The sequence below is a fragment of the Neobacillus sp. SAB-20_R2A genome (assembly GCF_049568635.1).
GTDB classification, from domain to species: domain Bacteria; phylum Bacillota; class Bacilli; order Bacillales; family Cytobacillaceae; genus Neobacillus; species Neobacillus citreus.
Genome location: NZ_CP145895.1, coordinates 4,972,459 through 5,030,129, shown reverse-complemented (window position 1 = coordinate 5,030,129; position 57,671 = coordinate 4,972,459). Strand labels below are relative to the sequence as shown.

General features: G+C 40.8%; 59 protein-coding genes, 1 tRNA gene and 1 other RNA gene (1 of these 61 running past the window's edge). 50 read left to right on the top strand and 11 right to left on the bottom strand.

Annotation, left to right across the window (positions count from 1 at the left end; translation table 11 throughout):
* The 3 genes from V5M37_RS24845 to V5M37_RS24835 all read left to right on the top strand — a co-directional run.
* Positions 1 to 856, top strand: partial view of a gluconeogenesis factor YvcK family protein gene (locus V5M37_RS24845; RefSeq protein ID WP_423799569.1) — the 3' portion only. It extends 128 nt beyond the left edge of the window; the window shows 856 of its 984 coding nt (coding positions 129-984); its start codon lies beyond the left edge, outside the window; the stop codon is at positions 854 to 856.
* A gap of 106 nt (positions 857 to 962) precedes the next feature.
* A complete protein-coding gene (gene whiA / locus V5M37_RS24840; protein ID WP_213144220.1) occupies positions 963 to 1,913 on the top strand; it encodes a DNA-binding protein WhiA in 951 nt (316 codons plus the stop codon).
* A 76-nt stretch (positions 1,914 to 1,989) separates the two neighbouring features.
* Positions 1,990 to 2,247, top strand: a complete 258-nt coding sequence (locus V5M37_RS24835) for an HPr family phosphocarrier protein (protein ID WP_213117730.1) — start codon at positions 1,990 to 1,992, stop codon at positions 2,245 to 2,247.
* A gap of 84 nt (positions 2,248 to 2,331) precedes the next feature.
* Here V5M37_RS24835 and clpP read toward each other — a convergent pair whose 3' ends face one another.
* Positions 2,332 to 2,934 carry an ATP-dependent Clp endopeptidase proteolytic subunit ClpP gene (gene clpP, locus V5M37_RS24830; protein ID WP_378583067.1) on the bottom strand — a complete coding sequence of 201 codons (603 nt, stop codon included), beginning with the start codon at positions 2,932 to 2,934 and terminating at the stop codon, positions 2,332 to 2,334.
* 248 nt (positions 2,935 to 3,182) lie between these two features.
* Here clpP and V5M37_RS24825 point away from each other — a divergent pair.
* The 17 genes from V5M37_RS24825 to ssrA all read left to right on the top strand — a co-directional run bounded on the left by V5M37_RS24825 (position 3,183) and on the right by ssrA (position 18,793).
* Positions 3,183 to 3,254 (top strand) — tRNA-Arg (locus V5M37_RS24825).
* 145 nt (positions 3,255 to 3,399) lie between these two features.
* The gene (gene rpoN / locus V5M37_RS24820) at positions 3,400 to 4,722 is read left to right on the top strand and encodes an RNA polymerase factor sigma-54 (RefSeq protein ID WP_423799568.1); all 1,323 of its coding nucleotides are present in this window, start codon (positions 3,400 to 3,402) and stop codon (positions 4,720 to 4,722) included.
* 56 nt (positions 4,723 to 4,778) lie between these two features.
* A complete protein-coding gene (locus V5M37_RS24815; RefSeq protein ID WP_423799567.1) occupies positions 4,779 to 5,027 on the top strand; it encodes a glutaredoxin family protein in 249 nt (82 codons plus the stop codon).
* A gap of 142 nt (positions 5,028 to 5,169) precedes the next feature.
* A complete protein-coding gene (locus V5M37_RS24810) occupies positions 5,170 to 6,192 on the top strand; it encodes a sugar-binding transcriptional regulator (protein WP_423799566.1) in 1,023 nt (340 codons plus the stop codon).
* Positions 6,193 to 6,259: 67 nt separating this feature from the next.
* Positions 6,260 to 7,267 (top strand): type I glyceraldehyde-3-phosphate dehydrogenase, encoded by a 1,008-nt coding sequence (gene gap / locus V5M37_RS24805; RefSeq protein WP_423799565.1) that lies wholly within the window; start codon positions 6,260 to 6,262, stop codon positions 7,265 to 7,267.
* A 163-nt stretch (positions 7,268 to 7,430) separates the two neighbouring features.
* A complete protein-coding gene (locus V5M37_RS24800) occupies positions 7,431 to 8,615 on the top strand; it encodes a phosphoglycerate kinase (protein WP_423799564.1) in 1,185 nt (394 codons plus the stop codon).
* A 152-nt stretch (positions 8,616 to 8,767) separates the two neighbouring features.
* Entirely contained in the window at positions 8,768 to 9,529 is a 762-nt protein-coding gene (tpiA, locus tag V5M37_RS24795; RefSeq protein ID WP_423799563.1) for a triose-phosphate isomerase, read from the top strand.
* Entirely contained in the window at positions 9,522 to 11,054 is a 1,533-nt protein-coding gene (gene gpmI, locus V5M37_RS24790) for a 2,3-bisphosphoglycerate-independent phosphoglycerate mutase (protein ID WP_423799562.1), read from the top strand. The genes tpiA and gpmI overlap by 8 nt, the downstream gene beginning before the upstream one ends.
* 180 nt (positions 11,055 to 11,234) lie before the next feature.
* Positions 11,235 to 12,533: a phosphopyruvate hydratase gene (gene eno / locus V5M37_RS24785; RefSeq protein ID WP_423799561.1), complete on the top strand. Its 1,299-nt coding sequence runs from the start codon at positions 11,235 to 11,237 to the stop codon at positions 12,531 to 12,533.
* 292 nt (positions 12,534 to 12,825) lie between these two features.
* Positions 12,826 to 13,368, top strand: coding sequence for a DUF6241 domain-containing protein (locus V5M37_RS24780; RefSeq protein ID WP_423799560.1), 543 nt, complete (start codon positions 12,826 to 12,828; stop codon positions 13,366 to 13,368).
* Between the two features lie 117 nt (positions 13,369 to 13,485).
* Positions 13,486 to 13,719: a preprotein translocase subunit SecG gene (gene secG, locus V5M37_RS24775; RefSeq protein WP_213117762.1), complete on the top strand. Its 234-nt coding sequence runs from the start codon at positions 13,486 to 13,488 to the stop codon at positions 13,717 to 13,719.
* Positions 13,720 to 13,916: 197 nt separating this feature from the next.
* Positions 13,917 to 14,663 carry an alpha/beta hydrolase gene (locus V5M37_RS24770; RefSeq protein ID WP_423799559.1) on the top strand — a complete coding sequence of 249 codons (747 nt, stop codon included), beginning with the start codon at positions 13,917 to 13,919 and terminating at the stop codon, positions 14,661 to 14,663.
* A gap of 30 nt (positions 14,664 to 14,693) precedes the next feature.
* On the top strand, positions 14,694 to 17,078 hold the full coding sequence (rnr, locus tag V5M37_RS24765; protein ID WP_423799558.1) for a ribonuclease R: 2,385 nt from the start codon (positions 14,694 to 14,696) through the stop codon (positions 17,076 to 17,078).
* A gap of 63 nt (positions 17,079 to 17,141) precedes the next feature.
* On the top strand, positions 17,142 to 17,324 hold the full coding sequence (locus tag V5M37_RS24760; protein WP_423799557.1) for a hypothetical protein: 183 nt from the start codon (positions 17,142 to 17,144) through the stop codon (positions 17,322 to 17,324).
* A complete protein-coding gene (locus V5M37_RS24755; RefSeq protein WP_423799556.1) occupies positions 17,290 to 17,529 on the top strand; it encodes a hypothetical protein in 240 nt (79 codons plus the stop codon). The genes V5M37_RS24760 and V5M37_RS24755 overlap by 35 nt, the downstream gene beginning before the upstream one ends.
* 297 nt (positions 17,530 to 17,826) lie before the next feature.
* The gene (smpB, locus tag V5M37_RS24750) at positions 17,827 to 18,294 is read left to right on the top strand and encodes an SsrA-binding protein SmpB (RefSeq protein ID WP_423799555.1); all 468 of its coding nucleotides are present in this window, start codon (positions 17,827 to 17,829) and stop codon (positions 18,292 to 18,294) included.
* A gap of 163 nt (positions 18,295 to 18,457) precedes the next feature.
* Positions 18,458 to 18,793, top strand: a transfer-messenger RNA (tmRNA) gene (ssrA, locus tag V5M37_RS24745).
* A gap of 345 nt (positions 18,794 to 19,138) precedes the next feature.
* Here the strand turns inward: ssrA and V5M37_RS24740 are convergent.
* Positions 19,139 to 19,546 carry an LAGLIDADG family homing endonuclease gene (locus V5M37_RS24740; protein WP_423799554.1) on the bottom strand — a complete coding sequence of 136 codons (408 nt, stop codon included), beginning with the start codon at positions 19,544 to 19,546 and terminating at the stop codon, positions 19,139 to 19,141.
* 295 nt (positions 19,547 to 19,841) lie between these two features.
* Here V5M37_RS24740 and V5M37_RS24735 point away from each other — a divergent pair, with 295 nt between their 5' ends.
* From V5M37_RS24735 to V5M37_RS24700, 8 genes are all read left to right on the top strand, one after another.
* Complete coding sequence (locus V5M37_RS24735; protein ID WP_423799553.1) at positions 19,842 to 21,248, top strand: hypothetical protein; 1,407 nt, start codon at positions 19,842 to 19,844, stop codon at positions 21,246 to 21,248.
* A gap of 74 nt (positions 21,249 to 21,322) precedes the next feature.
* Positions 21,323 to 21,880, top strand: coding sequence for a class D sortase (locus V5M37_RS24730; protein ID WP_423799552.1), 558 nt, complete (start codon positions 21,323 to 21,325; stop codon positions 21,878 to 21,880).
* A gap of 124 nt (positions 21,881 to 22,004) precedes the next feature.
* The gene (locus V5M37_RS24725; protein WP_423799551.1) at positions 22,005 to 23,423 is read left to right on the top strand and encodes a sigma-54 interaction domain-containing protein; all 1,419 of its coding nucleotides are present in this window, start codon (positions 22,005 to 22,007) and stop codon (positions 23,421 to 23,423) included.
* Between the two features lie 236 nt (positions 23,424 to 23,659).
* The gene (locus V5M37_RS24720; RefSeq protein WP_423799550.1) at positions 23,660 to 24,424 is read left to right on the top strand and encodes an SDR family NAD(P)-dependent oxidoreductase; all 765 of its coding nucleotides are present in this window, start codon (positions 23,660 to 23,662) and stop codon (positions 24,422 to 24,424) included.
* 14 nt (positions 24,425 to 24,438) lie between these two features.
* Positions 24,439 to 26,025, top strand: a complete 1,587-nt coding sequence (locus V5M37_RS24715) for a class I adenylate-forming enzyme family protein (protein WP_423799549.1) — start codon at positions 24,439 to 24,441, stop codon at positions 26,023 to 26,025.
* A gap of 36 nt (positions 26,026 to 26,061) precedes the next feature.
* Positions 26,062 to 27,369 carry an MFS transporter gene (locus tag V5M37_RS24710; protein WP_423802682.1) on the top strand — a complete coding sequence of 436 codons (1,308 nt, stop codon included), beginning with the start codon at positions 26,062 to 26,064 and terminating at the stop codon, positions 27,367 to 27,369.
* Between the two features lie 72 nt (positions 27,370 to 27,441).
* Entirely contained in the window at positions 27,442 to 28,503 is a 1,062-nt protein-coding gene (locus V5M37_RS24705; RefSeq protein WP_423799548.1) for an alpha/beta fold hydrolase, read from the top strand.
* 22 nt (positions 28,504 to 28,525) lie between these two features.
* Positions 28,526 to 29,707: a M20 family metallopeptidase gene (locus tag V5M37_RS24700; protein ID WP_423799547.1), complete on the top strand. Its 1,182-nt coding sequence runs from the start codon at positions 28,526 to 28,528 to the stop codon at positions 29,705 to 29,707.
* Positions 29,708 to 29,768: 61 nt separating this feature from the next.
* Here the strand turns inward: V5M37_RS24700 and V5M37_RS24695 are convergent, their stop codons facing one another.
* From V5M37_RS24695 to V5M37_RS24680, 4 genes are all read right to left on the bottom strand, one after another.
* Positions 29,769 to 30,461 carry a spore coat protein gene (locus tag V5M37_RS24695; RefSeq protein WP_423799546.1) on the bottom strand — a complete coding sequence of 231 codons (693 nt, stop codon included), beginning with the start codon at positions 30,459 to 30,461 and terminating at the stop codon, positions 29,769 to 29,771.
* Positions 30,462 to 31,176: 715 nt separating this feature from the next.
* Positions 31,177 to 32,178, bottom strand: coding sequence for a pilus assembly protein TadG-related protein (locus V5M37_RS24690; RefSeq protein WP_423799545.1), 1,002 nt, complete (start codon positions 32,176 to 32,178; stop codon positions 31,177 to 31,179).
* A 185-nt stretch (positions 32,179 to 32,363) separates the two neighbouring features.
* Entirely contained in the window at positions 32,364 to 33,527 is a 1,164-nt protein-coding gene (locus tag V5M37_RS24685; RefSeq protein WP_423799544.1) for a pilus assembly protein TadG-related protein, read from the bottom strand.
* A gap of 218 nt (positions 33,528 to 33,745) precedes the next feature.
* Positions 33,746 to 34,084, bottom strand: a complete 339-nt coding sequence (locus V5M37_RS24680) for a DUF192 domain-containing protein (RefSeq protein ID WP_423799543.1) — start codon at positions 34,082 to 34,084, stop codon at positions 33,746 to 33,748.
* A gap of 234 nt (positions 34,085 to 34,318) precedes the next feature.
* Here V5M37_RS24680 and V5M37_RS24675 point away from each other — a divergent pair, with 234 nt between their 5' ends.
* The 10 genes from V5M37_RS24675 to V5M37_RS24630 all read left to right on the top strand — a co-directional run bounded on the left by V5M37_RS24675 (position 34,319) and on the right by V5M37_RS24630 (position 42,475).
* Positions 34,319 to 34,516 carry a Flp family type IVb pilin gene (locus V5M37_RS24675; RefSeq protein ID WP_423799542.1) on the top strand — a complete coding sequence of 66 codons (198 nt, stop codon included), beginning with the start codon at positions 34,319 to 34,321 and terminating at the stop codon, positions 34,514 to 34,516.
* Between the two features lie 72 nt (positions 34,517 to 34,588).
* Positions 34,589 to 35,098 (top strand): A24 family peptidase, encoded by a 510-nt coding sequence (locus tag V5M37_RS24670; protein WP_423799541.1) that lies wholly within the window; start codon positions 34,589 to 34,591, stop codon positions 35,096 to 35,098.
* Positions 35,095 to 35,472, top strand: coding sequence for a TadE family protein (locus V5M37_RS24665; protein WP_423799540.1), 378 nt, complete (start codon positions 35,095 to 35,097; stop codon positions 35,470 to 35,472). Before V5M37_RS24670 ends, V5M37_RS24665 begins: the two co-directional genes overlap by 4 nt.
* A 142-nt stretch (positions 35,473 to 35,614) precedes the next feature.
* A complete protein-coding gene (gene cpaB, locus V5M37_RS24660) occupies positions 35,615 to 36,217 on the top strand; it encodes a Flp pilus assembly protein CpaB (protein ID WP_423799539.1) in 603 nt (200 codons plus the stop codon).
* Positions 36,214 to 37,395, top strand: a complete 1,182-nt coding sequence (locus tag V5M37_RS24655) for an AAA family ATPase (RefSeq protein WP_423799538.1) — start codon at positions 36,214 to 36,216, stop codon at positions 37,393 to 37,395. Before cpaB ends, V5M37_RS24655 begins: the two co-directional genes overlap by 4 nt.
* Before the next feature lie 6 nt (positions 37,396 to 37,401).
* Complete coding sequence (locus V5M37_RS24650) at positions 37,402 to 38,754, top strand: CpaF family protein (protein ID WP_423799537.1); 1,353 nt, start codon at positions 37,402 to 37,404, stop codon at positions 38,752 to 38,754.
* Positions 38,751 to 39,728, top strand: coding sequence for a type II secretion system F family protein (locus V5M37_RS24645; RefSeq protein WP_423799536.1), 978 nt, complete (start codon positions 38,751 to 38,753; stop codon positions 39,726 to 39,728). Before V5M37_RS24650 ends, V5M37_RS24645 begins: the two co-directional genes overlap by 4 nt.
* A 3-nt stretch (positions 39,729 to 39,731) precedes the next feature.
* A complete protein-coding gene (locus V5M37_RS24640; protein WP_423799535.1) occupies positions 39,732 to 40,667 on the top strand; it encodes a type II secretion system F family protein in 936 nt (311 codons plus the stop codon).
* A gap of 41 nt (positions 40,668 to 40,708) precedes the next feature.
* Positions 40,709 to 41,035, top strand: a complete 327-nt coding sequence (locus V5M37_RS24635) for a helix-turn-helix domain-containing protein (protein WP_423799534.1) — start codon at positions 40,709 to 40,711, stop codon at positions 41,033 to 41,035.
* Between the two features lie 102 nt (positions 41,036 to 41,137).
* Positions 41,138 to 42,475: an O-antigen ligase family protein gene (locus V5M37_RS24630; RefSeq protein WP_423799533.1), complete on the top strand. Its 1,338-nt coding sequence runs from the start codon at positions 41,138 to 41,140 to the stop codon at positions 42,473 to 42,475.
* On the opposite strand, the gene V5M37_RS24625 is transcribed toward V5M37_RS24630, so the two are convergent.
* Positions 42,468 to 43,094 carry a DUF2085 domain-containing protein gene (locus tag V5M37_RS24625; RefSeq protein WP_423799532.1) on the bottom strand — a complete coding sequence of 209 codons (627 nt, stop codon included), beginning with the start codon at positions 43,092 to 43,094 and terminating at the stop codon, positions 42,468 to 42,470. The genes V5M37_RS24630 and V5M37_RS24625 overlap by 8 nt on opposite strands.
* 127 nt (positions 43,095 to 43,221) lie before the next feature.
* Positions 43,222 to 43,443, bottom strand: coding sequence for a hypothetical protein (locus V5M37_RS24620; RefSeq protein ID WP_423799531.1), 222 nt, complete (start codon positions 43,441 to 43,443; stop codon positions 43,222 to 43,224).
* A 315-nt stretch (positions 43,444 to 43,758) separates the two neighbouring features.
* Between V5M37_RS24620 and V5M37_RS24615 the strand changes: the two genes are divergently transcribed.
* The 4 genes from V5M37_RS24615 to V5M37_RS24600 all read left to right on the top strand — a co-directional run bounded on the left by V5M37_RS24615 (position 43,759) and on the right by V5M37_RS24600 (position 46,766).
* Positions 43,759 to 44,757, top strand: coding sequence for a polysaccharide deacetylase family protein (locus tag V5M37_RS24615; protein WP_423799530.1), 999 nt, complete (start codon positions 43,759 to 43,761; stop codon positions 44,755 to 44,757).
* A 131-nt stretch (positions 44,758 to 44,888) separates the two neighbouring features.
* Positions 44,889 to 45,890, top strand: a complete 1,002-nt coding sequence (locus V5M37_RS24610; protein WP_423799529.1) for an AI-2E family transporter — start codon at positions 44,889 to 44,891, stop codon at positions 45,888 to 45,890.
* Positions 45,891 to 45,975: 85 nt separating this feature from the next.
* Complete coding sequence (locus V5M37_RS24605) at positions 45,976 to 46,209, top strand: hypothetical protein (RefSeq protein ID WP_423799528.1); 234 nt, start codon at positions 45,976 to 45,978, stop codon at positions 46,207 to 46,209.
* A gap of 113 nt (positions 46,210 to 46,322) precedes the next feature.
* A complete protein-coding gene (locus V5M37_RS24600; protein WP_423799527.1) occupies positions 46,323 to 46,766 on the top strand; it encodes a GtrA family protein in 444 nt (147 codons plus the stop codon).
* A 14-nt stretch (positions 46,767 to 46,780) separates the two neighbouring features.
* On the opposite strand, the gene V5M37_RS24595 is transcribed toward V5M37_RS24600, so the two are convergent.
* Complete coding sequence (locus V5M37_RS24595) at positions 46,781 to 47,488, bottom strand: DNA alkylation repair protein (protein WP_423799526.1); 708 nt, start codon at positions 47,486 to 47,488, stop codon at positions 46,781 to 46,783.
* 754 nt (positions 47,489 to 48,242) lie between these two features.
* Here V5M37_RS24595 and V5M37_RS24590 point away from each other — a divergent pair.
* From V5M37_RS24590 to V5M37_RS24575, 4 genes are all read left to right on the top strand, one after another.
* The gene (locus V5M37_RS24590) at positions 48,243 to 49,214 is read left to right on the top strand and encodes a cation diffusion facilitator family transporter (RefSeq protein ID WP_423799525.1); all 972 of its coding nucleotides are present in this window, start codon (positions 48,243 to 48,245) and stop codon (positions 49,212 to 49,214) included.
* A 208-nt stretch (positions 49,215 to 49,422) separates the two neighbouring features.
* Positions 49,423 to 50,211, top strand: coding sequence for a hypothetical protein (locus V5M37_RS24585; RefSeq protein ID WP_423799524.1), 789 nt, complete (start codon positions 49,423 to 49,425; stop codon positions 50,209 to 50,211).
* Between the two features lie 28 nt (positions 50,212 to 50,239).
* Positions 50,240 to 50,878: a class D sortase gene (locus V5M37_RS24580; RefSeq protein WP_423799523.1), complete on the top strand. Its 639-nt coding sequence runs from the start codon at positions 50,240 to 50,242 to the stop codon at positions 50,876 to 50,878.
* A gap of 128 nt (positions 50,879 to 51,006) precedes the next feature.
* Positions 51,007 to 52,008: a DUF3231 family protein gene (locus V5M37_RS24575; RefSeq protein ID WP_423799522.1), complete on the top strand. Its 1,002-nt coding sequence runs from the start codon at positions 51,007 to 51,009 to the stop codon at positions 52,006 to 52,008.
* A gap of 55 nt (positions 52,009 to 52,063) precedes the next feature.
* Here the strand turns inward: V5M37_RS24575 and V5M37_RS24570 are convergent, their stop codons facing one another.
* Entirely contained in the window at positions 52,064 to 52,576 is a 513-nt protein-coding gene (locus V5M37_RS24570; protein ID WP_213144285.1) for an acyl-CoA thioesterase, read from the bottom strand.
* A 125-nt stretch (positions 52,577 to 52,701) separates the two neighbouring features.
* Here V5M37_RS24570 and nadE point away from each other — a divergent pair, with 125 nt between their 5' ends.
* A complete protein-coding gene (nadE, locus tag V5M37_RS24565) occupies positions 52,702 to 53,523 on the top strand; it encodes an ammonia-dependent NAD(+) synthetase (protein WP_423799521.1) in 822 nt (273 codons plus the stop codon).
* Positions 53,524 to 53,568: 45 nt separating this feature from the next.
* Here the strand turns inward: nadE and spo0A are convergent, their stop codons facing one another.
* Positions 53,569 to 54,342: a sporulation transcription factor Spo0A gene (gene spo0A, locus V5M37_RS24560; RefSeq protein WP_423799520.1), complete on the bottom strand. Its 774-nt coding sequence runs from the start codon at positions 54,340 to 54,342 to the stop codon at positions 53,569 to 53,571.
* Positions 54,343 to 54,704: 362 nt separating this feature from the next.
* Here spo0A and V5M37_RS24555 point away from each other — a divergent pair, with 362 nt between their 5' ends.
* From V5M37_RS24555 to V5M37_RS24545, 3 genes are all read left to right on the top strand, one after another.
* Entirely contained in the window at positions 54,705 to 55,874 is a 1,170-nt protein-coding gene (locus V5M37_RS24555; RefSeq protein ID WP_423799519.1) for an MASE3 domain-containing protein, read from the top strand.
* A 113-nt stretch (positions 55,875 to 55,987) separates the two neighbouring features.
* Positions 55,988 to 56,818, top strand: a complete 831-nt coding sequence (locus tag V5M37_RS24550; RefSeq protein ID WP_423799518.1) for an amino acid ABC transporter substrate-binding protein — start codon at positions 55,988 to 55,990, stop codon at positions 56,816 to 56,818.
* Positions 56,805 to 57,500, top strand: a complete 696-nt coding sequence (locus V5M37_RS24545) for an amino acid ABC transporter permease (RefSeq protein ID WP_423799517.1) — start codon at positions 56,805 to 56,807, stop codon at positions 57,498 to 57,500. Before V5M37_RS24550 ends, V5M37_RS24545 begins: the two co-directional genes overlap by 14 nt.
* Positions 57,501 to 57,671: the final 171 nt, after the last annotated feature.

The window sequence follows — 57,671 nt, the reverse complement described above, 5'->3', positions numbered from 1 at the left end:
CAGTTCAGGCCGAATCCGAGAGGACCTGCATGTTCCTCCGCCGGGTGATGTCCGTAATGTTTTGGTGGCACTTTCCGATGTGGAGCCTCTCGTTGAGGAAATGTTCCAGCACCGGTTTAAGACGTCAAACGAACTATCCGGCCATTCGCTTGGCAACCTGATTATCGCCGCGATGACCTCGATAACCGGTAATTTTGTTCATGCGATTCAGGAGATGAGCAAGGTTCTGAATGTAAGGGGAAAAGTGCTGCCTGCTGCCAACCAAAGTGTTGTGTTGCATGCAGAAATGGAGGATGGGACGATTGTATCAGGAGAATCGAAAATTCCCTACTCCGGTAAAAAAATTAACCGGGTTTTTTTGACCCCAAAGCAAATCCGGCCACTTCCGGAAACGATTCAGGCTATCCGCCAAGCCGACCTGATTATTCTTGGACCGGGCAGTTTATATACGAGTCTATTGCCTAATCTGCTGGTGCCAAGGCTAGGCGATGAGGTTTGCCGGTCGCATGCCAAAAAGGTTTACATTTGCAATTTGATGACACAGGCCGGCGAAACGCATGGCTATACTGCCAGCGATCATGTGCGAGCTATTTATGATCATTTGAGCAGCGCGTTTATTGATACGATACTCGTGAATAATGAAGAGATTCCGCAGGATGTTCAGCTTCGCTACAATGAGGAATTGGCCCATCCTGTCCTCTACGATGTGGATCGGTTAACCGAGCTTGGGCTTGAGACGGTTTATGCCGACATTGCCAATCTAGAAAACGGTGCACTCAGGCATGACCCAAAGAAGGTCGCCAAAATTTTATATAATTTGTTAATAAATGAAACCAAAAGACGTTATGAAGCGTAAATAAGTTAATATTATTTAAAAAGCTTATTTAACATGTTCTTTTTTGAAAGAAATTACTTTCAAAAAGGAATATTTATGTTAGTGTTGGTCATAAGGAGGTGAGGGAATGTCTTTCGCTTCGGAAACGAAAAAGGAATTAACGAACTTGGAAGTGAAATCCTGCTGCAGCCGTTCTGAGCTTTCAGCCCTAATCCGCATGAACGGTTCCCTTTCCTTTTCAAATCGAAAAATCATTGTCGATATTCAAACCGAAAATGCTGCGATTGCCAGAAGAATTTATACCTTGATTAAAAAGAATTACCAGGTTCAGGTTGAGCTGCTCGTCCGCAAAAAAATGCGCTTGAAAAAGAATAATGTTTACATCGTGCGCTTGGCAGAGCAGGCGAGGGAAATTCTCGAGGATACAAAAATCCTTGGTGAGGGTTTTACCTTCATCCATAATATCTCCCCCGAACTGATAACAAAGAAGTGTTGTAAGCGTTCTTATCTGCGCGGTGCGTTTTTGGCCGGAGGTTCCGTGAATAATCCGGAAACATCCTCCTATCACTTGGAAATTGCTTCACTATATAAAGAGCATAATGATTCCTTATGTGAATTGATGAATACATTTGACTTGAATAGCAAAACGCTTGAGCGCAAAAAAGGCTATATTACGTACTTAAAAGAGGCTGAAAAGATAACCGAGTTTTTAAATATTATTGGCGCGCATAATGCCCTGCTCCGCTTTGAGGATGTCCGAATTGTCAGGGACATGCGTAATTCAGTTAACCGCCTGGTAAACTGCGAAACCGCCAATCTTAATAAAACCATCGGAGCCTCAATCAGGCAGGTCGAAAACATAAGGTTCATTGATCAAACGGTAGGCCTGCAGATTTTACCTGATAAATTAAGGGAAATTGCCGAGCTTCGGTTAAATTATACAGACGTTACCTTAAAGGAACTAGGTGAAATGGTTTCCGGCGGGTCTATTAGCAAATCCGGCATCAATCATCGCCTGCGTAAAATTGATGAAATTGCCGAAAGGCTGCGGGCTGGAGAAATGCCATCGGTGAAGTAGATATAATTTTAAAATAGTTTGTTAGTGAATGAGCATTCATTTAATATTATAGTGGGATAATGAGGAGGAATTTGAAATGTTGGTAAAAGAAGTAGAAGTTAAATTAAGAACTGGTTTACAGGCGCGTCCTGCCGCCCTATTTGTACAGGAGGCGAACCGCTTTTCCGCAGATATTTTTCTAGAGAAAGACGGCAAGAAAGTAAATGCTAAAAGTATTATGGGCTTAATGAGCCTGGCTGTCGGTTCTGGCGTTGTCATTAACATTATTGCAGACGGCTCTGATGAAGAAACCGCCATTAAGGCATTATCTGAGTTTATTCAGAAGGATCATTAAGAAAAAAAGCTGGCTCACATTCGAGACCAGCTTTTTTGCATGTAAAAAGCAATCGGCTTGCTCGCCGATTGCCCGTTTTAAGTATTATTTTTCTTTCTTATCTAGGATATTGCGTGTAATGATGTTGTCAATTAAACCATATTCTTTCGCTCTTTCAGCAGTCATGAAGTTATCGCGGTCTGTATCTTGGCGAAGTACTTCGATTGGCTGGCCAGTACGCTCAGCTAAAATGCCGTTTAGTTTTTCGCGAAGGAATAAAATGCGCTTAGCGGCGATTTCAATTTCAGTAGCCTGACCTTGAGCTCCGCCCAGCGGCTGGTGAATCATTACTTCAGCGTTTGGTAATGCAAAACGCTTGCCCTTTTCCCCAGCGGCAAGTAAGAATGCACCCATTGAAGCTGCCATACCGATACAAACAGTGGATACATTTGGCTTGATATACTGCATCGTATCATAAATGGCCATTCCAGCGGTGATGCTTCCGCCCGGGCTATTAATATAAAGAGTAATGTCCTTTTCAGGATTTTCCGCTTCAAGGAACAACAACTGCGCTACAATGCTGTTGGCAACATTATCATCAATACCGCTGCCAAGCATGATAATTCGGTCTTTTAATAAACGGGAATAGATATCGTATGCCCGTTCGCCGCGATTCGTTTGTTCAATGACTGTAGGAATCAAATTCATTTTTCTTCCTCCTTTGAATAAAAAATGTAAAAAGCTTATGTATTGTTATCATACACTGATGGTCAATAAAGGTCAAACAATTCATCTCGAAAAATGTTCGACAACTTTCCCTCATTCAGCATAACCAATCGCGAGCGGTTTTAAAACTATTTTTTAGCTTTGGAGAAAGGATTTAACCGTTAAATATTCTATTAGCTCTTGCCAAAATAGAAATAATGAAATATAATATGTAAGTCGCTAATAAATTTGCCCTCGTGGTGCAACGGATAGCACGTAAGATTCCGGTTCTTAAAATGTGGGTTCGATTCCTGCCGAGGGCGTCATAGAAGCTTCCTGTTCTTTTACGACAGGGGGCTTTTATTTTTTTTAAAACTTTCTCTTTTCCCCGCAAATCCTTCTAACCAACTAATTCCCATTCACGAATTGACCGCTTTCATGTAAAATAAAACAGGAGGGGGGAAACGAATGAATTTTAAGGCAGGTTTATGGCAGCAACAAACTCTAAAATTAACCATGACGCAGGAACTGTCCCAGGCGATTGCCTTATTGCAGTATTCAGCGCAAGAATTGACAGCATTTTTAGAAAATAAGGCACTTGAAAATCCCCTAGTACAAATTGAAAATGTCAATGAGCGACCGATGAATCCGCTGCTTGACCGGAACCGGCGCAAACATCAAAAGACGGAAAAAGACTGGATTGAGCAGATTGGTGCAAAGCCATACTCGCTTGAGGAACAATTAATTTCACAGTTAAATATATCAAAGTTACCGGCGGAGGAGTTAAAAGCAATACGCTATCTTATTCAGAATTTAGATGAAAACGGTTACTTTACTGGCGATTTACACGAGGTAGCCGCAACATTAAGAATACCGCTTGAACTGGCTGAAGACGGCCTGGCCGTTCTTCAGACGCTTGAACCAGCGGGAATTGGGGCGAGAAACCTGCAGGAATGCTTGCATATCCAGGTTGACTATCTAATGCCTGATAACGAGCTTGCCAAAAAGATAATCTCTGACTATTTTATCCCGTTTGCCGAAAAGAAATGGAAGCAAATTGCGAAGGAGCTTCAGGTCAGTTTAAAAGAGATCCAAGGTGTTTTTGACGAGATCCAATTTTTGAACCCGAAACCGGGGGCGCTTCTGGGAATAGAGACGGCTTCTTACATCATTCCAGATGTGATTATTGAACAAACACAAGAAGGGCTAATCGTCCGAATGTTTGATGACCCCATTCCGAAAATTAGTTTTAATGATAAATATTTTCATAAATTTAAGGACCAGGATCAGCAGGTCAGCAAATTTCTTCATGAGAAGGTACAGGATTATCAATGGATTTTAAAAAGCATTGAGCAGCGAAAGGAAACGCTGACAAGGGTGGTTACCAAGATTGTCGAAAAGCAGCCTGCTTTTTTCCAAAAGGGTCCGCAATATTTGGCGCCGATGACGATGAAGGAAATTGCCTCCGAGTTGGATGTTCATGAATCGACTGTCAGCCGGGCGGTTCGGGAAAAATATGTGCAAACTCCGATTGGGACATTTCCGTTGAAGTCGTTTTTCTCGAGTACGATCCAAACCGTATCGGAGGAAGAGTCCACCTCGTCGACACAGGTAAAGAATGCTATTAGCAAACTGATTGAAAAAGAAAACAAAGAAAAGCCTCTTTCAGATCAGGATATTGCGGAACAATTAAAGGTCTTGGAGGGAATCGTCGTCTCCAGAAGAACGATTGCCAAGTACCGGGACCAACTTGGGATCCCTTCTTCTTCGAAGAGGAAGAGGTTTAATTAGCGTGGGCAATTGAGATATAGCTGCCCCCATGATAAAAGTTAGAAAGGATACAAATAATGCCGCAATCAACCATTACCCTATACACAAGAAACGGCTGCCCTCTATGTGATAAAGCCAAAGCTACCTTGCTCGAACTGAAGGAGGAATATAATTTTTCTCTGGAAGAAATCGATATCGAGCAGGATGATGAGCTCCATGAACGCTATGGGCTGATGATCCCGGTTGTCCACGTTGATGGGGAAGAAGCTGCGTACGGATTCATTGACAAATATGAAATTAGTAATCGTTTGCAAGAAAAATCCTAAGTTTTATTAGTTGAATTAAATTTTCACTCCTGCTACAATAAAAAACATAGTAAGGGTGATTTTTTTTTGGTGGTTGTGGGACATAATATGTCTATGGTGGACATTTTTTGACCAACTGCATATAATAAAGGAGTATGAAAACATGCAGTCATTCATCGATATGACAAAAAGATTATTGCCCGATTTCCTTCCAGTCCTGCAAAAACGTCATTCCATCCTAAGGTACATAGGAATGATGCAGCCTGTAGGCAGGAGGAGTTTAGCCACAAGCCTTGGACTGACCGAAAGAATCCTTCGTAGTGAAGTAGAATTCCTCAAAGAGCAAAATCTTATTTATACAAACACTGTAGGAATGAGTTTAACACTTGAGGGAAAAAATTTGCTTGAGGATTTAAACGGGTTTATGCGTGAGTTGAAGGGTATCGACGTCATGGAGCTGGAGCTAAAGCATCAGCTTGGTATTAAAAAAGTCATCATTGTTCCAGGAGACAGCGACGAATCCCCGATGGTCAAAAGCGAGCTTGGTAAGGCGTCTGCGGCCTGCATGAAAAAGCTTTTTCAAGGGGAAAATATCATCGCTGTTACAGGCGGTTCAACGATGGCTGCTGTAGCGGAATGGCTCTCACCTATAGCCTCTGGCAAGGAATTGTTGTTTGTGCCAGCACGAGGCGGGGTTGGCGAGGATGTTCAAAATCAAGCCAACACAATTTGCTCCAATATGGCGCAAAACACCCATTCTAGACACCGCGTCTTTTATGTTCCCGATCAGGTCAGCACGGAAATTTATGACTCTCTGATTAAGGAACCCGGCATCCACGAAGTTTTGGAATTAATTCGCTCCGCCAACATGGTTCTTCATGGAATTGGGGATGCTATGACAATGGCCGAACGGCGCAAGACGAACCCTGATATATTGGAAAAGCTGGGAAATGGTAAAGCTGCCGGCGAGGCTTTCGGCTATTATTTTAGCGAGGCTGGCGAGATTGTCCACAAAGTGGTCACCATTGGGCTTCAGCTAGAGGATTTAGAAAAGATTCAAAACGTGATTGCAGTCGCTGGCGGAACGTCAAAGGCGAAAGCAATCAGGGCCTATATGAAGCAGGCACCGCCATCCACGATATTAATTACGGATGAAGGAGCCGCAAACAAATTATTAAACCAGTAATAGGTAATGAAAAGGATTATTCCTTTTTAAAAATAAAACCCTGCCCATCTAAAGGAGGAAATTTAACATGACAGTAAAAGTTGGTATTAATGGTTTTGGACGTATCGGTCGTAACGTATTCCGTGCGGCATTAAACAATAGCGAAGTGGAAATCGTAGCAATCAATGACTTAACAGATGCAAATATGCTTGCTCACCTTTTAAAATATGACACTGTTCACGGAACACTTGCAGAAGATGTAACTGTTGATGGTGAATACCTAGTAGTTGGCGGCCACAAAGTGAAGGTTTTAGCTGAGCGCGACCCTGCACAATTAGGCTGGGGCGACCTTGGTGTAGACGTAGTAGTAGAATCTACTGGCCGTTTCACAAAGCGCGAAGATGCTGCGAAACACCTTGAAGCAGGCGCTAAGAAAGTTATCATTTCTGCTCCAGCAACTAACGAAGATATCACAATCGTTATGGGTGTTAACGAAGACAAATACGATGCAGCTAACCACCATGTACTTTCAAACGCATCTTGTACTACTAACTGCTTAGCTCCATTTGCAAAAGTATTAAATGACACATTCGGCATCAAGCGCGGTATGATGACTACTGTTCACTCTTACACTAACGACCAGCAAATCCTTGACTTGCCACACAAGGACTACCGTCGTGCTCGTGCAGCAGCTGAAAACATGATTCCAACTTCAACTGGTGCTGCAAAAGCGGTTGCGTTAGTTTTACCAGAACTAAAAGGCAAATTAAATGGTATGGCAATGCGTGTACCAACTCCAAACGTTTCTATCGTTGACTTAGTAGCTGAATTAGAAAAAGATGTAACTGTTGACGAGGTCAATTCAGCTCTTAAAGAAGCTGCTGAAGGTCCATTAAAAGGTATTCTTGCATACAGCGATCTTCCATTAGTTTCTAGCGATTACAACGGTGCTACAGTTTCTTCTACTGTTGATGGTTTATCAACAATGGTTCTTGAAGGAAACATGGTAAAAGTATTATCTTGGTACGATAACGAAGTTGGTTACTCTAACCGCGTTGTTGACCTTGTTGATTACATCGCTAAAAAAGGACTTTAATTCTTTTTCTCCAATCCCGTTGGATAGGAATGGAATTTTTACCGCAAACTATTTATAATGATTAATGGTATTCCAAGGGGAGTGGGTGATGGGAGCCCCTCTCCTTTTTTACTGTGTTTACAGGGATTTTTTCGAAAGCCATACATAAGGAGGTCCTTTTTCGATGAACAAAAAGTCAGTAAAAGATGTTGATGTGAAGGGTAAACGCGTGTTTTGCCGGGTGGATTTCAACGTTCCGATGCAGGATGGAAAAATTACCGACGAAACGCGAATTCGTGCGGCACTGCCAACGATTCAATATTTAATCGAGCAGGGTGCAAAAGTAATTCTGGCGAGCCATTTAGGCAGACCAAAGGGCAAAGTGGTTGAAGAAATGCGACTAACTCCAGTAGCGGTTCGACTGTCTGAACTTCTTGGAAAAGAAGTGAAGAAAGCAGATGAAGGCTACGGGGATTCTGTTAAAGCGTTAATCGACTCCATGACTGAAGGCGACGTTTTATTGCTTGAAAATGTTCGTTTCTACCCTGGTGAAGAAAAGAATGATGCAGAACTTGCGAAGTCATTTGCAGAGCTAGCCGATGTTTATGTAAATGATGCATTTGGTGCTGCACACCGTGCTCATGCTTCCACAGAAGGAATCGCACACCATTTGCCAGCAGTATCAGGCTTCTTAATGCAAAAAGAGCTTGATGTTCTTGGTAAGGCATTGTCAAATCCGGAACGTCCATTCACAGCGATTATTGGCGGGGCAAAGGTTAAGGACAAAATTGGTGTTATTGAAAATCTATTAGAATTAGTTGACAACTTGATTATCGGCGGCGGCCTTGCTTATACGTTCGTTAAGGCACAGGGCCATGAAATCGGTAAATCGCTGCTTGAAGAAGACAAAATTGACTTAGCTAAATCCTTTATGGAAAAAGCAAAGGCGAAGGGCGTTAACTTCTATATGCCAGTTGATGCGATAGTTGCTGACGATTTCTCAGCCGATGCGAATACAAAAGTGGTTGCGATCGAAGAGATTCCTGCCGATTGGGAAGCATTAGATATCGGACCAAAAACAGCAGAAATTTACCGCGATGTCATTCAAAAATCCAAGCTTGTCATTTGGAACGGACCAATGGGTGTGTTCGAAATTGATAAGTTCGCTGGCGGTACGAAGGCTGTTGCACAGGCTTTGGCAGATGCTGAAGGTGCGTATTCGGTTATTGGCGGCGGCGATTCTGCAGCGGCAGTTGAAAAATTCGGCCTTGCTGATAAAATGAGCCACATCTCCACAGGCGGCGGCGCTTCATTGGAGTTTATGGAAGGAAAAGCACTTCCAGGTGTAGTGGCGTTGAACGATAAATAATTTTATCTACAAATTTAAGGTGGATATCTACAAAGATTGAGCCGATATCTACAATTTTTTAAATATATCTACAAATTTTAGGCAGATATCTACAAATTTTGTACTGATATCTACATTTCAATTTTTTTAACCAAAGAAAGGGATGTTCCAGCATGCGTAAACCAATTATTGCAGGTAACTGGAAAATGCACAAAACACTTTCCGAAGCGAAAAGTTTTGCGGAAGAAGTGAAAGGCCTCGTGCCTGCTGCTGACAAGATGGATTCTGTCATTTGCGCACCTGCGTTATTTTTACAAAGCCTTGTGGAAACAGTCAAAGGCAGCGAAGTGAAAATTGGTGCTCAAAATGTGCATTTCGAAGAAAAGGGTGCCTTTACAGGTGAAATCAGCCCTGTAGCACTTGCTGACTTAGGCGTTCAATATGTCATTATCGGCCACTCTGAGCGCCGTGAAATGTTCAATGAAACAGATGAATCAGTTAATAAAAAGGTTCTTGCAGCATTTAAACACGGCCTAACACCAATTGTTTGCTGTGGTGAAACATTAGAGCAACGCGAAAACGGCGAGACGATGAACCTTGTTGGATCCCAGATTGAAAAAGCACTTACAGGCTTAACTGCGGATCAAGTAAAAGAAACAGTGATTGCTTATGAACCAATTTGGGCAATCGGAACGGGTAAATCTTCGACTGCTGCAGATGCAAACGAAGTGTGCGCGCACATCCGCCAAGTTGTTGCTAAGCAATTTTCCGATGATGTTGCAGCGGCTATCCGTATTCAGTACGGCGGCAGCGTGAAGCCAGAAAACATTAAAGAATACATGGGACAGCCTGATATTGACGGTGCCCTTGTTGGCGGCGCAAGCCTTGAACCGCAGTCATTTTTGCAATTACTAGAGGGTGGTAAATATGAGTAAAGCTCCTGTTGCCCTCATCATCCTTGACGGCTTCGGCTGCCGGGACGAGCATAAAGGTAATGCGGTCTACCATGCGAAAAAGCCAAATTTTGACCGCTATTGGGAAACATACCCGCATAACCATTTAACCGCGAGCGGTGAAGCAGTCGGCTTACCTGAGGGGCAGATGGGTAACTCGGAAGTAGGTCACCTGAATATCGGTGCTGGCCGGATTGTTTACCAAAGCCTAACTCGTGTGAACATTGCTATCCGCGAAGGGGAATTTGAAAAAAATGAAACCTTCCTTGGCGCAATGGAGCACGCAAAGAAAAATGGCACAGCTTTGCATTTGTTTGGCCTTCTGTCTGACGGCGGGGTGCACAGCCATATTAATCATATGTTTGCCCTTTTAAAATTGGCCAAGGAGGAAGGCGTGGAAAAAGTATATATTCACGCATTCCTTGACGGACGTGACGTCGGCCCACAAACAGCACCAACATATATTAAAGAAACAATGGAAAAAATGAAGGAGATTGGTGTCGGCGAAATCGCCACCATTTCCGGACGCTATTATTCCATGGACCGTGACAAGCGCTGGGAGCGTGTTGAAAAATCATATCGGGCAATGGTGTATGGTGAAGGTCCTTCTTACAAAAGCCCGCTAGAGGTTGTAGAGGATTCTTATTCTCACGGAATCTATGATGAATTCGTCCTGCCTTCGGTAATCGTCAAGGAAGACGGACAGCCTGTTGCAACCATCCAGGACAACGATGCAGTTATTTTTTATAACTTCCGTCCGGACCGGGCCATCCAGATTTCGAATACCTTTACCAACGAAGATTTCCGTTCGTTTGACCGCGGACCGAAGCATCCGCAACATTTACACTTCGTTTGTTTAACGCACTTCAGCGAGTCAGTGGACGGCTATGTTGCCTTTAAGCCGACAAACTTGGACAACACGTTAGGAGAAGTGTTGTCGCAAAATAATATGAAACAGCTGCGCATTGCTGAAACGGAAAAATATCCGCATGTTACGTTCTTTATGAGCGGCGGACGCGAGGATAAGTTCCCTGGCGAGGAGCGGATTTTAATCAATTCGCCAAAGGTACCAACTTATGACCTGCAGCCGGAAATGAGCGCCTACGAAGTGACTGATGCTTTGTTGAAGGAAATCGAAGCGGACAAGTTCGATGCGATTCTCTTAAACTTTGCTAACCCTGATATGGTCGGCCACTCAGGTAAGCTCGAGCCAACCGTTAAAGCGATCGAGGCAGTGGACGAGTGCTTAGGAAAAATTGTTGATGCAATTCTTGCAAAAGGCGGTACAGCGATTATTACTGCTGATCACGGAAATGCTGATGAAGTGGTGACCCTTGAGGGCAATCCAATGACAGCGCACACCACTAACCCCGTGCCGGTTATCGTCACGAAGCAGGGTGTTGAGGTTCGCGACGGCGGTATCCTAGGAGATTTAGCGCCAACTATTCTGGATCTTTTGAATGTGAAGCAGCCTGCGGAAATGACTGGAAAGTCTTTGATTAAGTAAGCTGCTTTATCGATTCGCTAATAGAACTGTGAAATTCGCTAATAGGACTCCTGAATTCGCTAATAGAATAAAGAAATTCGCTAATAGAACCAGAAAATTCGCTAATAGGGTGTAATTTTTCACCTAAAATTGAACAGAACTTGATTGATAAAATTAATTTTTCAAAGGAGAGAATTAAAAATGCCATATATTATTGATGTTTATGCTCGTGAAGTATTAGATTCCCGCGGTAACCCAACAGTAGAAGTTGAAGTTTTCACTGAATCAGGCGCATTTGGCCGTGCATTAGTACCAAGTGGTGCTTCTACAGGTGAATACGAAGCAGTGGAACTTCGTGACGGTGACAAAAGCCGTTACCTTGGCAAGGGTGTTCAAAAAGCAGTTGACAACGTAAACGACATTATCGCGCCAATGCTAGTAGAAGAAGGCTACAGCGTACTTGATCAGGTTTCTGTTGATAAGGCTCTTATTGAGTTAGACGGAACTGAAAACAAAGGCAAATTAGGTGCAAACGCAATTCTAGGAGTTTCTATGGCAGTGGCTCATGCTGCAGCAAACTACCTTGATGTTCCTTTATACCAATACCTTGGCGGATTCAACTCTAAGCAGCTTCCAGTGCCAATGATGAATATCGTTAACGGCGGAGAGCATGCTGATAACAACGTGGATATCCAAGAATTCATGATCATGCCTGTAGGTGCTCCAAACTTCAAAGAAGCACTTCGCATGGGCGCAGAAATCTTCCACACATTAAAATCAGTTCTTAAAGGTAAAGGCCTTAATACAGCTGTTGGTGACGAAGGCGGCTTCGCTCCAAACCTAGGATCAAACGAAGAAGCACTTCAAACCATCGTAGAAGCAATCGAAAAGGCTGGCTACAAGCCTGGCGAAGAAGTTATGCTTGCTATGGATGCTGCATCTTCTGAGTTCTACAACAAAGAAGACGGCAAATACCATTTATCTGGTGAAGGGGTTGTGAAAACATCTGCTGAAATGGTTGACTGGTACGAAGAGCTTTCATCTAAATACCCAATCATCTCTATCGAAGACGGTTTAGATGAAAACGACTGGGAAGGCCACAAGCTTTTAACTGAGCGTCTTGGCAAAAAAGTTCAATTAGTGGGTGACGACTTATTCGTAACGAATACTAAGAAGCTTGCTGAAGGGATCGAAAAAGGAATCGGCAACTCTATCCTTATCAAAGTTAACCAAATCGGTACATTAACTGAAACTTTTGATGCAATCGAAATGGCTAAGCGTGCTGGCTACACTGCCGTTATCTCTCACCGCTCTGGTGAAACAGAAGACGCAACAATCGCTGACATCGCTGTTGCTACAAACGCTGGTCAAATCAAGACTGGTGCACCATCTCGTACAGACCGCGTTGCGAAATACAACCAATTGCTTCGCATTGAAGATCAATTAGGTGAAACTGCACAATATAACGGAATCAAGTCTTTCTATAACTTGAAGAAGTAATTTTTAATAAAATTAGGACCTCCGGCCGTACACTTGGCTGGAGGTCCTTTTATTATGTTTCGGGGTTACTGTCGGATAAGTCATTTTTACTGGCGGCTAACGTATGGTTACTGTCGGATATATCGTTCCAACTGTCGGATAAAACCAGTTTACTGTCGTAAGGAGTTTTTTCACTGTAGTAGTATCCATTTATGAAAAAAATTGGAATGAAAAGCAGGGAATCAACTCGCCTTTGTATAATAATACTTAGAAAACAACATTGTTTAAAACAGATAGACTGGGGAAGATGGGAATGAAAAAAATTCTGAAAAGGTTATCGAAGATACAGTGGGTGCTTATAATTGTTGCTGTTCTTGCTGCAGGATATTATCTTTTCAACGGAGCTTTTCCTTTTCAAAAAGCGGATGTCACTATGAAGGAGCAAAAAGCAAATAGTGGGGAAACCGTCATCCAAATTGAGGATGCTGACGTCAGCCAAATTGCAGTGGAGTTCCCAATGGATATGTCAGAAACGGCAATTCAGGATGCCATTCACAAAATGTCTCACCAAAAGGTGATCGCCAATAAAAAGTGGGGAGCAATCCCATTAACAAAGGAACGGGTGGAACGATTGCTGGAAATAGTTAATGCCCACCCAGCCAAATATGAAAATGCTGCCCTTTACATTGCTATATTGAACCGCTGGGAAAAAGGAGAGTTTTCTAGGGTTGATACCGACCACAATGCGATTTGGAATCTTCAAGGCGGAACCATTGGAAAAGCGACTGGGGTATTGTCACGGGATGAGGAGAAAAAGTATATTGAGGCCAATTTCAATATCAAGGTAAAACAATAAGCCTTTCGCACCGTCCTCCAATCCCAAAACCTGTCACAGAAACGTGTATTGTTAAAAAGGCTTAATTATGGTATATTTAATATACTGTGTATTGTACGTCTACAGGAGGTGGCCTTCATGCATGCATTATTAGTTACATTATTAGTGATCGTAAGTATCGCACTGATTGTTGTTGTCTTACTTCAGGCAGGTAAAAGCGCTGGTTTATCCGGTGCCATTTCCGGTGGTGCTGAACAGTTATTCGGTAAGCAAAAAGCACGTGGACTCGACTTGATCCTTCATCGAATTACAGTCGTCCTATCAGTCCTATTCTTCTTGCTCACCTTAGCCGTTACCTACTTCAAAATCTAATATAACTAAACAAAAACCCGGCCTCGCGCCGGGTTTTCTGCATTTAAGGTGAGGATTTCAGGGTGTGTCCATCTGGGGTGGACAGTGTGCAATAGGGGTGCCTGACCCACTATTCAAGCATTTTGGTAGAATGTTCACTTCTTGTTTGATTAAACTAAGGAATAGCGATATTTTGAGTTAGTGAAGGAGTAGTAAGTATGAGAATTTCATTGCCAAAACCATTTACCTTTGAGGGAGGGAAGCGGGCCGTTTTGCTGCTGCACGGATTTACCGGGAATTCTTCGGACGTCCGGATGCTGGGCCGTTTTTTGGAAAAGAAGGGCTACACCTGCCATGCGCCGCATTATAAGGGACACGGAGTCCCCCCTGAGGAACTGGTCCACACAGGTCCGGAGGATTGGTGGCAGGACGTATTGAACGGGTATGAATTTTTGAAAAATAAAGGCCACGAGGAAATTGCGGTTGCCGGTTTATCCCTTGGCGGCGTATTTTCCTTGAAATTGGGATACACTGTACCTGTAAAGGGAATTGTCACCATGTGTGCCCCGATGTATATCAAAAGTGAACAAGTTATGTACGAAGGAGTTCTCGAATATGCCCGTGAATTTAAAAAGCGGGAAGGAAAATCAGACGAGCAAATCGAATTGGAAATGGATGAATTTAAAAAGACACCAATGGGGACGCTTAAGGCTCTCCAGGAATTGATTGCCGATGTACGCGACAACGTCGATATGATTTATGCCCCAACATTTGTGGTTCAGGCACGCCACGACAACATGATCAACACCGAGAGCGCCAATATTATTTTCGAAAATATTGAATCAGAAAAGAAGGAAATCAAATGGTACGAAGAATCCGGCCACGTCATTACGCTGGACAAAGAGAAGGAACAACTGCATGAAGATGTGTACGCCTTTTTAGAAAAACTAGATTGGCTCGTATAACGTTAAAAACCTTTTTAGGGGAGGGTTAATATGGAAGAAAAAATTAAAAAGCATGTCGACAGGCTTTTGCAATATATGAAGGACGAGGCATACAAGCCGTTAACAGTTCAGGAGCTGGAATCCGCGTTGGGTATTTCAGATTCTGCTGATTTTAAGGAATTTGTCAAAGCACTTGTGCAAATGGAGGAAAAGGGTCTTGTAGTAAGAACCCGGGCGAACCGCTATGGTCTTCCGCAAAAAATGAATCTAATCCGTGGCAAGTTGACAGGGCATGCAAAGGGATTTGCGTTTGTTATTCCCGAAGAGCCAGGGATGGATGATATTTTTATCCCGCCGACAGAAACGAATAATGCCATGCATGGGGATACCGTGCTAGTTAGAATTTCCTCGGAAAGCTCTGGCCAGCGCCGCGAGGGAAGCATTATCCGGATCATCGAACGGGGCATACAGCAAATTGTCGGTACTTATGTTGAAAGCAAAAGCTTTGGTTTCGTCATACCGGATGACAAGAAATTTGCTAGTGATATTTTTATCCCAAAAGAGGCATCCAAGGGTGCGGTAGAAGGACATAAGGTAGTCGTAAAGCTTACCTCCTATCCTGAGGGGAGAAAAAGTGCTGAGGGTGAAGTCATCACCATCCTTGGCCATAAAAATGACCCTGGTGTGGATATTTTATCTGTCATACATAAGCATGGGCTGCCGATGGCGTTTCCGGATGAAGTTCTGCAGCAGGCTAATGAGACACCAGACACAATCGATGAAAGTGAGCTGGTCAATCGCCGTGACCTTCGTGGCGAAACCATTGTGACGATTGATGGTGCGGACGCAAAAGACTTGGATGACGCTGTTACCGTTACGAGACTCGAAAATGGTAACTACAAGCTAGGCGTCCATATTGCCGATGTCAGTTATTATGTAAAAGAAGGAACGCCGATTGATGTTGAAGCAGCGGACCGGGCCACTAGTGTTTATCTGGTAGACCGAGTGATTCCGATGATTCCGCATCGGTTATCAAACGGAATCTGTTCCCTGAATCCAAAGGTAGACCGGCTTGTGCTATCGTGTGAAATGGAAATCAACGAGGAAGGCCAAGTCGTCTCTAATGAAATTTTTCAAAGCGTGATTAAAACGACTGAGCGGATGACGTATTACGATGTCAACCGGATACTCGTTGATAAGGACGAGGAGACGAGGGAACGGTATAAAGCGTTGGTACCGATGTTCGAATTGATGGGCGAGCTTGCTTCGATTCTTCGGGCTAAACGAATGAAGCGTGGCGCAATAGACTTTGATTTTAAAGAATCAAAAGTATTGGTTGATGAGGAAGGAAAACCAAGCGACGTGGTCTTGCGTGAACGTTCAGTAGCGGAACGCCTAATTGAGGAATTCATGCTGGCAGCCAACGAAACCGTAGCGGAGCATTTCCACTGGATGGATGTCCCATTCATTTACCGTATTCACGAAGATCCGAAGGAAGACAAACTGCGCAAGTTTTTCGAGTTTATCACGAACTTCGGGTATTTTGTAAGGGGCACAGCAAACAATGTCCACCCGCGGGCGTTGCAGGAAATTATTGAAGAAGTCCAGGGCAAGCCAGAGGAAATGGTTGTTTCCACAGTGATGCTGCGCTCCATGCAGCAGGCGAAATATGATCCCGAGAATCTTGGCCACTTCGGGTTATCAGCCCAGTTTTACACCCATTTCACCTCGCCAATCCGCCGTTATCCGGATACGATTGTGCACAGGTTGATTCGGACTTATATAATTGAAGGAAAACTGGATGAGGCCACAAGGGCAAAATGGAATGCCGAGCTTCCGGATATTGCAATGCATTCTTCAAAAATGGAGCGCCGTGCTGTAGATGCGGAGCGCGAAACCGATGAATTGAAAAAAGCAGAGTATATGGAAGATAAAATTGGTGAAGAGTACGATGGTATTATCAGCTCCGTCACGAACTTCGGTATGTTTGTCGAGCTGCCGAATACGATTGAAGGACTTGTCCATGTCAGCTACATGACCGATGATTATTACCGCTTTGATGAGCGCCATTATGCGATGATTGGCGAGCGGACCGGGAATGTGTTCCGCATCGGTGATGAAATTACCGTTCGGGTAGTTAAAGTCAATAAAGACGAACGCTCTATTGATTTTGAAATCGTTGGGATGAAGGGTACGCCACGCCGTGAGCGTTCTGATGCGCCGAAGATCTTTAGGACGGGCAGCAATGAGTCAAAGCCTCGCCGGAATAAGCAGGGTGAGCGCGGGCAAGGCGGCCGAGGAGGCAAACAAGGTGACGGCAAGTCCGATGCTGGCGGCGGTGGCGGTCAGGGCGGCGGAAAGTCGAGAAAGAAACGCAAATTTTATGAGAACGTTCCGAAAAACAAGAGCACGAAGCGGAAGAAAAAGAAATACTAAGGGAGAGCCTTTTTGGGGCTCTCTTTATTAACACTTTAATTGAGTATGAAGACGAAAACTCAGTTGTGCGAGCTAGAAAATATTCTTCATGCGGCGATGAAGGACAAAGTGCAGAGGTGGAAGGCGAAAAATATCCTTCATGAGGAGGATGAAGGACAAGGTGCAGAGGTGGAAGTCGTAAAATGTCCTTCATGCGGCGATGAAGGACAAAGTGCAGAGGTGGAAGGCGAAAAATGTCCTTCATGAGGAGGATGAAGGACAAAAAGCAGGCTGTGAAAGAGGAAATGTCCTTCTTGAGGTAGATGAAGACCAAAAAGCTGGCTGTGAAAGAGGATATGTCCTTCATAAGGTAAATGAAGACCAAAAAGCTGGCTGTGAAAGCAGGAATGTCCTTCATAAGGCAGATGAAGACCAAAAAGCTGGCTATGCAAGCAGGAAATGTCCTTCATGAGGCAGATGAAGACCAAAAAGCTGACTATGAAAGAACGAAATGTCCTTCATAAGGCAGATGAAGACCAAAATGCTAGCTGTGCAAGCAGGAAATGTCCTTCATAAGGTGAATGAAGACCAAAATGCTAGCTGTGAAAATAGGAAAAGTCCTTCATGAGTCAGATGAAGACCAACAAGCAACTGTGGAAGCAAAAAAATGTCCTTCATCAGTCTAAGGCAACCCAAACATCCTCTTTTCTAATTGATTGTATCCCCTCACCTCTTCTGTTAAAATTAACACGTAAACGAGGTGAAAATTATGCCAAAAGGTGAAGGAAAAGTCGTTGCCCAGAATAAAAAGGCTTATCACGACTATTTTATCGAGGAAACATACGAGGCAGGAATTGTCCTGCAGGGAACGGAGATCAAGTCCATCCGTGCCGGCAAAGTGAACCTAAAAGACTCCTACGCGCGGATTCATAATGGAGAAATCTCCCTTATCGGAGTGCATATCAGCCCATATGAGCAAGGAAACCGCTACAATCATGACCCGGAACGAGAACGAAAGCTACTGCTTCATAAGCGCGAGATTTTAAAGCTTTTTGGGGATACTAGAGAAGCAGGGTATTCTTTAATTCCATTAAAGCTTTATTTGAAAAATGGTTTTTGCAAGGTGCTGCTTGGACTTGCAAAAGGTAAAAAGAACTACGATAAACGTGAGTCTTTGAAGCAAAAAGAAGCAAAACGTGAAATCGAGCGCGCCTTCCGCGATCGTCAGAAGATGTAAAAAAGGCAATTCGATATGTCTTACAAATACTTACAATTGAAAAATCCTCTAAATGTGTTATAATAAATTTGTCGCTGAGATGAGCGGCAAACAACTTGGCTCAAGAGCTTGCCATTTTCCTAACGTCTTGCTTCATAAAAGCAACTTTTTATAATGGGGACGCTACGGATTCGACAGGGGTAGTTTGAGCTTAGGTTGCGAGTCGAGGGGATCGGCCTCGTTAAAACGTCAAAGCCATAACTGGCAAAACTAACAACAACTTAGCTTTCGCAGCTTAATAACTGCATAGCTGTTCGCCCCTCCATCGCCTATGTGGTAGGGTAGCGGACTCACTCTTAGTAGGCTACGCCGGAGTCCACCGCCTGAGGACAAAGGAAGAGAACAACCAGGCTAGCTGACCGGACGCCTGTCGATAGGCAGATGAATCAGCGAAGCGCGAATATGTCGACTACACTCGTAGAAGCTTAAGTGCCAATATCTTTGGACGCGGGTTCGATTAATTTTTAGTCGCCTTATGTGGTAACACATAAGTGAAAATCCGGCTTTATCGGTGAAACCTAAGTCGCTTGAAAAAGCGATAAGGCAATGCCGAGCGGTATGTGGAGCAATCCAACAGCCGTGTATCGACTTATAGGCTGCCAAACAATCCATTGGTAGTACTAAGATGCGAAATCTCATGCCCCAAGAAGGGTAAATCTACGTTTCGCATAAGACGCCGGAGGACCTGTAAACAATAAACAGGTTCAAGATATAGTCAGTGCCATGACGAAAGCATGGAAACGCACGTCCCGCCGTCTCCACCATACATAGGTGGATACAAGATCAGCAGAAATGCTGGTCTTTTTTATATCTGAAAAAAGAATTCTTCAAATGCCTTTTTCTTTTCTAGCATTTTCGAGTTGTATTTACCATTTCGTGGAGTAACTTTTTCGTAATTTTCTAGAATCCAAAGAGCACGTTTTCTTTTTTTATTCACTCTTAAATAAGGTGCGATATCTTTCAAAATCTTCAAAATGGCTTTTTTCTTCTTAATATTTAACGTGTAGGAATCTTTGTGATGTGTAGGTTTATAATTTTTTTTGCTACAAATATCTCCGCCTACAATAGATTGAATATAAATTAGGAGTTCCATATCAGTGGAGGCAATTGTAATACATGGTCGTCTGAATTCATTTTCATGTATTCTTGTTAGAACAATACTTCCTTCGCCATCGATAACACCCGCAACATAAGAGGCTTCCCAAATTTCCATCTCAATTCCTCCTAGCGAAAACGAACATATATTCCTATTTTTATTATAATAAGTAATCTAAGCTAAATTCAAGATATTAACAAATTTTTTTAGAAATACTGCGGGCACTCTTCGACAAACCTCCGCAAAATGTGTCGAATGAAACCTCGGTACGAAATAGTACTATGGTAGTATAATGGAAATTAAATGTTACTACATAATTACGAATTTACAAAAAATTATGATATTTTGGTTGAATTGGCCTATGAGTAATTTTATACTTATGAAAAATATTGCGATGGAGGATAGTAAGAAAATGGAAAAGAGAGAGAAATTAAAAAGCAGATTTCGTCGAAAATCTAAACTATTTGCAGGTGCCGTTGCGTTGATAAGTGCCGCATCTGTGTCATTAACTCCCATCACAGCATCCGCAGCTTTGTTAACTTCAGACCCAATCACAACACTTAGTTCAACTCTTAACACTACTACACAAACACTTACATCACAGACTCAATTAACAACAGGAGGAACTAACCTTTTAAGCGGTGCAACAGGCACCCTTACAGACGTGGGAACGGCTGTTGGCAGCACAGTCGGCGGAGTTGTCGGCGGTGTAACCGGCACAGTAGATGCAACTGTCCAACAGGCCGGAGAAATTCTTACAAATCCAACTACATTGCCAGATAAACTAAGCAATCCTGCAACTACCGTAGGCACTATTACTGATCCATTACTAGGAGGTTTGACTGGTAACCTACAAGGCACAAACCAGACAACCGTTCCTGGGACTGACCCAATCACAAAAACAGTTGAAACAGTAACAGATACCATAAATAACACAACAAAAACGGTAACTGATATCCTACAAAATCCCGCCAATGTCGGGGAGACAATTAAGGATGCCATTCCGGGGGCAGGGGCTGGGGACCAGAAGGACTCTTCAGGGTTGTTAAATGCAAATATAATGACAAATGAAGCCCTTGGTGCAAGGCTGCAAGAACAAAGCTCTGGTAAATATAAGCTGTTCCTTGAGTACTCAGGCGTACCAACTTTAGCTGTTACCTTACTTAGTAAAACATATGTATATTTTGAAATGCCTGAGGAATTTAAATCTTTAATGGCCAGCAAGGACTTCAAAAAGGCAATTAAAGCAACGTATAGTGTGCCGATTCTCGGTTCACCTGGGCCGAGTGCCATGAACAGCGGAGCTTTTGCTGATAGTGCCATAAAAATCAATACGGATACCAACACTATTATGTTAACGTATAGCGGCCAGATTAGTCTCGCTCTACAGTCAGCTTCAAAGTTCAGCCTGGAAATCAATTTGGACAGCCTGCCAGCATCTTCTGACAAGGTTTACACATTTTATTCAACAGCTTACGACAAAAATGCCATAAAAGTGGACTTGCTTGAAGATAAAGGAGCAAGGGCTGATGTCGACGTTCCGAATAAAGGGAAAGAGTCTAACAATGACAACACCAATCCTGGCAACAGCAGCGGAAACAATGGTGGTAGCAATGGCAGCAGCAGTAACGGCGGGTCCGGTTCTGGCAGCGGAACTGGTGCCGACTCAAAAAGCACGGGTTCATCCTCATCTTCCGGATGGCTTGGGGGGTTGCTTCCGAACACCTCCACAAATATATGGAACATTGGATTGATTGGTCTGGTCCTCTTCATTGCCGGGGCAGCAATCAAATTCCATAAGATGAGAGGTCTTGTTTAAACCTTACAGAGGCTGTTTCAAAAAAGGACTTTTTGGAACAGTCTCATTTATAGTCCATAATGCGAGGAAAAATAATGAAAAAAGTCGGAAATATTCTTTTAGCCGTGGGTCTCCTCATGATGGCTTTCACAGTTTTTAAAGTCTATCAAGTATACCAAAATCAAAATATCGGCTTGGCCAAAGCGAAAAGTATCTTGAATGATAAAACCCTGAAAGATATCAAAAACTTCCATCCGAAAAAAGACGACGTCATCGGAATACTTAAAATTCCCAAGCTGGATGATGACCTGGCCATCTACGAAGGGGCGGATGAAGATTCCTTAGAAAAAGGAGTCGGTCACCATCGTGCGACCGCGTTCCCTGGCCAAGGCGAGCAAATTCTTTTAGCTGGGCACAGAGACACGGTATTCCGAAAGTTTGGCGAACTGAAACCAGGCGATGTTTTTATCCTTGAATTCCCTTATGGTACTTTTAAATACAAAATGGCTTCTTCGAAAATTGTGGATAAAAATGATCGGACCATCATTAGAAAGGCGGGTAAGGAGGAGTTGGTCCTTTCCACCTGCTACCCGTTCCATTTTGTCGGCAAAGCGCCGAAACGATATATCATTTATGCGTATCCGGTTGATTAAAGCCGGATTTTTTTATACTCAAAAGGAGGAATTTTCAAATATCCGGAGAATATTTGATTACAAAAGGAATCATACAGAAAAGTTGATTCGAATTTTCATCAACAATCGTTGGGGGTGAGCGCCAGTGGAAAATGAGAACTTCTTTATATCAGAAGCCATGCGGATGAATGGAGTGGAAAAGTCGGATATCGAAACTATTTTGGTGTCGATTTTTCATGGAAGCTACGATGGAGTCTATGTTGCGGATAAAAACGGTGTCGGCGTGATGGTAAACCGGGCTTACTCCAAAATAACCGGTGTGAAGAGTCACGAACTGCTTGGAAAAAGTATGGAGACTGTGGTGAAAGAAGGGATTGTCTCTGAGTCGGTCACATTAAAAGTGTTAGAAGAAAAAAGACCGGTCACAATCATTCAAACAGTAAGAGGCAAGGAACTGCTGGTAACCGGGAGTCCGATTTTTGATTCGGGCGGTGACATAGCGTTTGTTGTCACGAATGTTAGGGATATATCAGATTTAAATCAAATGAAAAGCGCACTCTATCAATCTAGAAAATTAACAGAAAAATATTTAAGTGAAATTGAAGATTTCAAAAAACGAGAATTAATCCAGATGCATGTTGATGGAATTGTGGCACAAAGCCAGGAAATCATGAGGGTTTACCATCTGGCAAGAAAAGTGGCAAAGGTTGACTCGGGTGTGCTTATTTTAGGGGAGTCTGGGGTAGGAAAAGAAGTCATTGTCAATTATCTCCACAACGAAAGCGACCGGGCCGATAAGCCGCTAATTAAAGTCAATTGCGGTGCCATTCCGAAACACCTGCTTGAATCTGAATTATTTGGCTATGAAAAAGGGGCGTTTACCGGAGCGGACAGCCATGGAAAACCAGGATTGTTTGAGCTGGCAAACGGGGGCACCATATTTTTAGATGAGATAGGTGATATGCCAATTGATCTCCAGGTGAAATTATTAAGGGTGCTGCAGGAGTTTGAAATCATGCGGGTCGGCGGACGAAAAAGCATCAAAATTGATGTTCGGGTCATCTCGGCGACACATATGAATTTGGAGGAAATGGTGGATAAGAATGATTTCCGAAGGGACCTTTATTACCGCTTAAACATCGTTCCTATCCGTATTCCGCCATTGCGTGAAAGGAAAGCAGACATTGTGCCTCTGGCGTTCTATTTTTTAAATAAAACGAATAAAAAAAGCAAGTCGAATAAGCGATTTCACCCTGAAATTCTGAATTTCTTTGAAAAATACAATTGGCCCGGAAATATCAGAGAATTGGAAAACCTGGTTGAAAGACTAGTGATTACCTCTGACCATGACGAAATCCACATTAAAGATTTGCCGCCAAATTTACTCAGAGGTTTGGAAAAAACAACAAATGAAAAGGGGAAGTTAAAGGAAATTTTGGCCAATGTGGAGCGGAAGGTTATAAAAGAACAAATGGAGGAATCCAGGACGACCAGGCGTGCTGCGATGGAATTAGGAATTAGTCAGTCTGCGCTAGTAAAAAAGATGCAAAAGTTAGGTATTTGAAATCTTTGATGAAAAAAGGAATCAAATCCTAATATCCATATTTAAGAGCCGACGTTTATTTGTCGGCTTTTTTCTATTCTTTTCAACATTGTTTGACAAAAATTTTATAATAATTTGTCGATTAATATCTAAATATTAAATATTTTCTATTTATTCAAAAATTGGCACGATAATTGCAATATAAAAATATGGATTGTCATTAAAAAAATAAATTTGACGGAAGGTGATGAAAATTGATGGATTTTCCAACTTTTGATCTTAGTGGAAAAGTGGCCCTTGTAACCGGAGGAAGTAAAGGAATTGGCTTAGGTATGACACAAGCTTTGGGTCGTTATGGGGCAACGGTTGTCATTACCAGCCGGGGGGCTGATGAAGGAGAAACGGCCGTACAACAATTAAAGGAAGAAGGCATGAATGCCGCTTATATTCAAGCTGATGTGACAAAAAAGGAGCAGGTAGAAAAGCTTGTCAATGAAATCGTCGAGCGCTTTGGCTCGCTTGATATCCTGGTCAACAATGCCGGGATGAATATCCGCAAGCCGTTGGTCGAAGTGGAAGAAAGCGATTGGGACCGAGTTTTGGGGGTCAATTTAAAAGGGATTTTTCTGGTCGGGCAGGCCTGTGCCAAGCAGATGATCAAACAAAACTACGGGAAAATCATTAACATCTCCTCCATTTTTGGAAGCGTGGGAATGTCGTTTCAAACTTCCTATGCTGCCAGTAAAGGCGGCATTAATCAATTAACAAAAATCTGGGCTGAGGAATTGGCACCAAATAACATTACTGTCAACGCGATTGGCCCTGGCTATATTATGACGCCGATGACGCAGGATTGGCTTTCTGATCCTGAGCGGGTCGAAAAGATCGTCAACTCTACGATGATCAAAAGATTTGGCGAAATATCAGACCTCGTTGGTCCAGTCGTGTTCTTGGCATCTGATACATCAAAATATGTAACAGGTCAAGTGCTCCACGTCGACGGCGGTTGGACGGCACGTTAAAGGAGGTCTACTACATGAATATCGTAAAAGAAACCCATTTTAATCGTGAATTAAAAGTATTCGAGAACCGGCCGCAGAATCTTTTTGCGATGTTGGAGGAAGCCGCCGGAAAGTACCCTGAACACGAAGCGCTGGTCATGAACGGAGTACGCTTAACCTACAAAGAAACGCACGATAAAGCGCTAGAGATTGCCGGCAATTTACAAAGTTCCTTATGTGTAAAAAAAGGCGACCGAATTGCCCTGCTACTTGGGAACAGTATTGAATTCAGTTTACTGGTATTTGCCTGCGCTAAATTGGGGGCCATTTTTGTACCGTTAAATACCCGTTTAAAAGAAAACGAGCTTTCCTATATGCTCGAGCAATCAGGCAGCAAGCTTTTGTTTGTCGATGATGAATTTTTGGAAATAGTCGAAAGCATGAGGGACAGCAAGTCTATTGAAACGATTCAAAATTTCTTTTTAATCGGAAATAAAACTCCTAAACGAAAAGACTATTTACCTTTTGAAATCCTTGAGCAGCCTGCATCTGTCTCCGAGGTTCCTGTTTCAGAGGATGACCCACTATTTATTATGTATACATCTGGAACTACCGGATTGCCAAAGGGGGCGGTCGGAAGCCATTTAGGTGCCATTCACAGTTCCATCAATTATGAAACAGTATTTAAAACAACGCACAAGGCGAAAACGCTGATTGCGGTTCCGCTATTTCATGTGACCGGATTAATTGGCCAGCTTTTTCATATGGTACGAGTTGGCGGCACGTCCGTCATCATAAGGAGATTTAAGACGGAGGAATTCATCCGCCTGGCAGCCGAAGAACAGGTAACATTCTTATTTAATGTACCGACCATTTATGTCATGATGACGTCCCATCCGGAGTTCTCATTATACAGCTACACAAATGTAAACTGTATCGCGTACGGCGGCGCGCCGATGTCGACAGAAACCATTTATAAATTGAAAAAGTACTTTCCAAACGCCTATTTGCAAAATGCCTATGGCGCAACGGAAACCTCTTCTCCTGCAACGCTTATGCCACAGTCATATAACGAAGCGAAATTTCAATCGGTCGGCTTGCCGGTACCAGTTGGCGAGTTAAAGGTCGTAAATGATCACGATGAGCCATGCTCACCGGGAGAAGTCGGGGAACTATTAATTAAGGGGCCGATGGTTGTAGAGGGATATTGGGACAATGAAACAGCCAATCAAGCCTCATTTGTCGATGGATTTTGGCGTTCCGGCGACCTGGCCAAAATGGATGAGGACGGCTTTGTTTATATAGTCGACCGTAAAAAGGATTTGATTAACCGCGGTGGTGAAAAAATATTTTCCATCGAGGTCGAAAATGTCCTTTATAATCACCCAAAGGTGCACGAAGCAGCCGTAGTCGGCGTTCCTGATGCCATTTTTGGAGAAGTGGTCAAAGCGGTCATTGTACCGAAAGACCAGGCGGTTATTGACCCACAGGAAATAAGAGATTTTGTAGCTGAAAGATTGGCAAATTACAAGATTCCAAAACTAGTAGAATTTGTTTCTGAGCTGCCTCGCAACCCCGCGGGGAAGGTTTTAAAAAATGCATTGAAGAGCCTACAAAGCTAATTTTACATTCGAAAGGATTTGATTCCATTGTCCACCATGGCAAAAAAAGCTTGGAAATATCGTTATGTCGTTCTTGTCATTCTTTGGTTAGTCTACATTATTAACTATTTTGATAGAATGGCCGTTCTCACCTTCCTTCCGTTTATCCAGAAGGATTTAAATCTGACACCGGTTGAGGTTGGCCAGCTTGCTTCCGTGTTTTTCTTCGCTTATGCTGCCGCCCAAATCAGCGCCGGCTTTCTTGCGGATAAAATTGGCGCCAAAAAGGTTATGTATATTGCAATTACCGTGTTCACCGCAGTTACGGCTGTGACAGGCGTGGTGAAAAACTTTGCCCAGTTCTTAGCGCTTCGTATCGGTTTGGGACTAGGGGAAGGCCATCATTTTGCACCAGCCATCCGCGCCATCAATAACTGGTTCCCGTTCAAGGAAAGAGGAAGAGCCGTATCGTTTTTTGCCACCTCTTGGGCTGTTGCGCCAGCGATTGTTCCAGTTATCGTTACCAGCATTTCTGTTTACTTTTTTGCAGGTGCATGGCGCCCTGTATTCTACATTCTGGCCATCCCTGGTGCACTTGGAATCTTTCTATTATGGCGTTTTGTAGCGGATTCCCCAAAAGAGTTGATCGCAAAGGGAAGACTGAGCAAGGACGAAGATATTGAAGATGGAGCAGTTTCTGCCACTCTTACAAAAGAAGAAAAAAGAAAGCAGTACGGAGTTTTCTTAAAGGATAGCAATTTTTATGTATATACATTGTGCTTATTTTGCCAACTGGCTGTCTATTGGGGTTCATCCACTTGGCTGACGTCTTTCTTGGTTACTCAGCATGGATTAAATATTAAAGAAATGGGCTTTTTCGCATCTGCTCCTTACATCGTGGCGTTTTTCGCAATGATGCTTGGCGGCTGGCTGATGGATAAAGTTCTACATCGTATGAAGCCTGTGGCCTTGATTGCCTATATCGGCTGTATTCCAGTTCTATGGATGCTTGGCGCTGTTGAAAAAGGGAATACAGGTATGTTACTGACGCTCCTTTTACTTACTGGTTTCTTTGTTAACTTAAACTTCGGTTCCATCTATGCTTATTTGCCAAAGCGCTATCCAAAGGAGATCGTCGGAAGTGCAACGGGTCTTGCTAACGGTATCGGTCAGTTGGGTTCGTTTGTATCGCCGCTTGTTGCTGGCTATTTAGTAAAAGTAGGTGCTAATGGATCCCAGGATTTTAGCGGAGTCTTCATTTTCTTTGCTCTGACGGCAGCATTAGCGGCTGTGTGTGCGATTATTTTGAAAGAGAAGCAGATACATCAGCTTGCGGTAGTAAAAAATGAGAAATCAGTAATTTAACTTTTAGAAAATAGGGAACGAAGTCTTTCTAAGCATCTTCGTTCCCGCTATTTGAAGCAAGGGGGACAAATCGTGCCAACAAATACAGCAAATAATGAGTCATCTATTCTTGAAAAAGAACAGAAGCGCTGGGAAAGATTTTTCAAAACTCTTAACAGTGGTGATTTCCGATTCGGTCATACGTCCAGACAATTAGTTTGGAAAAAAAATAAAGCCACCTTATGGCACTATCCGGCAACAACAACAAAAAAATATGATGTTCCTATTTTTATTGTTTATTCGCTATTCAATCAGCCAACGATTCTCGACTTTGCTCCAGGCTCAAGTGTTCTCGAAGGACTGGTAAACAGGGGGTATGATGTCTATTTATTAGACTGGGGCGTCGCCGGGTACGAAGATAAAAATATTTCAATTGAAGATTATGTAGCGAGCTATATCAAAAAAGCTATTCAGCGGGCATTAAGGCATGCCGGTGCGGAGGAAATATCGGTGGTCGGTTATTGTCTGGGCGGTACGCTGGCAGCGATGTATGCTTCCATAGCGGAAGAACCAATCAAAAACCTTGTGACGGCTGCTGTTCCAATTGATTTTAGTGTGGCGGCCTCCCTTCCGGAGAACTGGGTGGAAGCGATGCTTGAGGGGAACATGGATCTTGACCGCTTTATTGAAGTGTATGGATTAGTACCGCCTATTTATGTTGAGGCCATGTTCAGGTCGATCACTTCACCGGTCTACAACACCCCTTACACGCTCCTTTTATCACGGGCGCACGATCAAAGGTTTACGGAAAAATGGCACCGGATGAACACTTGGACAAAGGGGCACGTCCCGTTAACCGGCGGAGCGTTTAAACAGTTGAATGAAGACTTGTTTAAAGGAAATAAGCTGGTTAAAGGTGAGTTTACCATTCACGGCAAAAAAGCAGATTTAAAAAATATTAAGGCGAATCTATTGGCCGTCAGCATGAAAAGCGACAACCTGATTCCAGAAGAGCAAAGTAAGCCAATTATGGATTTGGTTTCTAGTGAAGATAAAACCTTTTTACGTATAGAAGGCGGCCATGTGAACTTAGCAATGTCCGGTAAATTTGCCGAAATTTTGGATGACTGGCTCAGTGAACGTTCAACCAAATAAAAATATCAAGGTGGGGAAGCAAATGCAGAAGCTGCATTCGATATATGAGATGGTAAATGTAGAAGAATCGGTCCAATTTTTGCAATCTCTTATCCAAGAAAACAGTGTAAATCCTGATGGAAATGAAAAAAGGGTCGCTGAGGCTATTGAAACGTTTTTAGCTTCATCCAAGCTTCAAGTGGAACTGGATGACCTAGGCAGTAACCGGGCCAACTTGTTTGTTACCTATCCAGACAGAAAAACTGAAGAGAGGTATTTAGTTTACAGCGGTCATTTTGACACCGTCCCAACCGGTAAAGTGGAATGGCAGCATGATCCTTTTTCCGGGGAAATTGCCGGCAACAAAATGTATGGCCGCGGAACTACTGACATGAAAGCTGGAGTTGCCGCGATGATCCTTGCGATGGAGTATTTATCTCGTGCCGGTGTGAAACTAAAGGGTAAGCTGCAGTTTGTTGGAACCGCGGGAGAAGAGGTAGACGGCTATGGTGCCAAGACAGTTGTCCAAAAGGGGCAGATTGACAAGGCGACAGCCATGGTTATCTCGGAGCCAAGCGAAAATGAAATCTATAATGCCCATAAAGGCTGCTTGTGGCTAGAGATTACTACATATGGAAAAACTGCTCACGGCTCCATGCCGGATCAGGGCGTTAACGCGATTTTAGCCATGAACGAGTTAATTAATGCACTTCTTATGTATGAATTTTCTTATACACCACATCCAATCTTGGGGCATCCAACTTTAAATGTCGGCACCATTGAAGGCGGAGTTAAAACAAATGTCGTGCCGGACCAATGCAGCGTGACGCTGGATATTCGAACAGTTCCGGGACAGGATATTGATCGAATCTTAAAAGATATTGAGGAGATGCTGAAGGGAATCGCTGAAAAAACAAAGGCATCGTACCAAATCAAAATAATCAATCGCATGGAATCGGTTAGTACAAAGGAATCAGATGAGTTTGTACAAATGGCGGTCAGGACTGGTAAGAAAGAGTTGAACTTGGAATTGAATCCAACCGGTGTCAATTATTATACAGATGCATCTGTTTATCAGCCTCATTTGCAGATTCCGACGTTCATCTTTGGCCCGGGGCACCCAAAACTTGCCCATCAGCCGGATGAATATGTGGAAATTGACAAGTTCATCGAATCCATACGTTATTTTATGGCACTGGCCATTGAGTATTTAGGGGAGAAATAAAAAAGCTGAGGGCTGTCTTATTGGGGGCTGACCCTTTAAGACAGCCTCCAGCTTTTATTTTTTAATGCTTAAAATTCATGTTGTTGTTCATGCCCATATTCATATTAGGATTCATGTTCATATTCATGTTTTGAGTTTGCGGCATCCCTTGAGCAGGTGCAAAGGAATTAACGATTTGCGTCATATCCTGCTGGGCTAGCTGCGGTACCTGGTAGTAATGGTTTTTATTTTGATAAATGGAAAGCTCATAAGCCATTTCAATGCAGTTTGGCACAGAGTCCGCAAGCACGCGGCGGACAACCGGATTGGTCGTTTCACACGCAGCCATTGTCTTATGTGTGGCACCAGATTTGCACGCTGTTAGCATACATCCGGAAATAAACTCATCGGAGATTTCCGTCATGTTCTGCATTGGCTTCTTCGGCTGGGTCGGAGTTAACCCATATACAAAGTCATTCCCCTGCTTCATTTTATAGCTTTGCGTCGGCTTGGACGGATCCTGTCCAGATTGGAAGCACTCAAGCGTAATATTGTATTCATCCTGTATGAATTGATATTGACGGTCTAAAATATCAAGCAGCTCAGGATCTTTTACATGCGGACGCAGCATTAAATACTGATTCAACGTCCCAATTGACCCATTCAACACTTCATGTACATCAAACATTTCATGGCCGCCATGGTTCAACTGCTGCGGCACAGCCCCTGTATGCATATTTTGGTGCATTTGCCCCTGCTGATTTTGTTGTATCATTCGTATCTCCTCCTCAAAAAATTTGGACACAGCCACTCATTATTTTGGTTAAAGGGAGGATTGTTATTCTCTTTTGAGATTTATAAAAACTTTCCATTGAGGCATGGGGACGGTTCTTGTGCATCAAAAGAACTGTACTTTTTTCCAGCGGATGTTATTGAAAGTGAAATAAGAGAATCATATTAATAATGCACACTTGGGCTATCATAGTGGTAGGATTAACCCAAAAATAAAAAGGAGTTCAAATTCATATGCGAATTGAACTCCGATTAAAGTTTATTCTTCGAAATGCATAATCTAAGACGGCAAAATTTTAATGATTACTACTTTGAAATAAATTTTATATTGATTAGCTTGCAGGTTTGTTTTTGAATTAATCAATTATTGCGGTAAAGCTCTTGGTCGATCCTCACTTCAATTGGAGAAGTCACAGCAGGTTCTGGTTTAGGAATGGTAACCGATGTGTTACCCTGACTGGTAAATTCATCTTTATACCAACCTTGGAATCTAATCGTGTAGTCACCAGGTTGCAGGTTAGTGATGGTGACTGTCTGAGTTGCTGAGCTAGATGCTATTTGAGTTGTTATTAATACATCGTTAACAAATATTTTATAAGAATCAGGTTGGGTGCTGGTCGTCTGATAAGGTTACCTGTGAGGACTTCAGGAAAATATCTTTTTAGCATTTTAATTTGCAATTTTTAAATTAGACTATTTTATAATTCGAGCTTGGAATCATATACTCCATAATCATAATCAGTTTCTCCAATTTCTCCATCAATTACAACATGGAGGAATTCAGCTATTATTGTATGTGACTCTGGTATATCTAGATCTACTCCAGTTTTTTTCTCTTCTTTTTCAAGGTCGTTTACTTCTTTGTCTGTTACATAATCAATTAATTTGAAGGCAGCAAATCCTTCCACAATTAGTTTCCCATCGATTGGACCAGTGACAATTGGGACATAAACAATTTGTCCTTCTTTTTGGGTTATTGCTGACTCTGCTTTTCCTGTATTTTCTCCGCTTTGTTGTTCGATTGAAAGGCCAACCCAAACAGGGGCTGTGTATTCCCCCATGATATACTTATAAAGTGAATCCGCCCCATTATTTGTTCCTGTCGCACCAGGGATAGAGCTGAAATTTAAATATCCATAATAACCATTTATACCACTACCAGGGGTTGCTGAAATTTGTAGTTGTTCTCCGTATCTTAGTTTAGTTCCCTCTGGGTCATTAGGATCTTTTAGGATATCAAAATTTATCCCTACAGGTATTACAACCCCATTTCCAACTTTGCTTACATTTCCAATTTTTACTCTTGCAATTGCTTTAACAATTGATTTGTCAATGCCTAAAACAGGCATTAACATTAAGTTAACGTTTTCTTCACCTTGAACTTCAACAGCTTTTGTTTTATATTGGTTAGAATCATATGAGTAAGTACCTGAAGAGTAGTTACCCTTAGCCATTGCATCTACTGTAGTAGAGATTGAAGTGTAATTTACTGAATTTGGCCCTCCATTTTTTAACGATTTTAATAATTCCCGTCCGCCGGCAAGAGCCCCGGCATCAACAGCCTTTTGAAGGCTTGATTTGGCCATATACAGTCTCCCACCGTCAATAGCTAGTCCTGCAAACCCTATTAAAACTACTAGTAGTATTGACACAAGGACCATAGACTGACCTTTTTCTTCTGAAAGAAGTCTTTTTAGCATTCTTATACTCTCCTTTATAAATGATCATATTGTTACTTATTAAGAACAATCTTACCTTTATTTAAAAATATATTCAATGATTTTAGTATTCACTACTTTAAAAAACACAAAAAAAGCACATGTTTAAAGAAATGTAGTAAATTGCGCCTACAAGACTAAACTTGTACTTAATTTATGTTAAAATTCTATAATTCTAGCTTAGATACATATGGAATATAATGAATCGGAACGTCACCGACATCACCTGGGACCTTTTTTTCTATAAATGTTGCTTTTATAGTTTTAGTTGCTGGTGTATATGAATCTATATGGAAAGCGGCAAATCCTAAAACAATAACTTTTGATGTTCCAGAACCTAATTTGCTTATTATTGGAACATAAACAATCTTTCCCTCTAAAGATTTAATATAGGGATCAATTACATCGCTCTTAATAGGATTTCCTGTTTGTGTTTCGATTTCTTGACCAACAAAGATTGGTAAAGGGGAACGATTAGTAATATATTGGCCAACTGATTTCGCACCTTCGCCGTTAATCTTGTCATCCTCAGCTGTTCCACCGCCAGTGCCGTTACCGTTAGTATTGCCGTTACCGTTAGTATTGCCGTTACCGTTAGTATTGCCGTTACCGTTGGTATTGCCGTTGCCATTGGTATTCCCATTACCATTGGTGTTAGTATTTCCTGTTCCACCAGTAGGAACACTACTTGGATCCTCACATTTATCGTATGAATCTACTGGTACTGGGTCCTTTCCTTTTCCGTTACCGTTATTTTTTTCTAATGAGGAGAAATCTAAAAAGTTATAATTTCCCATTACGTGATTCTGTTCAGATATAAGCGTAAATTCAAAATTGCTTGCAGCTAACTTTTCGCATAAATGTTCTCCTTGAACCCCTATAGGAATTAATGTTCCTTCATCAGCTTCAATGTTTTTACCAATTTTAACTCTGGCTGCAGCACGTACCAAAGTGTCTTTATGGATACCCAATAGAGGCATTAGTAATAAATTTACAGTTTCACTGCCTGAGACCTCAACAGCTTTATTTTTATATTTATTACGATCATATTCATAGGTTCCGGGCTCATAGTTTCCCTCAGTTAATTCACCAATTTTATCAGATACCTTCTGATAATCGGTGTCATTTAATGACCCCTTATTAAGAGCTTCAACCATTACATCGGCCCCAGCAAGTGCTCCGGCGTCAACCGATTTCTGAAGTTCTGATTTGGCTATATACAGCCTGCCTCCGTCAATAGCCAATCCTGCGAACCCACATAGTACTAATAAAAAAATCGGTACGAGGATCATAGATTGGCCTCTCTCATCTTTAAGTAATCTTTTTACCACAAAAATCCCCCTTTATGTTCTTTTAAGTAAATTGAATCGCACATAAATGTTCTCTATTAAGAATATTACATTTATTTTTGATTATATTCAATATTTCGATGAAAAATATGTTGATTATTTTAAGTCAAAAGTCCTAATAGGTAACGGAAAAATAAAAAAAGGCCATAATTCCAAGGGGCAGTCCATGGCTTGGCCTTCGTTTTATCAATTTACGAAAATTAAATAAGTATTGGGCAGTTTATTTTGCATCCAATAGAAATCCCAAGGTTTTTAATAGAACCTACAGGAAGTTCAAGTGTAGAGTGTGCAGCTTTTATAGGCTTAGTAGCCCTCCATGGCTTTATATTATGATATATCTTAACTACTTCATTTCTTTCATTAAGAAGAACAACATCAATTGGAAACTTCATAAAGAACATGTGGATCGAATTGCATGGAATAATCCAAAGCCCTTCATCTGTTATTGGATCACTTCGAAACATTAATCCTTTAAGTCTTGTAAAAAAAGAATCGGCCATTTTAATTTTGTAAGGGATGGAAATTACTCTTTCCTTCATATTTTGGGCTCCTTTCAAACTAGTATTTCCATTATAGTAAACAAAATGTTTTATAAAAAGAACAAAAAACTAAGAAAAAGCTAGATTTTAAGAGCTAATGGTAGATTTGGACTGAAATTTCAGATAATTTGGACAGAAATAAGGATTTTCAAATCGTTAAGTTCGTTTTATATTTATATCAGGTTCTAAATATAGAACAAATAAAAATAGCTAAAGCTAGTAGGAGGAAAAGAAATGAACGCATTAAAAAGATTGTGGAAAGAAGAAGAAGGGCAGGCAATGTCTGAATACGGATTAATAATTGGGCTAATTGCTGTTGTAGTTATTGGTGCAGTTACTTTAGTCGGAGGCAATTTGAATAAAGTATTTACATTTATAGCTGGTAAATTTACAACCGTATCTGGAGTAAGTACAACAACACCTACACCTTAATTAAATTTTCCACTGGCCCTGCTTTTCAGGCATGAGAAGCAGGGCTTATTTATAGAAGAAGGGGATAGTTTTATGGAAAATATCATGCTTTTAATAGTTCTCATGGTTTGCATGATAACCGATTTGAAGTCAAGAAAAATTTATAACAAAGTAACAATCCCTACTATTTTATTTGGTTTAATCAATAATTCACTTGGTTTGGGATTGGATGGTTTTTTGTTCAGTAGCAAAGGGCTTTTAACAGGTTTGGGGTTGTTGTTTATTCCATTTGTTTTAGGTGGAATTGGTGCAGGGGATGTGAAATTATTAGCTGCTATTGGTTCTGTTAAAGGATCTATTTTTGTATTAAATTCTTTTTTATATGGTGCTGTAATTGGAGGTATTATCGCGTTTGTCATTATGGTCCGTCGAGGAATTCTTATTGATTTTGTTAGAAGAGTAATTTATTCAATTATATTATTAAAAGCAACCCAAGGCTCATTAAATTTAAGTAAAGAGGACAATTTAGCACTGGGACTTCCCTATGGTGTAGCTATTGCTTTAGGTACTGCCTGTACTTATTTTTTGGGGGGATTATTATGAAATCTGAAAAGGGTCAGTCAATGGTTGAGACAGCCTTAATTCTTCCAATATTAATAATGTTACTTTTCGGAATCGTTGATTTCGGCAGGGCTTTTCATGCTTATCTAACACTCGATCATGCAGGACGAGAGGCTGCAAGACTGGCTAGCTTAGGGAAATCAGATACAGATATTAGAAATAAGGTAGATTCTTCTATTGCCGGATTGGAGTCTACTAGGTTAAGACGGCCAGTCGAGATAAATAAAATAAAGGTTGCAGAGGGTGAGTTTAACGTAAGCATTACGTTAATTTATGATTTTGACTTTATTACTCCAATAGTTAATTCTTGGACAATACCAATAAAAGATACAACTGTAATGAGAATAGAAAATTAAATAATGAATTCATATATAAGTCTGAAAATAAAGTAAAGAAGTTAATTATTTTTTCAACATTCTTTGCTTAGATATATTGGATTATAGCATGCATAATGACTGGCTAATTTGTTTTACTATTAACTTTAAAGAAGGGGTATATATGAAATCAAAAAAACTTTGGCTTTTGTCGTTTATTTTAGGGTTGTTGGCTACATTGGCAATATATTTTGTTATTACTTCAAATGTTGAAAATGAGCCTGCCAGCACTTCAGCTTCAGTTACAGATGATACGAAAACTGAAGAAAAAGCAGCTTCTAGCACGGAAAATACAACTGCACAAGCTGCATCCCAGCCGACTGCCAATACAGGAATCCTCCCTATTAGTGAAGGAAAAAGAGCGATGTCCATTCAAGTACCGGATCCGTTTGGTGTAGCGGGATATATCAAACCCGGAGCACATGTGGATGTTGTCGCTAAACTCCTCGTGCCAGGTGACGCCAAGCCTGGACAATATCCTGCAGAAAAATTAATTCTCCAAAATGTAAAAGTGCTCGCATTAGGACACGCAGCGGATGATGCTGAGACAAAAAAACGCTACCAAATCGTCACGCTTGAAGTAGCCCCAAAAGATGGGTTAGCTCTAGGTTTTGCGATGAAGTATGAGTTATTCCTAATGTTGCGGAAAGACGGGGACGAAAAACTTGAGTCTGACCCAACCCATGTATATGAGAATCAACTTCAAGAAGGAGTGTTCTTAAAATGATTTTACTTGGCTATTCTTTTGAAACAAAAAAACAAATGGAAGTAGATGCATTTTTTAAAGGATTAGAAACGGAAATTCATTGGCTGAATTCATTAAATCAAATCCAAGACCTAATGTTGGACAAAGATATAGGAGTTATTTTTATCACCTCATCAAATTTCGAAGATAAAGAGGGAATATATGAGGTAAGCCGGCACTTGTCCCAGTCCTTTTTAAATCTTGCTGTAGTATTAATTGCCGATGAAAATAGTTTGGATATCCGCAAAGCAATGCGTACAGGTGTGTTTGATGTCCTAACCGGTAAGTTAAATGAATATCAAGTAAAGGAGACCCTTAAAGAGGCAGAAAAGCATATAACCTTTCAAACACAGACTCTATCAAAATCTGAAGGGAAAAATACTGTCGAAAAAAAGGCTAGAATCATAACAGTGTGCAGTACAAAAGGCGGAGTCGGCAAAACAACCTTTACCGTCAATTTTGCTGCCGCCTTTGCGAAGCAATTTAAAAAGGTTGCTGTTATTGATCTGGATCTGCAATTCGGAGATATTTCAATGTTTTTCAATTGTAATCCGAAGAAAACCATTTATGAGTGGGTAAAGGAAGGGAGAAACGATCCAAAAGCCTACATGCATTCCTATAATGACTATTTAGATATCATGCCAGCTCCAATCCGTCCCGAATTTTCGGAAGCAATTTTGGACGAACATATCAGCCACTTAATTGAAAGATTGGAACCAATGTATGACTTAGTTTTGATTGATACTGCCCCTTATATGGAAGATAAAATATTAACAGCTTTGGAAAAATCAGATGATATCTTCTTGATTACATTTTTAGACTTACCAACCTTAAAAAATAGCAAAATTTTCATTGAAACCTTAAACTCCCTTTCCTTGGACACAAAGGTGAAGGTGATCATTAATCGGGATTCAAATAAAAAAGGAATAAATAGTTCTATTGCTGAAGGTGTACTGGGATTGCCGATATTTTTGAAAATTCCAGATGTGGAAAAGGTAGTTGCTGTTTCGGTTAATGAAGGTACCCCCTATGTTTATTCCAGTCCAAGAGCCAGAATATCAAAACTTATCTACTCTTTGGCATTAGATATTGCTGGAAGACCAAAGTCACAGCAAAAAAAATCATTTTTTTCAAAAAAGGGTTCAGTTGTTGGGAGGTAGAATAAAGTGTCACTTTTAAAAAGACTTGGTAAAGAGGAATTAATACCTGAAACTCCTGTCGCCAACAAAGCCAACCTGCTTTCGACAAAAAAGATGTCAGAAGACGAGGGCTTAGATAGTAAGCTTCATAACTATTTGGTTGAAGAATTTAAACGAATTTCTACAGATGAAGATGTTAACTATGATGAACTGATTGAAAATAAGTCTGAAGAGTTTTTTAAGCAGGAAGGGACACTGCTTACTTATGAAGATAAACAGGAAATTCTTGTAAACGCAAAAAACGAGTTGACGGGTTTTGGACCAATTTCCCCACTGTTAGCCGATTCTTCCATAACAGAAGTCATGGTAAATGGTCCCAAGGATGTTTATGTGGAAATAAAAGGAAAAATCACTAAAACTACCGTTCATTTTAAAGATGATGAACATGTCCTTAGGGTAATCGAGAAAATTGTCACTCCGCTTGGACGAAGAATTGATGAAAGCTCACCAATGGTTGATGCACGTTTGCCGGATGGTTCACGTGTGAATGCTATAATACCACCACTTTCCTTAAAAGGACCAGCCATCACAATACGGAAATTTTCAGAGAAACCTTTTACTATTCACGATTTAATTCACTTTCAAACATTAAGTACAGAAATGGCGGAATTTATCCGAGCTTGTGTTGTATCTAGGTTGAATATTTTTATAAGCGGAGGTACTGGATCAGGAAAAACTTCTTCTCTAAATGTACTTTCATCGTTTATTCCTAACAATGAAAGAATAGTTACAATTGAAGACGCTGCTGAATTGAGACTTGCCCAGGAGCACGTGGTTACGCTGGAGTCACGGCCGCCAAATATAGAAGGACAAGGTGCCATTACAATTAGAGATCTTGTAAGGAACTCTCTTAGGATGCGACCTGACAGGATTATTGTTGGAGAGGTTAGAAGCGCAGAAGCCTTAGATATGCTTCAGGCAATGAATACTGGTCATGATGGAAGTCTTGGCACCGGCCACGCCAATTCACCGCGAGATCTTTTAGCACGTTTAGAAACAATGGTACTGATGGCTGGATTTGATTTGCCGGTAAGGGCTATCCGAGAGCAGATTGCCAGCGCACTTGACATCATTGTCCATCAAACAAGAATGAAGGATGGTACTAGGAAAATTACACATATCACAGAAGTGCTTGGATTAGAAGGCGATACGATTGTCATGCAAGACTTATTCGTTTTCAAAGAAACGGGAACAAATGAAGACGGGAAAGTACAGGGGAAATTTATACCGACCGGAATCCGCCCGCATTGTGCAGAACGATTGGAATTGTCGGGATTTAAAATGCAGTCTTCATGGTTCATGAAGGAATGGAATGTATGAACTATATCAATTTCTTATATTTAGTAGGATCGATTCTCTTGTTTATGGTGCTTTTTCAATTCCTGCTATCCTATTTTTTGAGAAAAAGTAGGTTTAAAAAAAGGCTAAAAAACTATGACCTTATATTAAAGCATCCAGAGGAAAAAGATGAAATAGACGAAAAAAAGCCGAAGCAAAATCTTGCTACTACGCTCATTAAGAAAATTGGAACAATATTTGAAAGTAATTCAAAATCATCAAAGTGGCCTAAGCTTCTTATTCAGGCAAACTCACGCCTTTCTCAAGGGGAATTCTTGTTTTTCAGATTATTAGCTTTAATTGTTCTGGTTCTATCAGGATACGTTTTAAAGGTTCATTGGCTATTGCTAATTCCCTTAGGAATTCTAGGGTTTTGGCTTCCCGTATTACATTTAAAGAAAAAAATCGAAAAAAGATTGAACCGTGGCTCCTATCAATTAGCGGAAGCGTTAGGGACAATGGCTAATTCTATGCGTGCAGGCTTCAGCTTTATGCAAGCGATGAAGTTGATTTCAGAAGAATTCCCGGATCCTCTAGGACCTGAATTTGAAAAGACGTTAACGGATATAAATTATGGAATCCCGGTTGAAGAAGCATTCCTAAGAATGCTTGAAAGGCTTCCGGACAAAGAATTAGAAATGGCTGTAAAAGCCATGCTGATTCAACGGGCAAGCGGAGGGAATTTAGCAGTATTATTGGAAATCATCCAAGAAACAGTGACAGGAAGACTGCAAATAAAAGATGAAATTCGAACGTTAACCGCACAGGGGAAATTATCTACTTGGATTATCACTGGCTTGCCGATCGGGTTAGGAATTTATTTAAGATTTGCTAACCCAGAGTATTTTAATCTATTAACAGAGGATCTTTTAGGGATTGTCATGCTTTGTATGGCAGCTATTGGAATTGTATTGGGTTGGTTGCTCATCAGAAAAATTGTGAGAATAGAGGTGTAACACATGAATTTTTTTTTATATTTTCTGATGTTAGTATTTGTTTCGTTAATCATTAGGTCTATTCTGCAATTTGCTAACCAAAGGGCATTTATTATGAACGAACGGATCGATACCTTTATTGGCTCACCGATAGTCCATAAAAAAGGTGAAAAGAAAAGAAATGCAGAACCAGGATTACTATATAAAGAGGTTTCTGTTTTTTCGGGAAAGATGAAGGAAAGGCTATCCAGTAAAATTTCGAAAGAGACAAAGAGTGACTTGGAACGAAGGCTGCGAGAAGCAGGGCTTTCTTATAAATGGACGCCTGTTGGTTTCCGATTTATCCAGATTCTAATCGGTGCGGTACTGTTTATTTCGAGTCTACTTTTATTTGGAAAACTAAGTGACAAATTCTTTGCTTTGTTACTTTTAGCTGGAGCTATGGGTGCCTTAGGTTATCAATATCCATCCTTTTATTTAAGTTCATTGAAAAAAAAGCGGGTTGCCAAGGTTGAAAAAACACTCGCTGATTTTTTTGATATGGTCAATTTATCAGTTGAGGCTGGGATGGGGCTGGATGCTGCTATTGCAAGAGCCTGCAAAAATTCTCCCGGGCCTTTGTCGGAAGAGTTTAATCGTGCATTAGAAGAAATGCGCCTAGGGAAATCTAGAAGGGATGCCTTTATAGGATTAAGAAGCAGTATTACACTGGATGCATTTCAAAGTGTTATGACTTCCTTAATTCAAGCAGATCAACTTGGTATAGGGATGTCAAAGGTATTGCGTGCTTTAACTGAAAGAATTCGTGAACATCAGCGCCAAATTGCGAGAGAAAAAGCTATGAAAGCTCCAATCAAAATGTTGTTTCCGATGATTTTCTTCGTATTTCCGGCTATTTTTGTTATACTACTTGGCCCATTAATTATTTATCTCCTTAAATATGGACTGGGCGGACAATAAGGACTGTTAAACGAATAGTTTGCTAGAAAGGAGACGGATATATGGAAGGAAATCGAATAAGGAAATTAAGGATGAAGAAAGGAATCTCCTTAAATAAACTAAGTAAAGAAACAGGAGTATCGAAATCGTATCTAAGTTTTCTAGAAAGGGATATTAAAAGTAATCCAAGTTTAGATATTCTAAAAAAAATTGCCGAATCATTAAAAGTAGACATTGAATATTTGATAGCAACTTCTTCTATGAATGAAGAGAAATCTCAAAATGAAAGAGGATTATTAAAGCTACAAATAGAACTATCCGAAGAGGAAATCGATAATGAGAAGTATGATAGGATAAAAGAATTGATTGATTACTTTAAAGATAAATGAAAATGCAAACTCGTTGAAGAAACGAGTTACTTTTTTATTCGGGTGTTCTTTATATAAAACAAGTGAGTGAACTTTAAAAGCTAAAAGAAAGGGGTAATTATTTTGTATTGGTTTCTTCTATTATTTCCATTAATCATTTTTCCATGGGGCTTAGAATCATTTTCAACAATTCCAAAGCTTTTTAGTTTATACTTATTTGTCTTAAGTACTTTGGTCATTCTTGCTTATAATAGAAAGTATTGGGTACAAAACATTCAAAAAAGATTAACAATCGCTGAAAAGATTATTTGCGTCTTACTGTTATTAATTGGTGTCTCTACTATTTTTTCAATAAATAAAACAGTAGCGGTCATTGGATTTCCGACACGTTTTGAAGGTTTTTTGTCACTTTTTTCTTATTGTTGTATTTTTCTTTTTTCTATGCGGCTAATGAATGCTAAACAATTTAAAAAAATCATCCCAGGGTTTATAGCTGTTTCGATTATTCTTTCAGTATATGGAATATTGCAGCATTATTCGTTAGACTTTTTGCCAACTAATAACCCGAGTAACTCAAGTTATATTAGAAGTTATGGACTATTTGGCAATCCCAATTGTTATGGGTCATATTTAGTTCTTATATTATTGTTATCTATTTGTCTTTTCTTTAGTGAAAAAGGGAATAAAATTAAACGTTTTATCTTTTTTACATCATGTTTGACATTTTTAGTTATGTTATTTACAGGAACCCGAAGTTCTTGGGTTGGATTATGTTTTGGGTTGATTTTTTTCACAGTTTTTGTGATTTTAAGGAGGAGATATCTTTGGAAAAGATACTCTATTTTATTAATTTCATTTTTTACAATTTTTATAATAGTTAATTCCACTGAAGATGGGAGTTATTTCAACAGGTTTAACTCGATAATAAGCGATTCTTCCAAAGTTCTTAAAAAGGAAGAAACTACTGGCCAAGAAGGATCTTATAGAATGTTTATTTGGCAAAAATCTTTACCATTAGTAAAAGAATATTTTTGGGTAGGTACTGGTCCGGACTCATTTATATTTGCTTTTCCAAATGGTGATAAAGAAACCAAGGAGATATTTGGGGACATAAAAGTTGACAAAGCCCACAATGAATACCTACAAATGGCAGTTACACTAGGCGTACCGGCACTATGTGTTTACTTCCTTTTACTCTTCGTAATTTTAAGGAAAGCTTTCCAAGCAACGAGACTGATTCGGGGCAATGAGAAAATAATGTTATATGGACTAATATCCACTATTATAGGCTACCTTGCCCAGGCATTTTTCAATATAAGCGTGGTCACCGTAGCGCCGATTTATTGGTCAATCCTAGGAATCACCTATGGTCTTTCAATACATTTCCTTAATAATGCAAAAAGCCAGAATCATAAAGAAACTAAAACCACAGAAGTTTCAAAAATTGCTATGATTAATTAGCAAGGGATAAAACCCATTCATGTCCCCAAGAAAGAAATGTAAGAAAACTGATACCTCCAAGAATAGAAAGGGACCATTTCAAATATAAACGGTGAACCCGAGACAACAGGCACCCGGCACATAAACTAAACCAAACAATAATTGTTAAAACAATAAAGCCATCGAGAACCAAAAAAGGAAGCCACCTATAGAAACTCATTCCACCAAGCATACCACTTAGAAGCGCCGGCACAAAAACATCCCGGCTTCCTTTTATTACTGGCTTACTTGTAGCATCCAGTGATTTTCCCATAACCAACGGATAAATAAAATAAGGCAGCACCAACCCAAAACAAATTCCAGTCATCAGCCTCCTTATATTCGTACTCTCAAAAAGATGTGCATAAGACCCAACTCCATCGACCATAAGAGGTAACATAAAAAATAGAAGAAAAAAGCTCATTTTAACAGTAGGAATAGTGATAGATGCCTTCCGTTTAACCAAACACAAATAAATAAGCGTTGAAAATATTCCAATATAAATCCCTATATCACGTGCGCAAACAGACAGAACCTTTCCGTCTACAAGGAGTGATCGTTCATCAATCTGATGGCAAATAGCCCGGCCAAAAAAATCCAATATCTCCTGTAGCACACCCCATCACTCCTTAGTGAAAAGAACCCATCCTCCCTCAAAGAGTTGGGTTCTTCTTATTTACAAAGCATCTTCCGCCTTCCGAATCCATACGCCAAAACATATATTTTCCCTAATACCCCGTCATAAAAGCCGGCAACACTGACAATGCCGACAAAGCAAACCAGCATATGCAACTCAACACAATGGATACAATTCCAACAGTTAAACAAGTTTTCCCGATAGCCTTTTTCTCCACGTCTTGGTCATTCATCCAGATAATCCCTAATATAATTCCAACAATGGGGATGAAAAACGATAAAATGTATAGCAGTGCTTTTAATCCACCCGACACGAGATCACCTCCAAATGTCGAAAACTTGCGGATTTTCTCTTGGGATGGAAAATCCTCACACAATGATATGTATGACATAGGAAAATGGAATTTGCCTGTACGTTTTGGAAATTTTTGATTAAATTTCCACCCGTTTGCAGTGTTTTTCGGTTACAATGATGAGGATAGATTTTTGTAAGTACTTGTCTAAATATCTATTAATCTGCCAATTGTTTTAATATAATTGTAATATTTTTAATAGATTTGTAACAACGTGGAGGGAAAATCGTCTATAATGGTGGATGAAAAATAAATACCTTCAAAGAGGGATGAACGATGGGGAAACTGAAGAGGAGAAGACAGGTAAGGGGGGCTGTATTCCTTCTTACCATGATTGGGCTGCTGGCCATTGGAATGTTTGCCGTAAACTATTTTCAGGCAAACGCGGCAGGCAAATCTGCTAATCAGGCAAACAACGAGCCTATGAAAAAGGCAAATGCTGCGATGGTGGGAAAAGGGGCCCATGATGACCAGCAGGAAAAAGAAATGATACAAAAACAAATGGAAAAAGTCATGGCGTCTAGAAATGAACATGAGAAAACGAAGGACCAGGAAAATCCACCATCTGATCCGGCTTCGGCCCAACCACCAGCTAATACACCTGCTCCTGAAACTACAACAGCACCCAACACGAATCCACCACAGCCGGCAGCAGCCCAACCGCCTGCACAGCCAACTGGCAAAAGAACAATTTATTTAACATTTGACGATGGGCCGTCTGCCATATCGGGCGACATCATTGCACTCTTGGAGCAACACCATTTTAAAGGAACTTTTTTTATGATTGATGGAAATATCCGCAAATACCCAGATGCTGCGAAATTAATGGTTCAGACCGGAGAAGCGGTGGGACTGCATAGTGTCTCGCATCGGAAAGAAGTATTTTATGCTTCAGCCGATTCTGTTTTAGGCGAGTTAACCCAGAATCGGAATACATTAAGGGAAATTACTGGGGTAGATTCTTTTTTAGCAAGAACACCTTACGGAAGTTCGCCTTATATGACCCCTCAGTATAAACAGGTTGTTAAGGATAACGGCTATTTCATGTGGGATTGGAATATTGACAGTAAAGACTGGTATTATAAAGACGCAAGGTACATCGACAACGTTATCGCGCAACTCAATGCGAAGGCAGGCCACAATGGCCCGCTGGTGATTCTTCTTCATGAGAAAAAAGAAACGCTCGCCCATTTGCCGCAACTGCTCGATTATTTAACCCAGCAGGGCTTTGAAAGTAAGGCGATTGACAGCACGATACCACCTGTTCAATTTTAAAATGTATGTGTTCACATTTAATCCAATATTTAAATTCGAAAAAATGTAAACAAATTTGATATAATAAATTTGTAAATTTCACAATTTTAGTGAAGGTTATAGTAAAACATAATGGGGTTCGATAATTACCGATGATGAATAAACTTTACCAGACCAGAGGCTTCAAGAGAATCTTAATCTTCATTGTGATTGCATTGGCTTTATATGCGATGAAATCAATTATTAATTTAATATTGCTGACCTTCATTTTTGCGTTTTTAATGGATCGGCTCGTTCAATTCATTGAAGACAAAATCCCGCTAAATAGAAAGCTGCTGGTGGTTATTTCGTATGCTACCATTGTCGGTTTGCTTACCTATGGTTTGGTTATGTACCTGCCAATGATTGCGGGTGAAATCACGGCCCTCATTAAACAGCTGACGGCTTTTTATACATCGAAGCATGATAATGTGGTCCTGAATTATATTGTGAGCCAAATGAATGAAGTGAAAATCTCCAGTTACTTGGAACAGGGAGTCACATACCTTTTAAAGTACTTTACAGACATTAGCAAAATAAGCCTGCAGGTTTTGCTGGCGCTTCTATTAAGTTTATTTTTCCTATTGGAAAAACCAAGGTTGATTGAATTCACCGGGAAATTTAAGACGAGTAAGGTTGCATCGATTTACGTTGAAATTGAATTCTTTGCGCAGAAGTTTGTCCGGACGTTTGGTAAAGTAATCGAAGCGCAATTAATTATTGCAGTTGTAAACTGTATTTTAACAACCATTTCTCTTTGGCTGCTTGACTTCCCGCAGCTAGGCGGCTTGTCCATCATGATTTTCCTGCTCGGCTTGATTCCGGTTGCAGGGGTCATTATTTCTTTGATTCCGCTGACCATTATCGCTTATAGTATTGGCGGCCTGATGAAGGTCCTTTATGTCGGGATTGCCATCGCCATCATCCATGGCATTGAGGCCTATATTTTGAACCCGAATTTAATGAGCTCGAAAACGAATTTGCCGGTTTTCTATACCTTCATCGTGTTGATTTTCTCTGAGCACTTCTTCGGAGTTTGGGGGTTAATTATCGGGATTCCGGTATTTGTCTTCCTCCTTGATGTTTTGGAAGTTACCGAAACCAAGAAGAAATAATTTGTGAAAAGCCCTTAACCTGGGGCTTTTTTGTTTTGCTAGAAAAATGGTATTCTAATGTTAATTAGACATGGGAGGGAAGCTTATGAGTGAATGCAAATTAGATCATTCGAATGATGATGTGAAGAAGAAATACGAATCACAGTCGGCATTTTTACCTGAGGACATGAAGCCATTATTTGGGCAATTTTTCGAAAAAGAACACACCCAGGATATTTTAAATGAAGTGTTTCACCTATTGAAAAAATATGATTTGGCATCCGAGGAAGAAAAGAGTGAACGAACAAACCGTTTAAATATGGTGTTAAGAAACTTATAAAATGAAGTAGCGGCCTCCCTTTGTATTTGATTTGGGAGGCTTTTCGTTGTTTAAGGTAGGGGATTCAAGGGAACCTTAGAAACAATTAAACAGTATTTTTCGGAGGTTAATTAATGAAGTACTCCTTTATTCGTTTTTTAATTGTCGGAGTCATTAATACGATAGTAGGTTTAACCACTATGTATGTGCTGCTTAACGGGTTTCGGTTTTCCTACTGGTGGTCCACGCTGCTAGGCAATATCGTCGGAGCAGGGGTTAGTTTTATATTAAATCGGAATTTTACCTTTAAAAACGACAGTGCGATTGGCGGCAGTCTTGTCCGGTTTGTCATGGTGATAGGTATTTGTTATTTTGTTTCTTACTCTTTAGGATTGAAACTGGCTATTTGGCTTTTGGAAAAATTGCCTGTGGTTCCGAAGGAGTTTGCAAAGGATTTAGCGGTTTTACTAGGGACTGGCATTTATACTATTTTGAATTATTTAGGTCAGAAACATTTTGTTTTTAAAGAAGCAGAAAAACGCAGAATATTAAAAACGGACCCCAATGCTGATACATAAGGGGTCCTTTCCGACTAACAAATACAGGTCTTTCTTTTAACCCCAATTCTATTGAGATTTTCAATTTTTTTAATGTAATCAGTTGCTAATGGCACCTTACAAGCTGTCCTGCCGACATCAACGTGAACTTTACCAATTTTCTCTGCCACACTTTTGGCTTCTTCATTCAGTTCCGCCACATAGGCCCCGACACTAATAACAAACCCATTCATCACATAGCGAACGCGGTTTTGCTCTGAATGGATTGTAGACTCGACCTGATGCAGCAAGCTCCGAATCTCCCCCAGGTCTAGTATTTCATCAGGAGTTATGGAGAGATAGTTCGAATATGTACTCCACCCAGCCACCGCAATCATTTCCTCATCCGATTTCATCCATTCCCGGGCCAGTTCAAGAGCAAACGGACTTTCTGCGGCAACCCCTGCAACAGTGTATTCGGCAAGCATATACCAATCAGCTTTTTGAACCCAACGCTGGAGTGTTTCAATGGTCATTAATTTTGGGTTGACCGAAAGACCGGCCAGGTACATCGCATCACTATTCCCGGTTTCGTATAAAGCGAGCGCCAAGTCTTGATTCTTTTTCACATGTTTGACGAGCTTTTTTAAATCGCCGACTTTTACTCCAAATAAAGGCCCGCGCGCCCCATGATTGATAAAAGTCTTCTTCGTTTGTTCCGAACCGAGCTCTTCGAGAGTTTGCATAATCTCTTCTAACTTCATTTACCGCCCTCCAACCCTTTTATCCTATTTTACCATCATTATGGAAATTTTTCTGTTATCGCATTCATTAACCCTTTTTAGAAAATATTAAGATTAGCAAATTTAAATGAAGGATATATGTAAAGTTCACATAACACCCGAGCGGAAAATTTTTCAGCATGAGAGTAATTATGACGTGTTTATAAGACTAAGTGAGTCAAATTTTCGGTGGAAAGGGAGTTATGAAGCGTTCATAAAGCCTGAACGTGTAGATTTTTCGGTGGAAAGGGAGTTATGAAGCGTTCATAAAGCCTGAACGTGTAGATTTTTCGGTGGAAAGGGAGTTATGAAGCCGTTCATAAAGCCTGAAGGGGTAAATTTTTCAGTGGATAGGGAAATATGAAGCGTTCATAAAGCCTGAACGGGTAGACTATTCGGTGGAAAGGGAGTTATGAATCGTTCATAAAGCCTGAACGGGTAGACTATTCGGTGGAAAGGGAGTTATGAAGCGTTCATAAAGCCTGAACGTGTAGATTTTTCGGTGGAAAGGGAATTATGAAGCGTTCATAACACCAATAGGGATACAATTTTCAGCCCAATAGTAGTTATGAAACGATTATTACACCCTGTAGGATAATTTTTCTAATCAAAGGGGAGTTATAAAAATTGTATAACTCCCGATTTAGAATTTGAAGTCTGGCAAGTGTAGTTATGAATAGCCTATATCGTTAATGGCCTAATATTCCAAATGAATTAGTAGAAAAGGGGACATTGGATGGGAGAACTATTTAAGTTATTAAAGCGCGGAAATAAGTCAGCAATGCTGGCGGCTATTGTGAATACCGTTATTGCCATTATCAAAGGCGTGGCTTATATGTTTACTGGAAATGTAGCGATGTTTGCGGAAACCATGCATAGTTTAGGGGACGCTGCAAACCAGTTTTTTGTGTTTATCGGATCGGCTTTAAGTAAAAAAGCCCCGACGGAAAAATTTCCAAACGGATTCGGCCGGCTTGTCAATCTAGTTTTACTTGGCGCGGTGTTGATTGTTGGGATTATGGCGTTTGAAACTATTAAAGAAGGTTATCACCACATGGTTCATCCAACTGCGTCCGGCGGTTTTATCATCAATATTATTGTTTTGGGAGTGGCGACAATTCTTGAGACATTTGTTCTTTTTAAAGCCATGAAAGAGATCTTACATGAAATTGGGATGGAGGCTACTGGTCCAAGTGTGTTTGCTAAAAGCTTTGCCAATCTGGGCAGAGCCAAGCCGGCGACGAAGCTTGTATTTATGGAGGACCTTGTTGCAACCTTGGGCGGTTTGCTGGCCATTATCGCAGTAGTTATTGCCCATTTTTCCAACATCCATTGGCTCGAAGGATTGGCCTCCATTTTGATTGGAGCCATGATGTTTTTTGTGGTCGGTAGGGTCTTTTTGGACAATGCAGCAGGGGTAATTGGCCAAGCCGACGAAGAAATGGAGAACAAAATTGGCTCGCTTGTTATTGCAGATCCAGATGTCAAGGATATTCAAGGAATTACCGTCATCAAGGAAGGGGAAGACCTTCATGTTGAATTGGAAATCGAAGTTGACCCGCAGCTTACAGTTGCCGAGGCGGATGATATTAGAGACCGCTTAGCTGAAAAAATACTGGCTGAAAACGGCGTAGTCGATGTCAAAATTGAAATTGATGAAGAAGATGAAGTAATGCATTGGGAAAACAAACCACGACCTACTGTGTAGTAGGTCTCTTTTACTGATTGTTCGTTCTTTATAATGAAATAATAGTAGCTTTTTATAGGTTCGTCATATATACTAGATTTAGGTGTTCTTTAGATAGAACAAATCGAATGTTTAATAAAGAAAATTAATATAAAGGGGGGAATTCTATATTTCATGATGGATCAGAAAATAAGGGTTTTCCTAGAAAAACTATTTGGGGGATATTTTTATGAAGAAAAAGTCTAAGATTTCTCTATTAACGTTGGCTGTAATGCTTATAGGCGGTTTATTCTTTGGGTTTCATTCGACTCTAGCAGATAATGGACAAACTATTATGGTCCATATAGACGGTGAATCTGTTAATATTAAGAACTTCACGATTTATTATAAATTGGATAATTCATCGGTAGAACACACTGCGGTACTTGTAAGAGATAATGATGACCAACCATTTTTCGGCAATTTATCTTTTGAGGGAAAAGTACCTAGCACAATATATGCTAAGGGATTTATTGAGGAGAAGGAATATAATTTTACTTTAAGTGATAACGGCAAAGGAAATCCAAACGGAAACGGTATATTAGTTTATTGGGCAAAGGTTGGCAATGTAGTTGTACAACCACCTGATGAGGAAAAGCCACCAGTTGAAGACCCAGGAGATGGGGATTCAGATAATCCTCCAGCCAAGGAACCAGGAAGTGGGAATACAGATAATCCACCACCGTCGGGAGATAATTCTGGGGGTCAAACACAACCAGGTGATACCCAGGAAAACCAACCAGGCAATACTTCAGATAATACCCAAAGCGGTACAACTACACCAACGACTACAACTCCAAAGACAACTCAACCACCAACTACTACTCAAGTTACTCAGCCAGCAGTCCAGACTCTCTCAACCGTAAGTGGAGGAGCACTTCCAAAAACGGCAGGTCCTTGGATGAATTGGCTGCTATTAAGCGGAGTGTTAGCGCTTGGTTCATCTGCAACACTGTTCATGAAGTTCCGAAAGTTATAAAACCATATCAAAAAGTGAGGGATGGAAGATGAAAAAAAGGATTTTTCTCTGGAGTATGAGAACAATCTTCCTGCTCTCACTTTTTTCTATTCTCTTTTGCAGCTATCAAATCTATCAATCCCATGCCAAGGTGAATGCTTCCCTAAAGGAATGGGAGAATAAAAAAGAAACACCTCCCCTAAAGGAGTCCCCTGTATCATTTTATGACAAGGAAATAATTCCGATTAAAAAGGCTCAGCCAGAGCAGACGCCGCTTTATTCGAACCTGCTTGCAACAGGCGCCGTATTTGGAAAAATTACTTTTCCAAAAATAAAAAAAGAATTCCCTATAGTTCAAGGCACGGAACAGGAAGAGCTAGCCAAGGGGGTTGGACATTATATGGGAAGTGTTCTGCCAGGTGAACATGATAATACCGTATTGGCCGGGCATCGGGATACGGTGTTTAAAGAGCTTGGCCGGATTGGAATCGGAGATATTGTCGAAGTCGAAACGGAAGCGGGACGTTTTACTTATAAAATCACAAAACAGCGGATTGTTCATAAAGACGACCGGACTGTCATTGTGCCGTATGATTATGCGGCCATAACTCTTATTACCTGCTATCCATTTGACTTTGTCGGACCTGCACCGGACCGGTTTATTTTAGTCGGAGAATTGCAAAACTGAGGCGTGGGGACGGTTCTTGTGCATCAAAATTTTGATGCACAAGAACCGTCCCCATGCTTCACTTTGTATAAAATGGATGAATTACAGGGATTATATTCTTAGAGTACTTTTTTTAGGGAGGCTTACGTATGTCTGAGCGCAGCATTAGGTTGTCAAGTTCGGAAATTGCCGCATTATGGGCTACGTATATACAGGAAAACATGACGGTCTGTTTGCTCACCTATTTCTTGCATCACAATAAGGATGTGGAAATTAAGCCGATCCTTGAGAGGGCACTGCAGAATTCGGAAGCACACCTTCAACAAATTACTGACATTTTTGTAAAAGAAGGCATTCCAATACCCGATGGTTTTTCAGAAAAAGATGTGAATTTGACAGCCCCGCCTTTATTTTATGATATGTTCGGGCTCAGCTTTGTTTATTCCTTGACCCGTCTACTGATAATTAATGGGAGTTTTTTGACGGCTAATGTGGCAAGGAAGGATGTTTTGGATTTTTTTATCACGATGAACTACAAATCAACCGAACTTTATAGGCAAGCAACTGAGTTAATGCTGTCAAAGGGGATTTACGACCGTCCGCCATACGTTCCTTATCCAGATAAGGTGGAATATGAAGATAAACTTTCCTATATTAGTGGTTTTGGAAAAAAAAGGCCATTAAATGTAGCTGAAATAATGGAGATTTTCTTTAATATCGAACGAAATTATTTTTCGGTACTGCTTTGTATGGGCCTTCTTCAAGTAGTAAAGGATAAAGAAATTCATAGCTTTATAAAGGAAGGAAAAAAAATCTCTGAACAACAAATTAGAACGTTTAATGATATATTGATGAAAGAAGAGCTGTATGGCATTATTACAACCAATATTGAAGTGACGGATTCAACCGTCTCTCCATTTTCTGATCGGCTGGTTGTTACCCTTTTTCATTCCTTAAACGGCATTGATATCGCCCTGCTCGGTCATGCGGTATCGTTATCGATGAGAACTGATTTAGTGGCCTACTATCAGAAATATATTGCTGAAATTCTTTTATACTCTGCTAAGGGAGTGGACCTTTTAATGGATCGCGGCTGGTTCCAAAAACCGCCTCATGCTCCTAGCAGAAGAGACCTTCAGAAAATAGACTAGGTTCGAGCAGTGTGCGGTGAACCTAGTCTATTTTTTACCTATCAAAGGCTCTAGGTTATTCCCACGGTTTTTGCGTTGTAAAGTATCCGGCCAGTTCTTTACTGTGTCTCCGATGTTCTTTCCGTTTTTCGGCCCTTTCTTTCCCTGTATCGTATAACTTCTTTTCTTCCTCAGTCTCAGGGATGATCCCAGGGACTTTAGTTGGCTTGCCATCGTCATCTAATGCCACAAATGTTAAAAAAGCAGTGGCGGCAATTTTTCGATCGCCGGAAATCAGGTTTTCGGCAATAATTTTCACAAAAACCTCCATTGAAGACGTACCAGTCCAAGTGACAAACGATTCGAAGCAGACCGAGTCCAACGGTGTAATCGGTTGAAGGAAGTCGACGGAATCGGTCGAAGCGGTCACACATTCGCTTCGTGAATGTCTTGTTGCCGAAATCGATGCGAGCATATCAACATCGCTCATCAGCTTCCCGCCAAACAATGTATTATGGTTGTTGACATCGTTCGGGAATACCCGACTGGTCCTGACTACTCGAGACTCATTGCATGTTTTAGCTTCCATTATATAAAAAACCTCCATTTGCTTAACTATTTCTATTTTGCCCTAATTCCGTTCAATTTTTAGTGAAAATTCAGCGATTGTGGTACATTACAATATAATAGCACTTTCCAGGAGGTTTCAAATAAATGAGCATGCAGGCACAAATTATGAAGGAGTTAAACGTCTCTCCCAACATACAGCCGAAAGAAGAAGTCCGGAAGAGAATCGATTTCTTAAAAATGTATTTAACCAAAACAAAGGCAAAAGGCTACGTGCTTGGAATCAGCGGCGGTCAGGACTCTACGCTGGCAGGACGCCTGGCGCAGCTCGCAGTCGAAGAGCTGCGAAATGAAGGGATAAATGCCTTATTCATTGCAGTCCGTCTGCCATATGGAGTCCAGCAGGATGAGGAAGACGCAAAGCGTTCTCTCAACTTTATCCGCGCCGATCGGGAACTGGTTTTTAATATTAAAGGAGCGGTGGATGAGGTCCAGAAGGAATACGACAAAGCCACAACAACACAGCCGTTGAGTGACTATCAAAAAGGAAATGTTAAGGCGCGAATGAGAATGATTGCTCAATATGCCGTCGGCGGGATGGAAGGGCTGCTTGTAATCGGAACGGATCATGCAGCTGAGGCGGTTACCGGTTTTTACACAAAATACGGGGACGGCGGGGCTGATGTTCTGCCGCTGACCGGCTTATCCAAAAGGCAGGGCAAGGCACTTCTGAAGGAATTGGGTGCAGACGAACGTCTATATTTAAAAGTCCCGACTGCCGACCTGCTCGACCAAAAGCCTGGTCAGGCCGATGAAACGGAGTTAGGCATTACCTACGACGAACTTGACGATTACCTCGAAGGCAAGCAGGTTTCTGAGGAGATTGCGGAAAAAATAGAGCAGCGCTACATCTTGACTGAACATAAACGAAGACTTCCCGCCAGTATGTTTGATGAATGGTGGAAGTAGAACACCAAAATGAGACTGCCCACTTTAATGGCAGTCTCATTTAAATCAACCCACTTTTTGCAGCCGCAGATGATCAGCAATTAGTGCAATAAATTCACTATTCGTCGGCTTTCCTTTTAAAGGACTTACCGTATTCCCAAAGACCAGATTTAAATGCTCGATACTGCCGCGGTTCCAGCCCACTTCAATCGAATGCCGGATGGCTCTTTCAACCCGGCTTGGGGTGGTATTGTACAATTTGGCGATGGCCGGATAAATCAATTTTGTGATTCCACCCAATAATTCCACATTGCGGAACACCATTTGGATGGCTTCCCGTAAGAAAATATACCCTTTTAGGTTTGCTGGAATTCCCATCGAGCGGAGCACATCGGTGATTCTTACTTCTAAGCTCTCGCCGCTCTTATTCTCGTTCGCCGGTTTAGATTCTCTCGAGATTTTTATTGAATAACTTTCGTTTGAACAAATCGTTCTAATTGTATCGGATAACTGAGATAGCTCAAATGGCTTTAACAGAAAATAGGATACCCCTAACTCATTTGCTTTCTTAATGATATCCTCTTTTCCAAATGCCGTTAACATTAAGACTTTGGTCGAAATATGATCGGCATAAAGCTTTTCTAGTAAAGAAAATCCGTCGGTATGAGGCATGATTAAATCCAGAATGACCACATCCGGATGTTCTCGTTTGATCAACTCCAATCCCTCCATGCCATTATGGGCGATTCCGACCACCTTCATATCGACTAGTTTTGACAGGTATTCATTAAGTATTTCCGTTAATTGAAAATTATCATCTATAATTCCAATTTTTATCATAATTAACCAATTCCTTCCTAAATAAATCCCACTACTTAGTATTTTTCGATAAATTTCGTTAGGAGACAAGTAATATTTTCCAACAAAAAACTTAGTATTTATATAAAACCCCTATGGTATTTGTTTGTTCCTGTCGAACTTTTAGCTTTATTGTAAAAATAAAATGGCTATTGAACTAGACTGTACTATTCAATTTCGGTATTAATGTCTAAACCAAAGATAGTATAGAAGGAAGGAACCTTTAATACATAAGTCCTATATTGAAAGCGATTGCTAAATAGTCATAAAAATGCAACAATTACAGATGCTGTAAGGGGCATTTCCCGTTTTATAATAAAATCATAACGGGGAGGTGTACCTAAATGAGATCCCATCTAACGGAGGGTAAATTTCTAGTTTATTCAACCATTGCGATCATCCTGCTGTTAGGCATTCATTTATTCCAGCAGAAAATCATCACCCTGTATAATCCGGAAAACTACGTTGGCTTCCATTTCATCTTAGAGGTTTTCAGCATCTCCATATCTGCGGCCATCTTCCTGTATGCATTAAAAACCTATGGGAAAACCCGGTCGAGAAGGATGCTTCTTCTGGCCTTTACTTTTTTCATTGTGGGGGCGCTAGATACAATCCACACCTTGTCCTTTAAGGGGATGCCTTTTTTCTTTACTGAGAGCTCTGTTGCAAAAGCTACTTGGTTTTGGGTAGCGGCAAGGGTTTTTCAAGCGCTGTTTATTTTTCTGATTCTTCTTCTCCACGACAGAACACTAAAAAAAGACTATCGATGGCCAATGTTTATCTTTGCCACAACCTTGGTTGTGCTCATTAGTTCCATATTTATTTTTTTCGAAAAAAGCCTTCCGCTGCTAGTGATTGAAGGAAAAGGAACAACGCCGTTGAAAAATGGCTTTGAGTATTTTGTCAGCTTCGTACAGTTTGTTTCACTCATTATTACCTTGTATCAATATTATTTGGAGAAAAGTGAAGCGAAACTGGCAATCGCCCTGGCACTTGTCTATCTATTGCTAACAAGCTTAATTTTTACCGTCTATCAAAGTGTCTTTGATTTAGACAATTTTACTGGTCATTTATTCAAAGCGATTGGGTTTTACTATATATTAAGAGGTTTTTATTTTATCAGCAGTGAACAGGAGCACGAGAACCAAAAGGAACAAACTATTATCAAGCAGCTTCCTGGCTTTGTTTTTAAAGCTATAAAAAGCGAGAGTGAATTTATTCTAACTTATGGGGAAGGAAATATGACTGAACATTTGGGTTATGATCAGCAAAACCTGCTGGGGCAGCCGCTAGCTAATGTTTTTCCGGATTCTCAAGGTATTCTTAGTGATTACTGTCGCTTGTGCATAAACAGGCAAGAGGAGCGTACTTTTGAAATAGACCTAAATGATAAGGTATTGTTATTTTCCATTAAACCATTTGTGGAGAACGATCGAGATGTCATTCTCGGTACAATCGTGGATGTAACCGGAATGTATCAGGAGCCTCCCTCCAAACAGAACGCCATTATATAAGAAATTTTAACCTATCAGAACCATTCTGATAGGTTTTTAATTTTTATAAAAGGGCAAAATAAACCCATCACTTTTATGGGATTAGCAAAACTCAAACTTAGGAGGTAACCATCATGAAAAAACTATCCATCATTTTCGCCTTACTGTTGAGCTTCATGCTTGTATTGGCAGCCTGCGGCAAGGATGATAAGGCCGATAAAAATAAAAAGACGGACAATAAAACGGCAGAGAAAACGGAAAATGATTTATTAGCTAAGGTTAAGGATGACGGGAAAATTTTAATCGGAACAGAAGGGACTTACCCACCATTCACCTTCCATGATACAAGCGGCAATTTAACCGGATTTGATGTGGAGCTTGCCGAAGAGGTGGCCAAGCGGATTGGCGTAAAAGCAGAGTTTAAGGAAACCCAGTGGGATGCCATGTTTGCCGGCCTTGATGCAAAGCGATTTGATATGATTGCGAACGAGGTAGGAATCCGTGCTGACCGTCAGAAAAAATACGATTTCTCAGACCCATATATCACTTCTGCTGCTGTTCTAATTGCAAACAAGAACAATACAAAGGTTAAGTCCTTTGATGATATTAAGGGATTAAATTCTGCTCAATCTCTGACAAGTAACTATGCCGACATTGCGAAAAAGTTTGGGGCTAACATCGTTGGAGTTGAAGGCTTCCAGCAGGCAGTTGAACTGCTTGCCCAGAACCGTGTTGATGTTACGATTAACGATAAAATTTCTTATTTAGATTACACAAAGCAAAAGCCGGATGCACCGATTAAGATTGTCGCAACAAGTGAAGATGCCTCAACAAGTGGCTTTATGTTCAGAAAGAAAAGCGATACACTTGTGGATGCTGTAAACAAGGCCCTGAAAGAAATGGTTGACGATGGCACATACAAAAAAATCTCCGAGAAATGGTTTGGTGTAGATGTACTTAAGTAGTATTTTTCCTGACCCGGAACGAACTGCAAAGTTATTGGATATAGCCAAAACCTCCCTCCAGCCGATGCTGGAGGGTGCAATTATGAACACCATTCCCTTAACTATTATTTCGTTTATTGTCGGGATCATTTTAGCTGTATTGACAGCCCTTGCCCGAATTTCGCAAGGGAAAGTATTGCGTGGAATTGCCGGAGTTTATGTGTCTGCCATCCGCGGGACACCGCTGTTAGTGCAATTATTTATTATTTTTTACGGATTGCCGAACGTCGGGTTAACACTCGATCCGTTTATATCTGCTGTCATCGGTTTTTCATTGAGCGTTGGGGCATATGCATCTGAAATTATCCGCGCAGCGATTCTTTCGATCCCAAAAGGACAGTGGGAAGCCGGGTATTCCATTGGCATGACTTACACGCAAGCTTTAAAAAGAATCATTTTGCCGCAGGCAGCGAGAGTATCCGTACCGCCATTATCGAATTCATTTATTAGTCTTGTTAAGGATACTTCACTCGCATCGCTCGTGCTTGTAACGGAAATGTTCCGCCGAGCCCAGGAAATCGCCTCCCGGAACTATGAATTTCTGTTGGTCTATACCGAAGCAGCCCTCATTTATTGGGTCATTTGCTTTTTCTTGTCTGTGCTTCAGCAATATATGGAAAAGCGGCTGGATCGGTATGTGTGATGAAACTTTTCACTAAATTATGGTGAAATTTTCGTAGAATCAATAACAAAAGGAAATTTTTATACTTAAAAAGGGTATCATTTACGATTTTTAGTATTCGATAAGATTTTATCAGCGAATTCGGCCGTTCTATCAGCGAATTTCACCGTTCTATCGGCGAATTGAGACATT

Coding starts and splice junctions, on each gene's coding strand:
- nadE (WP_423799521.1), top strand. CDS start 52,702: ATGAGCATGCAGGCACAAATTATGAAGGAGTTAAACGTCTCTCCCAAC.
- V5M37_RS24590 (WP_423799525.1), top strand. CDS start 48,243: ATGGGAGAACTATTTAAGTTATTAAAGCGCGGAAATAAGTCAGCAATG.
- secG (WP_213117762.1), top strand. CDS start 13,486: ATGCATGCATTATTAGTTACATTATTAGTGATCGTAAGTATCGCACTG.
- V5M37_RS24815 (WP_423799567.1), top strand. CDS start 4,779: ATGCCGCAATCAACCATTACCCTATACACAAGAAACGGCTGCCCTCTA.
- V5M37_RS24740 (WP_423799554.1), bottom strand. CDS start 19,546: ATGGAAATTTGGGAAGCCTCTTATGTTGCGGGTGTTATCGATGGCGAA.
- V5M37_RS24730 (WP_423799552.1), top strand. CDS start 21,323: ATGAAAAAAGTCGGAAATATTCTTTTAGCCGTGGGTCTCCTCATGATG.
- V5M37_RS24645 (WP_423799536.1), top strand. CDS start 38,751: ATGAACTATATCAATTTCTTATATTTAGTAGGATCGATTCTCTTGTTT.
- V5M37_RS24545 (WP_423799517.1), top strand. CDS start 56,805: ATGTACTTAAGTAGTATTTTTCCTGACCCGGAACGAACTGCAAAGTTA.
- V5M37_RS24550 (WP_423799518.1), top strand. CDS start 55,988: ATGAAAAAACTATCCATCATTTTCGCCTTACTGTTGAGCTTCATGCTT.
- whiA (WP_213144220.1), top strand. CDS start 963: ATGTCTTTCGCTTCGGAAACGAAAAAGGAATTAACGAACTTGGAAGTG.
- V5M37_RS24780 (WP_423799560.1), top strand. CDS start 12,826: ATGAAAAAAATTCTGAAAAGGTTATCGAAGATACAGTGGGTGCTTATA.
- V5M37_RS24585 (WP_423799524.1), top strand. CDS start 49,423: ATGAAGAAAAAGTCTAAGATTTCTCTATTAACGTTGGCTGTAATGCTT.
- V5M37_RS24600 (WP_423799527.1), top strand. CDS start 46,323: ATGAAGTACTCCTTTATTCGTTTTTTAATTGTCGGAGTCATTAATACG.
- gap (WP_423799565.1), top strand. CDS start 6,260: ATGACAGTAAAAGTTGGTATTAATGGTTTTGGACGTATCGGTCGTAAC.
- rnr (WP_423799558.1), top strand. CDS start 14,694: ATGGAAGAAAAAATTAAAAAGCATGTCGACAGGCTTTTGCAATATATG.
- smpB (WP_423799555.1), top strand. CDS start 17,827: ATGCCAAAAGGTGAAGGAAAAGTCGTTGCCCAGAATAAAAAGGCTTAT.
- V5M37_RS24700 (WP_423799547.1), top strand. CDS start 28,526: ATGCAGAAGCTGCATTCGATATATGAGATGGTAAATGTAGAAGAATCG.
- V5M37_RS24580 (WP_423799523.1), top strand. CDS start 50,240: ATGAAAAAAAGGATTTTTCTCTGGAGTATGAGAACAATCTTCCTGCTC.
- V5M37_RS24655 (WP_423799538.1), top strand. CDS start 36,214: ATGATTTTACTTGGCTATTCTTTTGAAACAAAAAAACAAATGGAAGTA.
- V5M37_RS24615 (WP_423799530.1), top strand. CDS start 43,759: ATGGGGAAACTGAAGAGGAGAAGACAGGTAAGGGGGGCTGTATTCCTT.
- spo0A (WP_423799520.1), bottom strand. CDS start 54,342: ATGATAAAAATTGGAATTATAGATGATAATTTTCAATTAACGGAAATA.
- tpiA (WP_423799563.1), top strand. CDS start 8,768: ATGCGTAAACCAATTATTGCAGGTAACTGGAAAATGCACAAAACACTT.
- V5M37_RS24720 (WP_423799550.1), top strand. CDS start 23,660: ATGGATTTTCCAACTTTTGATCTTAGTGGAAAAGTGGCCCTTGTAACC.
- V5M37_RS24770 (WP_423799559.1), top strand. CDS start 13,917: ATGAGAATTTCATTGCCAAAACCATTTACCTTTGAGGGAGGGAAGCGG.
- V5M37_RS24595 (WP_423799526.1), bottom strand. CDS start 47,488: ATGAAGTTAGAAGAGATTATGCAAACTCTCGAAGAGCTCGGTTCGGAA.
- V5M37_RS24810 (WP_423799566.1), top strand. CDS start 5,170: ATGCAGTCATTCATCGATATGACAAAAAGATTATTGCCCGATTTCCTT.
- V5M37_RS24605 (WP_423799528.1), top strand. CDS start 45,976: ATGAGTGAATGCAAATTAGATCATTCGAATGATGATGTGAAGAAGAAA.
- V5M37_RS24670 (WP_423799541.1), top strand. CDS start 34,589: ATGGAAAATATCATGCTTTTAATAGTTCTCATGGTTTGCATGATAACC.
- V5M37_RS24715 (WP_423799549.1), top strand. CDS start 24,439: ATGAATATCGTAAAAGAAACCCATTTTAATCGTGAATTAAAAGTATTC.
- V5M37_RS24610 (WP_423799529.1), top strand. CDS start 44,889: ATGATGAATAAACTTTACCAGACCAGAGGCTTCAAGAGAATCTTAATC.
- V5M37_RS24695 (WP_423799546.1), bottom strand. CDS start 30,461: ATGATACAACAAAATCAGCAGGGGCAAATGCACCAAAATATGCATACA.
- V5M37_RS24735 (WP_423799553.1), top strand. CDS start 19,842: ATGGAAAAGAGAGAGAAATTAAAAAGCAGATTTCGTCGAAAATCTAAA.
- V5M37_RS24680 (WP_423799543.1), bottom strand. CDS start 34,084: ATGAAGGAAAGAGTAATTTCCATCCCTTACAAAATTAAAATGGCCGAT.
- V5M37_RS24835 (WP_213117730.1), top strand. CDS start 1,990: ATGTTGGTAAAAGAAGTAGAAGTTAAATTAAGAACTGGTTTACAGGCG.
- cpaB (WP_423799539.1), top strand. CDS start 35,615: ATGAAATCAAAAAAACTTTGGCTTTTGTCGTTTATTTTAGGGTTGTTG.
- clpP (WP_378583067.1), bottom strand. CDS start 2,934: ATGAATTTGATTCCTACAGTCATTGAACAAACGAATCGCGGCGAACGG.
- V5M37_RS24640 (WP_423799535.1), top strand. CDS start 39,732: ATGAATTTTTTTTTATATTTTCTGATGTTAGTATTTGTTTCGTTAATC.
- V5M37_RS24710 (WP_423802682.1), top strand. CDS start 26,062: ATGGCAAAAAAAGCTTGGAAATATCGTTATGTCGTTCTTGTCATTCTT.
- gpmI (WP_423799562.1), top strand. CDS start 9,522: ATGAGTAAAGCTCCTGTTGCCCTCATCATCCTTGACGGCTTCGGCTGC.
- V5M37_RS24575 (WP_423799522.1), top strand. CDS start 51,007: ATGTCTGAGCGCAGCATTAGGTTGTCAAGTTCGGAAATTGCCGCATTA.
- V5M37_RS24555 (WP_423799519.1), top strand. CDS start 54,705: ATGAGATCCCATCTAACGGAGGGTAAATTTCTAGTTTATTCAACCATT.
- V5M37_RS24570 (WP_213144285.1), bottom strand. CDS start 52,576: ATGGAAGCTAAAACATGCAATGAGTCTCGAGTAGTCAGGACCAGTCGG.
- V5M37_RS24665 (WP_423799540.1), top strand. CDS start 35,095: ATGAAATCTGAAAAGGGTCAGTCAATGGTTGAGACAGCCTTAATTCTT.
- V5M37_RS24635 (WP_423799534.1), top strand. CDS start 40,709: ATGGAAGGAAATCGAATAAGGAAATTAAGGATGAAGAAAGGAATCTCC.
- V5M37_RS24675 (WP_423799542.1), top strand. CDS start 34,319: ATGAACGCATTAAAAAGATTGTGGAAAGAAGAAGAAGGGCAGGCAATG.
- V5M37_RS24800 (WP_423799564.1), top strand. CDS start 7,431: ATGAACAAAAAGTCAGTAAAAGATGTTGATGTGAAGGGTAAACGCGTG.
- V5M37_RS24690 (WP_423799545.1), bottom strand. CDS start 32,178: ATGCTAAAAAGACTTCTTTCAGAAGAAAAAGGTCAGTCTATGGTCCTT.
- rpoN (WP_423799568.1), top strand. CDS start 3,400: ATGAATTTTAAGGCAGGTTTATGGCAGCAACAAACTCTAAAATTAACC.
- eno (WP_423799561.1), top strand. CDS start 11,235: ATGCCATATATTATTGATGTTTATGCTCGTGAAGTATTAGATTCCCGC.